The organism is Devosia sp. BK, assembly GCF_032907385.1.
Classification (GTDB): Bacteria; Pseudomonadota; Alphaproteobacteria; order Rhizobiales; family Devosiaceae; genus Devosia.
On record NZ_JAIMBX010000003.1, the window covers coordinates 625,169 to 682,839 of the forward strand.

Here is a 57,671-nt window from a genome sequence, read left to right on the forward strand (position 1 = left end):
GCCATCGAAGGCCCCTGGGCGACAGGTGAGCGGCTGCTTGTCTGCGTCGGGCCCGATGGCATGTCCGACACGGTGGTGCGTGAAGCCAGCCGGCTCGCCTCGGGTCTCAATGCCCGGTGGATCGTGCTATCGGTCTTCCGCCCGCATAGCCTGCCACCGAGTGGCGCCGCCAATGACACGCTTGAAGCAACGCTGCGCCTGGCGGAGCGTCTCGGCGCAGAAACCCGCCGCGAAAGTGCGCGCGATTTTGTTGACGCCATCCTCAGGATTGCCCGGCGCGAAAATATCACTCAGATCGTCATCGGCCGTAGCAGCAAGGCGCCCTTCTGGCGTCGCTCCCTTCCTGATGCGCTCCTCGCACGCGGCGGAGAAATCAGCGTTCATGTTGTGGCGACGCGAAAGGACAAAGGCCGGATCAGTCTCTCTCGGCGCAAGACGCCACCCGAATGGGCGTTGACCCTCGGCGTGCCGATCCTCGCGGTGGGTGCGACGACGCTTCTGGGGCTTGGCGTGTCCGCGCTGGTGGCCCTTCAAAACCTTTCGATGCTGTACCTTGCGGCGGTGCTGATCTCGGCGGTCGTCGCGGGTCGCCTCTCGGCGCTGATCGCGTCGCTCCTTTCGTTTTTCGCCTACAATGTTTTCTTCATCGATCCGACGGGCCGCCTCACCGTCGCGCGACCCGAAGAATTGCTCTCACTTGCCATTTTCGTCGCCGTGGCGCTGGCGGCGGGCCAACTCGCGGCGAGCCTGCGGCTCAGCGTCGACCGCACCGCCCAACAGGCCCGACAGGCGCAAGCGCTTCTCGATTTCGCGCGGAAAATGACCGGAGCCTTTGGCCGTGATCAGGTGCTCGACACCATGGCGAGCCATTTCCACACGGCGCTCGGTCGTGGCGTCATCGTCCTTGCGCCAGATGAAACTGGCGAACTCGATGTCATTTCCGCTTGGCCACCCGACCAAACGTTTGATGCCACCGCGATGATCGCGGCGCGCTGGGCGCTCGACAAGCGCGAGCCTGCCGGCTTTCTCACGGGCACCCTGCCGCAAGTGCCCTATCTCCTGCGGCCCGTCATGGCCGGGCAACGGGTGCTCGCCGTCGCCGGCTTTGCCATGCGGCACGAGGATGGCGCTCCACGCGAGAGCGAACAACGCACGCTCGATGCGCTCCTTGAACAATCCGCGATCGCGCTCGATCGTGCCCGGCTTTCCCGCGAGAGTGCCCGCGCGACCGTCGCCCGCGAAAGCGAAAAGGTGCAAGCGGCGCTCCTCTCTTCGCTCTCGCATGATCTCAAGACCCCGCTCGCCAGCATCACCGGAGCCGTTACAAGCCTTCGCGAACTCGGCGATAGAATGCCTGTCGAAACACGTTCCGATCTGTTGCTCTCAATTGAAGAGGAAGCCGGGCGCTTGACGCGCTTTGTCGCCAATCTCTTCGAGATGACCCGCATCGAAGCGGGAATGATCAAGGCGCGTCGCGATCCCATCGACCTTCGCGATGTCATCGCCTCCGCAGTGTCCCGCGCCCGGCGCATTCATCCCGGCGTCGATTTCGACGTCAGTCTCGCCGATGATCTGCCCGCCGCCGCCGCCGATGCTCCGCTTTTGGAACAGGTTCTCTTCAATCTTCTAGATAATGCGCGCAAATATGGTGGCGATGGGACGATTTCGGTCTATGCCCGTGGCGAGGGCCGCGAAGTTGTGCTCGCCGTGACCGACGAAGGCAAAGGCATCCCGGAGGCGGATCTGGAACGCATCTTTGAAAAATTTTATCGCCGCACCAAGGGCGATGGGCGCGCCGCGGGCACGGGCCTTGGCCTTGCCATTGCGCGCGGGCTCATCATGGCCATGGGCGGAACGATCAAGGCTGAAAGCCCTGCCATACGTCGCCGCGGCACGCGTTTTGTCATCCGCCTGCCGCGCAGCGAGCGAGCAGCCTCGTGAAGCCGCGTATCCTCGTTGTCGATGATGAACCCCAGATCCAGCGCTTCTTGCGCGCAGCACTCGAAGCGACCGATTTCGAAGTCGAAAGCGCAGAAACCGTCGCCGCTGCAAAGCGCCTAGCCGCAACCCGCTCGCCTGCCTTGATCGTCCTCGACCTAGGCCTTCCCGATGGGGATGGCAAGGAAGTCATTCAGACGGTGCGCGCCTTTTCGACCGTGCCGATCATCGTGTTGTCGGCCCGCGATCAGGAGGCCGAGAAGATCGCTGCGCTCGACGCGGGAGCGGACGACTATATCGAAAAGCCGTTCGGCATCGGCGAATTTCTCGCACGCCTCCGGGTCGCTCTCCGGCATCGCGAACCCGCAACGATACCGCATAAGCCGCAAGCCTTCGGCGATATCGTCCTCGATCGCGACAAGCGGCTCGTGCACCGGGCAGGGGACACCATCCACCTGACGCCCAAGGAATACGATCTCTTCGTGCTGTTGGCCGATAACGCCGGGCGCGTCGTGACCCATGCCATGGCGTTGCAACGGCTCTGGGGACCCGCTCACAAGGACGATGCGCAATATCTGCGGGTGCTCGTCGGCCAGTTGCGGGCAAAACTTGGCGCCGGAACGGGCCTCATCGAAAACGAAACCGGCGTCGGTTATCGTCTGCGCGAGGCCTCGGAGGCCTAGGCGAAGACGTGACCTTTTCCTGCGACCTGCAGGAAAACCACGTCACCCGGCTGATGCTCCACCGTCGCGGGCACATCGACGATTATCGAAGGGACATCCGCATCCGGCTTGATCTCAAGCCGCCACTGCGCGCCACGATAGGCGCGGTGCGTAATGACACCCTTCGCGCCGTCGGGACCCAAAACTATATGTTCTGGCCGCACGAGAATCTCGGCACGCCCCTGATCCGGATGGTTGACCGCGATCATGCCCAGAGGCGTGTGGGCGACACCGTTCTCAAGCGCCCCTGTGACCACGATGGCCTCGCCTAAGAACCGCGCAGTCTCGACATCGGCCGGCTGCGCGTAAAGCCGCTGCGGCGGGCCCGCATCGGCCACCGATCCGGCGCGCATGACGACGAGATGGTCGGCAAAAGCCAGTGCCTCGGCCTGATCATGGGTCACAAGTATAGTGGTGATCCCTGCCTCAGCGAGCAAATCGCCCACCATGTCGCGCATGGCCTCGCGGAGACCGGTGTCGAGCGCCGAGAATGGCTCATCGAGCAGCATCAAGTCCGGTTTCTGGGCGAGCGCGCGCGCAAGCGCCACGCGCTGCTGCTGGCCACCCGAAAGTTCGTGGGGGCGGCGCGCTATCATTTCCGGTGGCAGGCCGACGCGTTCAAGCAGTTCCCCGATCCGCGCGCTCCGGCCAGCATCGCTCTTGGGCACGGCAAAGCCGATATTTTCCCCAATGCTCATATGGGGAAACAGCGCACCTTCCTGCGCCACATAAGCAATGTTGCGCCGATGGGGCGGCACGCTTTGCCCCGCCTTGCAGAGTGACCGGTGCGAGAGTGTGAGGCTGCCGGCGTCGAGGTTCTCGAAGCCGGCAATCAGCCGCAATAGCGTTGTTTTGCCAGAGCCCGATGGGCCGACCACTACCGTCCGGCCGCCCCGCGGCGCCGTCAGGCTGACATCGCGCACGCCCGGCTGGCCGCCGTAAAGCTTCGTCACGCCGTCAAGCACGAGCATCAGCCGCGCTCCGGGCGGTCGGCTTGCAGTTGCAACAGGATGACGAGGGGACAGGAGAAGAGGATCATCAGCACCGCATAGGGTGCGGCGGAAGCAAAGTCGAGTTCGCTTGTATAGGACCAGAAGCGCATGGCCAGCGTCCGCGTGCCATTGGGCGCCAGCATCAGCGTCGCTGTCAGTTCCGTCGTGATCCCCAGCGCTACCAACGCCGCACTCGTCGCCGCGCCGGGTGCTGCAAGCCGGATCGTCGTATGCCAGACCGCAGCTAGCGGTTTGCGCCCAAGGCTTGCTGCTGCCCGTTCAAGCTCGACCGGCGCCTGCGCAATGCTGATCCGTAGGCCAACAAGCGCGCGGGGCATGAACATCAGCACATAGGCAAAAAGCAGTGTCGCGACGGTCTGATAGAGGGGCAGTGCGACCTGAACGGTGATCGTCACCAGCGCCAGCGCGATGATCACGCCGGGCAGGGCGCCGACATAGGTGTGGCTCCCTTCGAGCCAGCGCTGCACTTTGCTCGGAGCTCGCACGGTAAGCCAAGCCATGGGAATAGCAGCCAGCGTCGTGAGCAACGCACCGCCGAGAGCCAGAACCGCCGTCTGGCTCAATGCGGGCAAAATGAACTCGAACTGCCAGATTTCCGCGCCGCCAGCCCAGAGCCAACGTCCGAGCGTCAGGATCGGCACGCCCAGCGATAAAGCCGCAAGACCGACCGGCACAAGAAGGACGATCCAGCGCCATTTGCCCAGCGCCTGGACCATGCGCCCGCGTGCAGCGCCGCCGCCAACTCGCGCATAGCGCTCCTCGCCACGTAAGCCAGTTTCCAGCCCAAGCAGCAAAAGGCACAGCAAGACCAAGACGCCGCCCAGCAAATTCGCCGATGGCCCGCTATAGGCAGATTGGAACTGATCGACGATCACGGTGGCGAAAGTGTCGAAGCGCGTCAGAACGAAGAGCCCGTATTCCGCGAGCAGATGCAGCCCGATCAGCAGCGCACCGCCCATGGTGGCGAGCCGCAATTGCGGCAGCACCACCTGGAGAAAAACCAGATGCGGTGGCTTTCCCATGGATTGCGCCATTTCTTCGAGCGCCGGATCGAGCCGTCGCAATTGCGCAGCGATGGGCAGATAAACAAAGGGCAGATAGGCAAGGATCGAAACCAGCACCGCCGCGCCAAGCCCATGAAAGCGCGGCATGAAGGCGCTCCAGGCATAGGAATGGACGAAAGCCGGCAGCGCCAGCGGCGCGACCACCAGCCAGGACCACAGCCGGGCAAAGGGCAGGTCCGTGCGCTCGATCAACCACGCCAGCCCCAGCCCCAGCGCTACCGATAGCGGCAAGACCAGCCCAAGCAGCGCAAAAGTGTTGAAGAGCAGCGCGCCAACCTTGGGGCGAAGCACAAGGTCGGCAATCGCCTGCCAGCCGCTCGTTGCCGCAATATAGACGACGAACACGAGCGGCAGCAGGCAGAGTGCGCCGGTTAGCACAGCAAAACCGGTGACGACGGGATGCGCGGGGCGCCACCGCAAGCGGCGTCGCGGGCCATCCGCCATAGCGATTTCCGTCACCGCGCTCATGAGCTGACTAGAGAAGCCCGGCTTCCGTCATCAAACGCGCCGCGCCGACTGTGTCGAGCTGGCTCGGATCGATCTTGGGCGCATCAAGACTATCGAGGGCCGGGAGCGCAGGATTGGACGCGTGATCGACACCGACGGCATATTCGAACGAGGTGCCATCGCGCAGCACATCCTGGCCCTTGGCGCTGGTGATGAAGCGGAGGAAGGCTTCGGCCTCGTCCTTGTGCTTGCTGGTCTTGAGGATGCCACCACCCGAGATCGAGACGAAGGCGCCCGGGTCCTCATTGCCGAAATAGTGGAGGGCGGTGCTGTTGCTGTTCTCGCCCGTGCCCGCCTGATCGCCATACCAATAATAGTGGTAGATCAACGCGCCATCGACTTCACCATTGTTGGCGGCGGCGAGCGCAGCGCGATTGCCGCGCACGATCACGGCATTTTCCTGCATGCCCTTGAGCCAGGCCAGCGTCGCGTCCTCGCCTTCGAGCGCGAGATAGGCCGCGACGATCGCCTGGAAATCGGCGCCACTGGGCGAGGCGGCCCAGCGGCCCTGCCATTTGGCATCAGCCAGTTCCGCCATGGTCTTGGGCAGATCGGCTTCGGTCAGCTTGTCCTTGTTATAAGCAAATACGGTCGAGCGGGCGGCGATGCCCATCCAATTACCATTGGTGGGGCGGAACTGCTCCGGCACCTGCGCCAGCAGATCCTGCGGCAGCGTTTCGAAGAGACCAGCTTTATCAACCAGCACCATGGCTGGCGAATTCTCCGTCAAAAACACGTCAGCCGGCGAATTTTCGCCTTCTTGCACGATCTGGTTGCCAACTTCGAGGTCCGACCCCTGGCGCAGCACCACGGGAATGCCGGTTTCGTCCGTAAAGGCCGAGGCCCATTCCTGCGCCAGCGTTTCGTGCTGGGCATTGTAGACGATGAGCGGGTCCTGCTGGGCAAAAGCGGCGGTAGAGAGCGCGAGGGAGATGAACGTCCCGACGAAAAGCGGCAGTTTGCGGATCATTCCGACTGTTCCATCGAAAAAGGCCGCCCGCGGCGGCTAAAGATGATGCCCAGTGTCTAATTTGTAGCGCGGCGCTTGTCCATGCCAGTTGATTTCAAAAGGTGATGAGCCTAATCACCTTTGCAGCTTTCATTGGAGAATGGCGCGATGTTTTCGATTGGCAGGCGCTCGCTGCGCGGTTTGGCCTTGGTTCTGGCTCTGTCGGTTTCCCCGGTTGCGGTCATGGCCGAAGCGCCGAGCGAGGAAGCGGTTCTGCAAAACTATGCCGATCTCGCGCTTGCCGGCTATGAGGATGCGCTAAGCACCGCCAAGGCGCTCGAGGCTGCCGTCGATGCCCTGATCGCCAAGCCCAGCGAAGAGACCCTGGCCGCTGCCCGCTCCGCCTGGAAAGCCGCCCGCATTCCCTATCAGCAGACCGAAGCCTTCCGTTTCGGCAATCCGATCGTCGATGAATGGGAAGGCAAGGTGAACGCCTGGCCGCTCGACGAAGGCCTGATCGACTATGTCGATGCCAGCTACGGCACCGAAAGCGACAGCAACGCGCTCTATGTCGCCAATGTCATCGCCAACCCAAAGATCACGATCGACGGCACCGAGGTCGATGCCACCAATATCACGCCCGAACTCCTGCAGAACGAATTGCAGGAAGCCGCCGGCGTCGAGTCCAATGTCGCGACCGGCTATCACGCCATCGAGTTTCTCCTTTGGGGGCAGGATCTCAAGGGCACTGGCCCTGGCGCCGGCAATCGCCCCTATACCGATTATTCGACCGCCGAACATGCCGATCGCCGCGGAGCCTATCTCAAGGCCGCAACGGCACTTCTCGTCAGCGATCTCGAAGAAATGGTCGGTAACTGGACAGCCGATGGCGCAGCCCGCAAGGCTCTGCCGGAGCGTGGCCTCTCCGCCATTCTCACCGGCATGGGCTCGCTCAGCTTCGGCGAATTGGCCGGCGAACGCATGAAGCTCGGCCTCTTGCTGCACGATCCGGAAGAAGAGCACGATTGCTTCTCGGACAATACCCACGTGTCCCATCTTGAAGACGCCGTCGGCATCCAGAACGTCTATCTCGGCCGCTATGTGCGCGTTGATGGCTCCGTCGTCGAAGGTCCCTCCATTTCGGCCGTCATCGCCGACAAGGACGCCGCTCTCGACACTGAGATCAAGGATCTGCTGGCCGATACCGTCGCCAAGATGAACGTCATGGCCAAGCGTGCCGAGACCGTCGAAGCCTATGACCAGCAGATCGCCGAGGGGAATACCGAAGGCAATGCCGTCGTTCAGGCCGCCATCGATGGGCTCATCGCCCAGACCCGCGGCATCGAACGCGCCGTGGCGCTTCTCGATCTTGCGGATGTGACCATCGAAGACAGCGACTCGCTCTCAAATCCAGATGCCGTGTTCGAGTAAATCTCGCATAAGTCTTCAACCACCGGCTGTCATCCCGGCGAAGGCCGGGATCCATCCTGAGATCTCAAGATAGGCCCCGGCTTGAAGCCGGGGTGGCAACCGGTGTGAAGGTTTCAGTTCGGTCTTTTCCATGCACATCCGCCTGACATTCGCGCTCGTTGCCCTCCTTGGCACTGGTCTCGTCTTTGCCAATGACCTGACGCAGCGCACGGATATTTCCGGTGACGACCTCGCCCGTGTGGCGGCCGTTACGGCACCTGCGACCGATTTCTCCAAGCCCGAAAAGTTCGAAACCAATCCTGCCGGCAAGGCAACGACCCGCTTTTCCGTCAACGCAGACTCGTTCAGCCATTTTCAGGCCAATCTCACGTTCGAGCAGGAAGAACAGTTCAAGCTCGGCAATGCGCTCTTTCGCAAGATCTGGGTGAGTTCGCCGAGCTCCACGCAGGCCTCGGATGGCCTTGGCCCTCTCTTCAACGCTCGCGGCTGCCAGAGCTGCCACATCAAGGATGGTCGCGGCCATCCGCCATTCCCCGGCCAGGCCGAAAACGTCTCAATGTTTCTGCGCCTTTCGGTGCCGCCGAAAGAGCCAGATACGCGCCTTGCCATGGATGGTGTCATCGCCGGTGAATTCGGCGACCCTGTCTACGGAACTCAGCTTCAGGACTTTGCCGTTCCGGGCCTCAAGGCCGAAGGCCGCATGGTCATCGACTACAAGGACCTGCCGGTTACCCTTGGCGATGGCACCGTCGTCACGCTTCGCCAGCCAACCTATTCCGCTGCCGATCTTGCCTATGGGCCGCTCGCCGCTGACGTCCGCCTCTCGCCGCGCATCGCCAATCCCATGATCGGCCTTGGCCTCGTCGAGCAGATTCCGGCCGAAGACATCCTCGCCCATGCCGATCCCGAAGATCGCGACGGCGATGGCATTTCCGGCCGACCGAACTGGACCGTTGCGCCTGAAACAAAAACCGTTGCCCTCGGCCGTTTCGGCTGGAAAGCCGGGATGGCGACCATCCGCAGTCAATCCGCCGCCGCCTTTGCGGGCGACGTCGGGATATCGACCCCACTCGTTAATCTGCCCCATGGCGACTGCACCGAATTCCAAACCGAGTGCCTTGCGATGCCGACCGGAGAACAGCCGCGTCTCGGCGTCAGCGAAGCGCCCGATCCGGTGCTTGATCTCGTCACTTTCTACGCCCAGACGCTCGGTGTGCCTGAGCGGCGCGATGTGGACGATCCCAAGGTCCTCGCCGGCAAGAAAGGGTTTTATGGCGCCGGGTGCGCGAGCTGCCACATCCCCAAATTCGTCACCAGCAAGGCCGCCGAGAATCCGGCGCATCGCTTCCAGTTGATCTGGCCATATTCCGATTTTCTCCTCCACGACATGGGCGAAGGCCTTGCCGATCATCGCCCCGAGGGTCAGGCCGATGGCTATGAATGGCGCACGCCGCCGCTCTGGGGCATTGGCTTGACGCAGACGGTTTCGGGGCACACCTTCTTTCTCCACGATGGCCGCGCGAGAAACCTTACCGAGGCCATTCTTTGGCACGGCGGCGAAGCCCAGGCTTCGCGCGATGCCTTCGCGGCAATGAGTGCGGACGAGCGCGCCGATCTCGTGACCTTCCTGGAGTCGATGTGATGCGGATTTTTTTCGGCGCGGTCCTCGCCCTTGCGCTTTCGGCTCCGGTCGCCGCGCAGACGACGACCCCTTCCGAAGTGCTGCGCTCGAGCGTCAGCAATTTCATCCGTCCCCAGATAAAGTCTTTTGCCCGCGAGGCCGAGACGCTCACGTCGGCAGTGATGACGCTCTGCACCACTCCGTCTGCCGAAACGCTTGCCGAGGCAAAGACCGCCTTTAGCGGCGCTGCCACGGCCTATGGTCGCGTCGAGTTTTTGCGCCTTGGCCCGCTGATGGAGGACAATCGCGCCGATCGGCTGCTATTCTGGCCCGATCGGCGCAGTATCGGTCTAAAGCAGGTGCAGGCCGTGCTCGCCGCATCCGAAACGCCGTCGCTCGAAGAGCTGACAGGCAAAAGTGTTGCCGTTCAGGGTTTCGGCGCTCTCGAATTCGTCCTTTTCGGCACCGGACAGGAAGCCCTGGCCTTAGCCGCCGGCCAAGCGCGTTGTGGTTATGGCAAGGCTATCGCGCAAAACATTGCCCAGATTGCCGCTGCCCTTGCCGACGGCTGGAGTGACCCGAACGGCATCGCCAAGCGCCTTACCCAGCCAGATCCGGCAAATACCGACTATCGCGATACGACGGAGGCGCTTGAGGCGCTGATCGGCGTCGTCGCGCACGGGATCGAAAATGTCCGCGATACCCGTATCAATCCCTTCTTGCCCAAGGACGATGCCAAGCCCAATCCGCGTCTCGCCCTGTTCTGGCGTTCAGAGCAGACGATCCCCATGCTCCGCGCCAATGTCAGCGGCTTGCGCCAACTCGTCGAACTTTCGGGCATGGTTTCGGATGGTGCGCTCGCTGCCAAAGTCACCGACGCCTTTGATCGTGCCAATGCCGCCCTTGATCGGGTGACCGATCCGATCGACGCAGCGCTCGCCGACCCCGCACAAATCGCGGCGCTCGGCGATCTCGTCGTCGCAACGCAGGACCTGCAAAGGTTGATCGGCGAGGAACTCTCGTCCACCCTCGGCCTCAGCGTCGGCTTTTCCTCGCTCGACGGAGACTGATCATGTGGCAGCGCCGCGCCTTTCTCAAAGCGGCCGGCGCCGGCTTTGCCGCAAGCCTCCTGCCGCGCCAGGCTCTCGCGCTCGAGCGCAATAATCTGGTCTTTGCCAGCGCCATCCAGACTGCCTCTGGCGCTTATGGCGCGGTGCTGATGGGGGAGCGCGGCGACATCATTTCTACTCTGGATCTTCCGGATCGCGGCCACGACATCACCATCAGTCGCGAGGCGGGCAGGGGCGTCATCTTCGCCCGCCAACCCGGAACGTTCGCGGTGGTCTTTGATCCCGATGGTCAAGCCGCACCTCAAACGCTGACCAGCATCGACGGCCGCCACTTCTTCGGCCATGGCGTCTTCTCGCCCGATGGCAAACTGCTCTACGCGACCGAAAGCGATTATGAGGCCGCCCAAGGCGTTGTCGGCATCTATGACGCGACCAATGGCTATCGCCGCATTGGCGAATTCCCCACCTATGGCACCGGCCCCCACGAAATGCTGCTGATGCCCGATGGCGTCACATTCGTCGTCGCCAATGGCGGCATTGAAACCCACCCCGATTTCGGCCGCGCCGAACTCAATATCGAGACCATGGACCCATCCGTCGTCTTCATCGACCGGCGCGACGGCCGGCTAGTCGGCCAGTTGCGCCTCGATGCCGGTCTCCACCAACTCTCCATCCGCCACATGGCCATCGATGCTCGTAGCCGCGTCTGGTTCGGCTGCCAATATAAGGGCAGTCCTTCGTATGCGCCCCAGCTCGTTGGCTACGCCACTATGGATGGCGACATTCGCCTCATCGAACTGCCCGCCGACACCATCCTCTCCCTGCGCAATTATGTGGGCTCCGTTGCCGTCTCCGCCGATGGCAGCAAGATCGGTGTTTCATCACCCGAAGGCGACCTGCTCGTCGCGATCGATGCCGAGGGCAGGCAGCCCGCGGTCGTTGAAACGCTCCGCAGCGGCTGCGGCCTCGCGGCCGATGGCGCGGGCTTCATCGCCACCAGCGGCATGGGCGACATGATCGGTATTGCCGGGGCCGAGCGTCCAACCCAAAGTTTCGATTTTCACTTCGACAATCACATGCTGCGGGTTTGAGCCGCCTTTTTCATCAGCCAACCCTTGTTCCTGGGCATCTGCCAGCCCATTGTTGAGCCAAGGAGTTTGCCGATGACCAATCCCTTTTTAGAAGCCTGGACCACGCCCTTTGAGGCGCCGCCCTTTTCCGCGATCAAGACCGAGCATTTCGCCCCGGCCTATGATGCAGCCATCGCCGAACATGCCGCCGAAATCGCTGCGATCGCCGACAATGCCGAGGCGCCGAGCTTCGAAAACACGGTTGTCGCGCTCGAACTGAGCGGCAAAAATCTCGATCGGCTCGATCTCGTCTTTTCCCAACTGACTTCGGCCAAGGCCGACGATGCTCTGCAGGCCGTCGAGCGCGATGTTGCGCCGCTCCTCGCCCGGCACTGGAACGCGATTTTCCTCAATCCAAAGCTCTTCGCCCGCGTCGATGCACTTTATACGCAGCGCGATGCTCTGGGACTCTCGCCCGAAGCCCTTCGCGTCCTTGAGCGCTATCATCTCGATTTCGTCCGCGCGGGCGCGCAGCTTTCGGCCGACGAACGCCAGCGCTTTGCCGATATCGTCGAGCGCCTTGCCGTCCTTGGCACCACCTTCGGTCAAAAAGTGCTGGCCGATGAGCAGGATACGGTCTTCGCGCTCAGCGAAGCCGAGGCAGAGGGGCTGCCCGAATCCGCCCTTGCCGCCGCTGCCGAAACCGCGCGCGACCGGAAACTCAACGCCCCCTATGCGGTGACGACATCGCGGTCGAGCGTCGAGCCCGTGCTGCATTTCGCGCGCGATCGATCGGTGCGCGAAAAAGTCTGGCGCGCCTTCGTCAAGCGCGGCGCCAATGGCAATGCCAATGATACCCACGCCGTCATCGCCGAAATCCTCGGCCTCCGCACCGAGCTCGCTAAACTTCTCGGCTATTCGACCTATGCCGAATTCAAGCTCGCCGACAGCATGGCAAAAACGCCGAAGGCCGCGCGTGATCTCCTGGAGCGCGTTTGGGCGCCGGGACGCGAACGGGCGCTGGCGGACAAGGACGCGCTACAGCACTTGATTGACAGCGAAGGCGGAGATTTCAAGCTCGCCGCTTGGGACTGGCGCTACTACGCCGAAAAGCTGCGCCTTGCCCGCTACGATTTCGACGAAACCGCCATCAAACCCTATCTCGAACTCGATAAAGTCATCGAAGCCGCATTCTATACGGCCGAGCGCCTCTTCGGCGTCAGCTTCGTGCTGCGTCCCGATATCGAAGGCTATCATGACGATGTCCGCGTCTGGGAAGTCCAGCGGGCAGGGCGCAGCATTGGCCTCTTCTATGGCGATTTCTTTGCCCGCCCCGGCAAGCGCAGCGGCGCGTGGATGACGTCGTTCCGCAAGCAGTCCAAGCTCGATGGCGACGTGCTGCCGCTCATCGTCAACACCTGCAATTTCATGAAGCCGCCCGCCGGCCAACCAGCTCTGCTTTCGCTGGATGAAGCCCGCACCGTGTTCCACGAATTCGGCCACGGGCTCCATGGCCTTCTTTCCGATGTCACCTTCCCACGCATTTCCGGCACCAGCGTCGCGCGCGATTTCGTCGAACTGCCTTCGCAAATTTACGAGCACTGGCTGGAATCCAAACCCGTCCTTGAACGGCTCGTCCACTATCGTACGGGTGAGACTATCCCACCGGACTTGCTCGAAAAGCTGAAGGCGGCGGGCAAGGCCAATTCAGGCTTTGAAACCGTCGAATTCGTTTCCTCGGCGCTGCTCGACATGGATCTCCACTCCAAGCCGCTCGGCGACAATCCCGACATTGTAGCGCTCGAAGCCGAGACTCTCGCCGATATCGGTATGCCGGCCGAAATCGCCCTCCGCCACGCCAGCACCCACTTCCTTCACCTGTTCTCCGGTGATGGCTATGCGGCCGGCTATTACAGCTATCTCTGGTCCGAAGTGCTCGATGCCGACGGATTCGACGCATTCGAGGAGGTCAGCGATCCCTTCGATACGGCGACGGCCGAACGGCTCTACCGCTATGTCTATTCGGCCGGCGGTTCGCGCGATTATGCCGAGGCCTATCGCCTCTTCCGCGGCCGCGATCCCGATGTCGGGGGCCTTCTCAAGCACCGTGGCTTCGAAACCGAAGGCGGCGCCACCGGGTAAGGCCACCGCGCCGCTCAAATCCGGCGATCATGATTGGGCTCCGAGACTTAGGCAATTGTGACAGTGCGGCAAAGTCCAGCACAATCATTGGCCGAGGTCCGCCAGCGCCCTCTTGCAATCTTGTTACCGTTGAGGTCCTTATCTCGGCGGTGCAGCTTGTGGGAGGGCAGCATGATCTCTGGCCGTCATCTGGTTCGTTTCGTGTTCGGTGCTCTGGCGCTGGCTTTGGCAACATCCTTGCCGGCCTCGGCCGAAAGCAAGGTCACGCTGATCGAGAACACCGATCTCCCGGGCTTCGATTATCAGATCATTAGAGATACCGATCTGCCCACCTGTCAGGCGGCATGCACCGACGACAATATCTGCCGTGCCTTCACCTTCAATGCGCAGAGCAAGTGGTGCTTCCTCAAGGGCGGCCTTGGTGACGAAGCCGAATTTACTGGCGCCACCTCCGGCCGCGTGAGCCATTCACCATCGCCCGCCGTGACCGAAGCGGTACGCCAAGCCGAATTGCCGTTCCCCGCTCAGGACATTATCGACTCTGCCAAGTCTTTCGCGACTAGCCTTCCCGACACCGACGCTCCTGCGCCGAAGGCTGTCTATGGCGATCTCGTCACGTCGGGCGATGAAGCCGCAACCGAAGAAAACTATCCCGCCGCCATGGTCGCCTATCGTCAGGCGCTCGCCATCAATCCCAATGACGGCGCTGTCTGGCAGGCGCTGGCCGAAGCCGCGCTCCGCCGTGCCGATGCTGTCGCCGGGCAGAGCGAGGGCGACGATAGCTACGATCTTTCTTATGTCGGCTCCAACGCGGCGATGAACGCGTTCCTGCGCGCCACGGAAGTCGAAACCCGCGCTTCCGCCCTTCGTGCACTCGCCAATAGCCTTGAATATCGCGAGATGTGGCGCGAAGCGATCGCGACCTACCGCTTGGCCGTCAAGCTCGTGCCTGATGCCGATATCGAAGCGCATCTCGACGATGTTGTTGCCCAGCATGGTTTCCGCATCACCGATCACGTGGTCGACGCTGAAGCCGCCTCGCCGCGCATCTGCATGGTCTTTTCCGATCCCCTCGGCAGCACCGACTTGTCTGCCTTCGTTTCGGTGGCCAATGCGCCGCAGGTGTCGGTCGAAACCGAGACCAGCCAGATCTGCGTCGAAGGCGTGCAGCATGGCAGCCGCTATGACATCAAGGTCCGCGCCGGCCTCAAATCCGCCGATGGCGAAGAACTGGCCAAAGACGTCGATCTCAACGTCTATGTGCCCGATCGCGCGCCCTTTGTCGGCTTTGCCAACAATGCCTATGTCATGCCCGCCGGGCTTGGCGGCGGCCTGCCGATCACCTCGGTCAATGCCGAAACCGCCGAAGTCATGATCTACCGGATCGGCGACCGCTCGATCGCTACTGCCGTGCGCGATGGCATTTTCCAGGGCAATCTTGCCCAATACAATGCCGAGGAAATCGCCGACCGAACCGGCGAGGAAGTCTGGAAGGGCGAGGTCGATCTCGCCCAGGGCGAACCCAACGCGCTCGTCACCACTGCTATTCCAGTGGCGGACACGCTCGGCCAGATGGAAGCTGGCGCCTATGTCATCACCGCCCGCATCAAGGGCGATACCGATGAGGAATACTGGACCGAGCTGGCCACGCAGTGGTTCATCGTCACCGATCTCGGCCTCACCACCATTGCCGGCGATGATGGCGTCCACGCCTTCGTGCGCAGCCTCGATATTGCTGAGCCGGTGGCCGATGCCACTGTCCGGCTCGTTGCGGTCAACAATGAAATCCTTGGCGAAGCCAAAACCGATGCCGATGGCCGCGCCGTCTTTGCGCCGGGCCTCGCCCGTGGCACTGGTGGCCGCGCGCCGCAATTGCTGGTGGCGGAAACCGCCGATGGCGACTATGCCTTCCTCGATCTCTCGAAGCCCGCCTTCGACTTGACCGATCGCGGCGTCGAAGGGCGTCCGTCGCCCGGCCCGCTCGATGCGTTCATGACCACGGAGCGCGGCGTCTATCGCCCCGGCGAGACGGTCTATCTCACGGCACTCCTGCGCGATGCCAAGGCCGAGGCGGTTACAAAACTGCCGTTGACGCTGCAGATCGAGCGGCCCGATGGCGTCTTGGCCGACACGCAGGTGCTCAATGACGAAGGCGCCGGCGGCTATTTCACCGCTCTGCCCATGCCCGATGAGGCCATGCGCGGCTCGTGGACGCTGCGCCTTTATTCCGATCCGAACGCCGATGCGCTCTCGACAACCACCTTCCTTGTCGAAGACTTTGAACCCGAGCGTCTGGCCTTTGAAATCAAGCCGGAAGGCGATGGGCCGTTCAAGGCCGGCGAAGTCAATGCGATCGATATCGCGGCCAAGTATCTCTATGGTGCGACAGCGCCTGGGCTTTCCATCGAAGCCGATGCGATCCTAAGCCCGCGCACGACCCTGCCGGATTTCCCCGGCTTCACCTTCGGCCGGCTCGACGACACCATCGAAACTACCCGCGAGCCGCTCGGCATCGTCGGCGTCACCGATGATGCAGGCAATGCCGTTGCCGAGGTAACCTTGCCCGAAGCGCAGGTGACGACGCGGCCGCTCGAAGCCCAGATTCTTCTTCGCCTTGTCGATACCAGCGGCCGCACGGTCGAGCGCAGCATCACCCGCGCTGTCGAAGCCGATGGCGTGCGCATTGGCATCAAGCCTGTCTTCGATGATGCCTCTGGTTTGCAGGAAGGCAGCCAGGCGCAGTTTGAGCTGATCGCCGTTTCTTCCGAAGGCGAGAAGGTCGCGGCCAGCGATCTCAACTGGACGCTGTCCAAGGTCGAGACCAATTACCAATGGTATCGCGATGGCAGCACCTGGAAGTGGGAAGGGATCACCACCGCCCGCGATATCGCCAATGGCACCGCCGAAACCACCGATGGCGGCTCCGCGACTGTCGGCGCCAATGTCGATTGGGGGCTCTATCGCCTTGAAGTCGAGGGCGATGGCACCTCGTCGAGCTACGAATTCTATGCCGGCTATTATTACGCCGATGCCGGCTCGGACACGCCCGACACGCTGCAGGTGGCCCTCGATAAGGACGCCTATAAGGTCGGCGACACGGCAAATCTGAAACTCGATCCGCAATTTGCCGGCAAGGCGCTTGTCATGGTGATCGACAATCGCGTCATCGCCATGGAAGCCGTTGATGTGCCAGAAGGCGGCACGACTGTCGGCCTGCCGGTCACCGAGGAATGGGGCCCCGGCGCCTATGTGACCGCGATCCTCTATCGCCCGTCCGACGCTGCCGAAAAGCGCATGCCCTCGCGCGCGCTTGGCCTCGCTTTCGCCGATGTGGAGCCCGGCGACCGCAAGCTCGATGTCAGCCTTGAAACGCCGACCGAAACCCTGCCGCGCGAAGCCTTCACCACCAAGGTCAAAATCGCCAATGTACAACCGGGCGAAACGGCCTATGTCGCCGTGGCGGCCGTCGATCTCGGCATTCTCAACCTCACCAATTTCAAAGTGCCGGCGCCCGATGACTACTATTTCGGCCAGCGCCAACTCGGCATGGATATCCGCGATCTCTACGGTTCGCTGATCGATCCGACGCAGGGTCTGGCCGGCGCGATGCGCTCGGGCGGCGATGGTGGCGGTTCGCGCTTGGGCACGCCGCCGCCGACTTCGGTTCTCGTGGCGCTCCATTCGGGCATTGTCACCGTAGGCGAAGACGGTACGGCCGAAGTCAGCTTCGACATGCCCGATTTCACCGGCACGGTGCGGGTCATGGCCATGGCCTGGACGGCGAGCGCCGTGGGTCATGCCTCAGCCGATGTGCTGGTGCGCGATCCGGTCGTCGTCACCCTCAGCCCGCCGCGGTTCCTCCGCGTCGGCGATGAGGCGCGGCTTCTCGTCGAGGTCAACAATGTCAGCGGCGAAGCCGGCACCTATAAGCTCGCGCTTTCAAGCGGGGAGGGGATTTCGGTCTCGTCCGAAGAGCAGGATGTCACCCTCGACAAGGAAGCACGCACCTCGCTCGATTTGAGCCTCAATGGCATGCAAATCGGCGATTGGCCGGTGGCGCTCACCATCACCGCGCCCGATGGCACGGTCCAGACCAAGGACCTGCTCCTTGGCGTCCGGCCGACCTCTGCGCCGGTGACCACCAGCCGTCTCCTGCCGCTCAAGGCTGGCGAAACCGCTGAAATCGGCCGCGATATCTTCGAGGGCTTCCTCGCCGATACCGGCTCGGTCACCCTTGCCATCGGCCCCATCGCGCGTCTCGACGTACCGGGGCTCCTCCTCTCGCTCGATCGCTACCCCTATGGCTGCGCCGAGCAGACATCGAGCCGTGCCTTGCCGCTCCTTTACCTCAACGATGTCGCCCGCATGATCGGCGTCGCCGAGGACGACAAGCTCAACAAGACCGTCACCGATGCCATTGCCAGCGTTCTCGCCAAGCAGACATCGGCCGGCGGCTTCGGACTTTGGGGGCCATTCGATGGCGGTGATTTCTGGCTCGATGGTTTCGTGACCGACTTCCTCCTCCGCGCCAAGGCGGCCGGCTATGCCGTGCCCGAACAGGCGCTCGGGATGGCGCTCGATAATCTCTCGAACCAGCTCTCCTATGCCTCTGATTTCGACAATGGCGGCGAAGCCATTGCCTATGCGCTCTACGATCTGGCGCGCGCCGGACGCGTGGCGATGGGCGATCTTCGCTACTATTTCGAAGCCCGCCTCTCCGCCTTCGGTTCGCCGCTGGCCAAGGCACAGCTCGGTGCAGCACTCGCCCTTTATGGCGATACCAGCCGGGCGAGCGAGGCTTTTGCCGCCGCGCTTGACAGCCTCAGCGCCCGCGAAAACGCCAATCGCTATCGCGACGACTATGGCAGCCGCATGCGCGACATGGCCGGCGTCCTGGCGCTGGCGGCTGAGTTCAAGTCCTCGGGCGTTGACCTGACCTCGCTCTCCAACCAGCTCGCCAAGATGCGGGACCGCACCACATATACGTCCACCCAAGAAGATAGCTGGACGCTGCTCGCCGCCGCAGCACTTGGCGCTTCGACCACCGATGGCTCGGTGAGCCTCAATGGCGAGGCGCTGACGGGCCAGGTCTATCGCCGCTTCGAAGAGACTGGCTTCACGCCGATCGAGATCGGCAATAATGGCGAAGCCGATACCGAGGCCAAGGTGACTGTCACGGGATATCCCGCGACCCCGCCCGAGGCGAGCGAGAACGGTTTCACCATCACCCGCGACTACTACCTGCCCGATGGCACCGAGGTCGATCCGACCGACGGATCGCTCAGCCAGAACGACAGGCTCGTCGTCGTGCTGCGCGTGCGGCCGGATAACCTCGGCTCTGGCCAGTATATCGTCGCCGATCCGCTCCCGGCCGGGTTCGAAATCGAGAACCCGAGCCTGTCGGCCGGCGATGGTGCGTCGGACTTCAATTGGCTGAGCCTTGATGCGCCGAGCCATGTGGAATCGCGGACCGACCAATATGTCGCCGCCTTCCGCTACTCGTCCGATCCCGGCACCTTCACCACTGCCTATCTCGTGCGGGCGGTGACCCCGGGCAGCTTCGTGCTGCCGGGCGCGACGGTGGAAGATATGTATCGGCCCGAGTTCCGCGCCAATACCGCCGCCGGCGCCATCGAGATCACCGCCAGCGGTCCATGATCGAGGCGGACGGAGATAACAAAGCCAAACGGCCGCGCCCCTGGGTGGCGCGGCTGACCCTGCTTGGCTTTTCGCTCTTTGTGCTGGTACTCGCCTCTGTGATCCAGCTCACCTCCTGGGTCACGACGATCTCGGCCAATCTGCCGCCTGTGCCCGATGTCGCCCTCATGCCGGTCTCGGTTGCCGTCACCGACCGCAATGGGCTCCTCCTTCGGCCCTTCACCACCGCCGACGGCCGCTGGCGCCTGCCCGCGACCAAGGCCGATGTCGACAAGCGCTTCATCGACATGCTGCTCGCCTATGAGGACCGCAATTTCGCGCGCCACGAAGGCGTGGAATGGTCCTCCATGGCGCGCGCGGCCGGGCAGTTCGTCTTGGCCGGCGGAAAAATCGTCTCTGGTGGTTCGACGCTGACCATGCAGGTCGCGCGGCTCGTTGAAGGTCAGCCGACCCGCAATGCCTATGGCAAGCTGCGCCAGATGGTCCACGCTCAGCAGCTCGAAGCGAACTTGAGTAAGGACGAAATCCTCGATCTCTACCTGACCCTTGCGCCCTATGGTGGCAATATCGAGGGCATCCGCGCCGCGAGCCTCGCTTACTTCGGCAAGGAGCCGACGCGGCTGACGACAGCCGAGGCAGCGTTGCTCGTCGCCTTGCCGCAATCCCCCGAAGCGCGGCGTCCCGATCGCGACCTGGTTGCCGCACTCGCGAGCCGTAACAAGGTGCTCGATCGGCTCGTGACCACCGGTACGATCGCCGCAGAAGAGGCCGAGGCTGCCAAGCGCGAACCCATCCCCGAAGCCCGCCGCGCATTCCCCATGCTCGCGGCGCATATGGCCGAGCAGGCCACAAAAGCCCAACCCGAAGCCCGCACCGTGGCGCTGACGCTCGATCGGCAATTGCAGGATGCGCTGGAGCGTCTTGCAGCAGCGCGGGCAAGGCTGATCGATCCGCGCGTCTCAGTCGCCATTGTCGCCGCCGATATCGAGACCGGCGAGGTCCTCGCTTCCGTCGGTTCGGCAGGCCTGTTCGATCAGCAAAGCGCGGGCTTCGTTGATATGACGCAGGCCATCCGCTCGCCCGGCTCGACCCTTAAACCCATGATCTATGGCCTCGCCTTCGAGCTCGGCCTTGCCCATCCCCAAAGCCTGATCGAAGATCGCCCCACCGCATTCGGCGGCTATGTGCCGGTCAATTTCGACGGTTTTAGCCGCGGCACCGTGACCATCCACGACGCGCTGACGGAATCGCTCAATATCCCCGCCGTCGTCGTGCTCGATGCCGTCGGCCCGGCGCGACTCGTTTCGCGTCTCCGCCGCGCCCATGCCGATCCGCGCCTGCCGGTCGATACGGCCCCGAGTCTTGCCGTGGGCCTTGGCGGCGTCGGCATTACGCTGCGCGATCTCGTCTCCGTCTACGCCGCCATCGGCCATGGCGGCGTGCCGGTCTCGCTCTACGATGGCATCGGCCCGCGCCCGGAGCGACAGGTGGCCGCGCCCGTGCTCGATCCGGTCTCGGCCTGGTACGTGGCCGATATTCTGGCCGACGTGCCGCCGCCCCTCAACGGTTCCCCCGGCCGCATCGCCTACAAGACCGGCACGTCCTATGGCTATCGCGATGCCTGGGCCATCGGCTTTGATGGCAAGACCGTCATTGGAGTCTGGGTCGGCCGCCCCGATGGCGCGCCCGTGCCGGGGCTTTCTGGGATATTGGGCGCCGCACCCGTGCTGTTCGAAGCCTTCGATCGCCTCGGCAGCCGCAAGGCGCCATTGCCCAAGGCCCCGCCGGGCGTGCTCTCGGCCTCCAATGCGGAGCTGCCAACCCCGCTTCGCCGCTTCCGGCACCCCAACGAAAACCTCGTCGCCCGCGTCGCTTCGCCAGAAATCGCCTTTCCCGGCGATGGGGTAGACGTCGATCTCGGCCTAGCCTCGGGATCGCAAGCGCCGCTCACCGTAAAAGTCCGCAACGGCGTCCCGCCTTTCACTTTCTTTGCCAATGGTGCGCCGTTTGGGCGGTCGCAATTCGGAAGGCAAGATAGCTGGACGCCGGATGGTCCGGGCTATGTGACGCTCTCCGTCGTCGACGCCGAGGGCAGGGGGGATAGCGTCACGGTGTTTTTGGATTGATTTTTGGGCCCGCCATTGCGGCACGCTTGCCTGTTCACATCTACCGGCTGTCATCCCCGCGAAGGCGGGGATCCATCTTGAGATCTCAGGATGGCCCCGGCTCAAGGCCGGGGTGACATCAAGAGTGGGCTGTCGTCTGCTCAGGTATGCGTTTGATCATATGCTAAGGAGAAAACCCCCTCAGGCATTCGCCCAGCCGCCGTCCACCACGAACTGCTGCGCCGAGATCATCTTGCTGTCGTCCGCCGCGAGGAACAGCGCCATGCGCGCGACATCCTCCGGCATGACGCGTCCAGCAAGCGGCTGGTTGGCTTCGATTTCGGCCTCCCCCTTCGCATCGAGCCAATGGGTAATCTGGCGCTCCGTCATCACCCAGCCGGGCACGAGCGTATTGACGCGAATGCCGCTCTTGCCCAGTTCGCGCGCCATTGAGCGTGTCAGCCCATGGGTCGCAGCCTTGGCCGTTTCATAGACCGGGATCTTTGGGGTCATGATCATCCAGCTGATCGAGCCGGTGTTGATGATCGACCCGCGACCAGCCTTGATCATGCCGGGCGCCACGGCCTGGATGGCGAAGAAAGCGTGCTTGAGATTGACCGCCATGCGCTCGTCCCAATAGGCGGGGGTCACCTCGCTCCAGTCGTGGCGCTGGTCATGCGCGGCATTGTTGATCAGCGCCAGCGTATCCCCATGGGCGGCGGCAAAGCCGGCGATGGCGGCCTGATAGGCTTCGGTGTCGGTGACGTCGCAGAGGGTGAAGAGAACAGTCTGGCCGGCCGCGGTTAGTTCCTCGGCCAAGGCCTTGCCCGCCTCATCGGCGATATCGACAAAGCCCACCTTCGCCCCCTGCGCCGCAAAAAGGCGGACAAGCGACTCGCCGATCCCCGAGGCGCCGCCGGAAATGACGACCGGCATGCCGGCAAGGCTGGGATAGCGGGCGGTTTCAGTCATGGCGGCTCCGGAAGGCTCGATAGTTTTTTGCTATCTAGCCCTCCCAGCCTATCCAAGAAAACCGCAAAATCAGCGAAGCTGGTTCGCGGCGATAAACGCGTCGAGCTTTCCCTGCTGCGCCGGTGTGAGCGGCCAGGCGGAAGGCGGCCGCGTCGGGCCGCAATCGCGGCCGAGCGCCTTGAGTGCGGCCTTGACGCCGGTGACATTGGTGCCGTTCATTTCTTCGGCTCGGATATCTTCGAACGCGCGCATGCCAGCAACGAGCTCATTGGCCTCCGCATAATTTCCGGCCTCGAGCGCGGCGTGAATGGCGAGCGACCGTTCGGGCCAGACATTGATGAGGCCAGAGGTAAATCCGCGCGCCCCGACAGCATAAAAACTAGGTGCCCAGACTTCGGCGAGCCCACCGACCCAGACGATCACGGGGTCGCAAGCGGCCTTGGCTTCGGCAAGCTTGAGCGGATTGGGCGTCGCCCATTTGACGCCCTTGACCCCCGGCACAGCGCAGAGATCGGCAATGGCCTTGGTGCCGATCGCGTCGTTGCGCAGATAGAGCATCATCGGCAAGCCGCCCGAGGCATCGGCAACGGCCTTGATATAGTCGACGACGCCACGCGGGGAGACAAAGGGATCGGGCGGCTGGTGGATCATCAGCGCGGTGGCGCCCGCTTCGGCGGAGGTCTTGGCCAGCGCCGTGGCATCGCGAATGCCGCGGCCAATGCCGGCGAGCACAGGCGCCCGGCCATCAACCAGCGCGACGACCTCGCGCACCATGATCGAGGCCTCGTCGGTCGTCAGCGCGTAAAACTCCCCGGTATTGCCATTGACCACCGGCATATGAAGCCCCGCGGAAAGTGCGCGATCAACAATCGGCACCAGTTTTTGCGGCGCCACGTCGCCCTTGTCGTCATAGGGGGTGACAAGAATGCCGGAAATGCCGGTCAGGGCCTGGTCGAGAGTGAGTGGCATTCGCTTTTCCTTGTGCTCCAGTGGCGCCCTACGCTCGATGTCACCCCGGCCTTGAGCCGGGGCTTATCCTGAGATCTCGAGATGGATCCCCGCCTGCGCGGGGATGACAATCGGTGGACGTGAGGGCATCGTGTTCACCACGAGGACCCCGCATTCCCTCAATAAATATCCGGCTCCCCAGCCGCAGGCCCAAACCCGCGCTCGAGGAAATCGAAGTCGCAGCCCTTGTCGGCCTGCGTGACGTGTTTGGAATACATCCAGCCCCAGCCGCGTTGAAAGCGGGGCTCCGGCGGCGTCCAGGCGGCGCGGCGGCGCGCGATTTCGTCTTCGGCAACCAGCATGTCGAGCCGGCGATTTTCGAGATCGAGTTTGACGATGTCCCCGGTCTGCAGCAGCGCCAGGGGACCGCCGACGTAAGACTCCGGCGCCACATGCAACACGCAGGCGCCGTAAGAGGTGCCGCTCATGCGTGCGTCGGAAATGCGCAGCATGTCGCGAAAGCCCTGCTTGATCAGGGCTTTGGGGATGGGCAGCATGCCCCATTCGGGCATGCCGGGGCCACCGAGCGGACCGGCATTGCGCAGCACCAGGACGTGGTCGGGCGTGACATCGAGATCTTCGTCGTCGATCGCCGCCTTCATCTCGGCGTAGGAATCAAAGACTAGCGCGGGGCCTTGATGTTGATAATATTTCGGGTCACAGGCCGCGGGTTTGATCACCGCGCCATCCGGGCAAAGATTGCCGCGCAGCACGGCAAGCGAGCCCTCGTGATAGACCGGGTTCGATAGCGGCCGGATAACGTCATCATTATAGACCTTGGCGCCATCAAGGTTCTCGCCCAGCGACTTGCCATTGGCGGTGATGCAAGAGAGGTGGAGGCGATCGGCAATCTGCGCCATCAGCCCCCTGATCCCACCGGCAATATAAAAGTCTTCCATCAGATAGCCGGTGCCCGACGGGCGGACATTGGCGAGAAGCGGTGTCGTCCGCCCCAGCGTGTCGAGATCGTCGAGATCGAGGTCGACCCCGGCGCGGCGCGCCATGGCAATGATGTGGACCACGGCATTGGTCGAGCAGCCGGTGGCCATGGCGACAATGGCGCCATTGCGTATCGAGGCTTCGGTGACGATACGGTTTGGCGCGAGGTCCTCCCAGACCATGTCGACGATGCGCCGTCCGCAATCGGCCGCCATGCGCTGGTGTGCCGAATCGACGGCAGGAATCGAGGATGCGCCGGGCAGGGTGAGGCCCATGGCATCGACAATGGCAGTCATGGTCGACGCCGTGCCCATGGTCATGCAGACGCCCGCCGAGCGGGCGATACCGCCTTGGAGACCCTGCCATTCCTCGTCCGAAACATTGCCGGCGCGGCGTTCGTCCCAATATTTCCAGGCGTCGGAGCCTGAGCCCAGTGTCTTGCCGGCATAATTGCCGCGCATCATCGGCCCAGCGGGCAGGTAGATCATCGGCACATTGGCGGTGATCCCGCCCATGACGAGGCCGGGCGTGGTCTTGTCGCAACCGCCCATCAGCACCACACCGTCGAGCGGGTGCGAGCGGATGGTTTCCTCGGTCTCCATGGCAAGGAGATTGCGATAGAGCATCGATGTCGGCTTGGTAAAACTCTCGTCGACCGAGAGCGTCGGCAGCTCGACCGGAAACCCGCCTGCCGCGAGCACGCCGCGTTTCACCGCTTCGACACGCTCGGGAAAGTGGCTGTGGCAGGCGTTGAGTTCGGACCAAGTGTTGAGGATGCCGATCACGGGCTTGCCCATGAAATCGGCCTCGGAATAGCCGAGCTGCATCAGGCGCGAGCGGTGCCCAAAGCTCCGGAGGTCGTCAGGCGCAAACCAGCGCGCGGACCGCAATTGCTCTGATGTCTTGCGCATGATCTCCTCCTCATGCCGTCGCTGCAGGGAAGCAAGGGGCCCGCTTCCCAACGGGCCCCCAGCCGTGTCGATCAAGCCTTGATCCGCTTTTTGGTCAGAGTTTGACTAGCGTCCGCACATCGACCGGCAAGCCGGTGGCAAAGGACTGGTTGGCCGCAATACCGGTCAGGATCGAGAGCGCACCATCGCGATGGTTGGCGCCATAGCCAGGGCGCGGCGTCGCGTTGCCGAAGATCTCTTCGAGCATGATCTTGTCGCCGCCGCCATGGCCGCCTTCGCCGGCCGGTACGTGAACCACTCGAGATTCGCCATGGAGCGGGAAGTGGTAGAGGTCGACGCCCTTGGCCGCGCCCTCTGCCGTCGAGGTCGAGCCGGCATTGATATAGGATGTCTCGCGAACCATCAGCTCGAGCCGTCCACCGGTGCCGTTGATGGCGACGTTGAAGCCTTCCCAGGGCGCATAGGCATAGAGCGAATAGGTCATCACCGCCTTGTTGCGATAACGGACCATGACATTCATTGTGTCTTCGATGGAAATGCCGTCGCCAAAGACGTTCTGGTCGCGCTGGTAGCCGTCTTCCTTCTCCGCGTCCCAATAGAGCGCCTTCTGCGTCGGGGTCGCGGTCAGATCGATGGCAAACTTGTCGTCCTTGGCCGCTTCGACGCCGGTCGTGCGGGTATAGGGCGTGAAAACGCCGCGTTCTTCGGCATTGGCGCGGCCGTAAAACTTGAGATCGCCCATGGCAAAGACTGTGTCGGGCTGGCTACCGAGCCAGAAATTGACGAGGTCGAAGTGGTGGGTCGACTTGTGGACCATCAGGCCACCGGAATTGCGCTTGTCGCGGTGCCAGCGGCGGAAATAATCGGCGCCGTGGCGCGTATCGAGCAGCCATTCGAAGTGGATCGAGGTCGGCGTGCCGATGGCGCCTTCGGCGATCAGCTCGCGCAGGGCCGAGTTGTGCGGGGCATAGCGGTAGTTGAAGGTCACGCGGACATTGCGTCCGGTGCGCTCGACGGCGTCCAGAATCTCCTGGCACTTTTCCTTGTCGACTGTCATCGGCTTTTCGGTGATGACGTCGCAGCCGAGCTCCATGGCGCGGATGATGTATTTGTGGTGGGTGCGGTCGACCGAAGTGACAATCACATATTGCGGCTTGGTTTCGGCGATCATGCGCTCGAAATCTTCGGCCTTATAGGTCGGCACGGCTTCGCCGCCGAGTTCTTCGACGAAGACGCGGTTGGTATAGTCCATGCGCGTCTGGTTGGTGTCGCAGAGTGCGACCATGCGGGAATTGTCCTTGTGGGGTCCCAGAATGGCCTCGTAGAACATCCTGGCCCGTCCGCCCGTGCCCACGATTGCATAAGTCTTGGCCATTTCCGCTCCTTGCATGCCGGCTCATCCGCGGCGCGATCAACAGGGGTATTCGCCGCGCGGTTACATGTACCATACAAGATTGGCGGCGTGCACTTGTTCTTTTGGCGCAACCTAAAAAAGGCGAAACGCGCGGCCCCAAGGGAGCCGCGCGTTTCGATTCTTTCCAACAATTCAGATGCTTGGCGCTCAGTTGGTCCGCGCCAACTGCCGGTTGAAGTAGAGCGCGAGGAGCGTACAGACCGCACCCGACAGCAGATAGGCACCCGAGGAAATCAGCCCGAACGAGGCCGAAAGCGCCAGCGCCACAACCGGCGCAAAGCCGGCGCCGAAGAGCCAGGCCATGTCCGAAGTCAGCGCCGAACCGGTATAGCGATAGAGCCGGCTGAAGTTCGAGGCGACCACGCCCGAGGATTGGCCAAACGAAACGCCGAGAAGGGCAAAGCCCACGACCATGTAGATGATTTCGCCGATCTGTCCGGCGCCCAGCAGCAGCGGGGCAAACACGGAATAGACACCGATGAAAGCGGCCGAGACGCCGAGCAGCCAGCGGCGCCCGAAGCGGTCGGCGAGGAAACCCGAAAGGATCACCGCGACAAGGCCGACACAGGCCGAGCCGACTTCAATCAGCAGAAAATCGACCGGCGGATCTTCGGTATAGAGGAACACATAGGAGAGCGGAAACACCGTGACCATGTGAAAGAGCGCAAAACTGGCAAGCGGAGCAAAGGCGCCGATGACGACATTGCGCCAGTCATTGGCGAGCGTTTCGCGAATGGTCGAGGGGATCAGTTCGCCGCTCTTGAAGAGATTGGTATATTCCGGCGTAACAACGATGCGGAGGCGCGAGAACAGCGCCACGACGTTGATGGCGAAAGCCACGAAGAACGGATAGCGCCAGCCCCATTCGAGGAAATCCTGGGCCGACAGCGCCGAGGAGAGATAGGCGAACAGCGCACTCGCGACGATCAGCCCGATCGGAGCGCCCAGTTGAGGCATCATCGCATACCAGCCGCGCTTGTGCTGCGGCGCATTGAGCGCGAGGAGCGAGGCGAGCCCGTCCCAAGCACCGGCAAGCGCGAGGCCTTGGCCGATGCGGAAGATGATGAGGATGGCAATGGCAAGCCAACCCACCTGATCATAGCTTGGGAGGAACGCCACGGCCACCGTCGAAACGCCGAGCAACATAAGCGCGATGGTCAGCCGCACACCGCGGCCATAGTTTCGGTCGACTGCCGAAAACAGCACCGTACCGAACGGGCGCGCGACGAATGCGAGCGCAAAAACCGCGAAAGAAAGCAGTGTTCCGATCACCGGATCGGCAAAGGAAAAGATGACCGAGGGAAAAACCAGCACCGAGGCAATGGCATAGACGAAGAAGTCGAAGAACTCGGACGTGCGACCAATAATCACACCGATGGCGATTTCGCCAGCGTCAACTGGTCGATGACTGTCGTTGACGTTGCGCGCGTCTTGCTCAGCCGATGTTTCACCGACATGCGTAGAAGAAGCGGCCATATCGCTAAGCTCCTGACTTTAATCGATTTTCCTTTGAGGGCTATTCCGGCTCGCTCAATAGGACGCCCAGGATATGGGCAATTTCGTTTTCTCATGCATTATAGCGCGGCGACTTACGAGTGGACAAAATGTCCGATGGCGCTGTTCGCTCCATGAGAGTAGGCCGCAAGGAAAGCGCAGTCTTCCTCCCAAGGGCCGCCATGTCACGTTTTGCCAAATTCCTGTCTGTCTCTTTGCTGGCACCATTCCTTGCCGGTTGCAATGCCGTGGTGATGGCGCCGGCCGGCGATATCGCCGTGCAACAGCGCGATCTGATCATCATCGCTACGGTGCTGATGCTCCTGATCATCATCCCGGTCATGGTGCTGGTGGTGCTCTTCGCCCGAAAATACCGGGCGTCCAACACTGAAGCCGAATATGAGCCAGATTGGCACCATTCGACCCGGCTCGAACTCGTCATCTGGTCGGCGCCCCTCGCCATCATCATCTGTCTTGGCGCGGTCACTTGGGTGTCGACGCATTTGCTCGATCCCTATCGCGAACTTGGCCGCCTCGGCCCCGATCGTCCGGTCCCCGCCAATACCGAGCCGCTTGAAGTGGAAGTGGTCGCGCTCGATTGGAAGTGGATGTTCATCTATCCCCAGTACGACATCGCGACCGTCAACGAACTCGTCGTGCCTGTCGATCGTCCGATCAGCTTCCGGCTGACCGCGTCGACGGTGATGAACTCGTTCTACATCCCTGCCATGGCCGGCATGATCTACGCCATGCCCGGCATGCAGACCCGCCTTCATGGCGTCATCAACAATCCCGGCGAATACAAGGGCATTGCCGCTCACTATAGCGGCCATGGTTTCTCGGGCATGCACTTCGTCACCAAGGGTGTCAGCGACGCTGAATTCGATACCTGGGTCGGCGACGTCAAGGGTTCGCCCGATATGCTCAACCGCCAGCGCTATCTCGAAGTCGAAAAGCCCAGCGAACACGTGCCGGTCATGCATTTTGCCGGCGTTGAAAGCGGGCTTTATACCGCCATCGTCAATATGTGCGTCGAACTCGATAAGATGTGCATGAGCGAGATGATGTCGATTGACGAGCAGGGCGGCCTTGGCCATGCCGGCATCGATAATCTCGCACCCGCGCTTTATGGCGGCGGCGAACGCAATCGCTCGCCCTTTGGCCCGCAAAAGACCTATGTCGCGGCGATCTGCTCGACCGACGAAGCCATCGCCATGACCGCAAAGCTCCCGGCCATCCACGCGCCGAACAGCGCGCCGCTGCTTGGCCGCGGCATTGCCCGGCCGGAAGCTGTTGCCCAAAGCAATGCACCCGCTCTTGACTGGCTCGCCGGCAAGCTCGCCTTCAATCAAAACACATCGACTGACGCGCTATGACAAACGAGTTCTGGTCCTTCATCTTCGGGCGCCTGACCTGGGACGTGCTGCCGCTGCACGAACCGATCGTCGTCGTCACCTTCATCGTGGTCGCCATCGCAGGCCTCGCCGTCGTCGGCGCCATCACCTATTTCAAGCTCTGGGGCTACCTCTGGAAAGAGTGGTTCACGAGCGTCGATCACAAGAAGGTCGGCATCATGTATATGGTGCTGGGCCTCGTCATGCTGCTGCGCGGCTTTGCCGATGCCTTGATGATGCGCCTCCAGCAGGCCATCGCCTTCAATGGTTCTGAAGGCTATCTCAACGCCCACCACTATGATCAGCTGTTTTCCGTCCACGGCGTGATCATGATCTTCTTCGTCGCCATGCCGCTGATCACCGGCTTCATGAACTATATCGTTCCGTTGCAGATCGGCGCGCGCGACGTCAGCTTCCCCTTCCTCAACAATTTCTCGTTCTGGATGACGGCGAGCGGCGCTGTGCTGGTCATGGCGAGCTTGTTCATCGGCGAATTCGCCCAGACCGGTTGGCTGGCCTTCCCGCCTTTGTCAGGCATCGAACATTCACCGGCCTCGGGCGTCGACTATTACATCTGGGCGCTGCAGATCGCGGGCGTGGGCACGACCCTTTCGGGGGTCAATCTCATCGCGACCATCATCAAGATGCGCGCGCCAGGCATGACCTTGATGAAGATGCCAGTCTTCACCTGGACTTCGCTCTGTACCAACGTCCTGATCGTGGCGTCCTTCCCGATCCTGACCGCCGTGCTGACGTTGCTCGCCCTCGATCGCTATGTGGGGACGAACTTCTTCACCTCCGATTTCGGCGGCAATCCGATGATGTATGTCAACCTCATCTGGATCTGGGGCCATCCGGAAGTTTACATCCTTATCCTGCCTGCCTTCGGCATCTTCTCCGAAGTCGCCTCGACCTTTTCGGGCAAGCGCCTCTTTGGTTACACGTCCATGGTCTATGCCACGGTCGTTATTACAGTGCTGTCCTATCTCGTCTGGCTGCACCACTTCTTCACCATGGGGTCCGGTGCGAGCGTCAATTCGTTCTTTGGCATCACGACGATGATCATCTCGATCCCCACGGGGGCGAAGATCTTCAACTGGCTCTTCACGATGTATAAGGGCCGGATCCGGTTCGAACTGCCGATGATGTGGCTCATCGCCTTCATGCTCACCTTTACCATTGGTGGCATGACCGGCGTGCTGCTCGCCGTGCCGCCGGCTGACTTCGTGCTGCACAATTCGCTGTTCCTCGTGGCGCACTTCCACAACGTCATCATCGGCGGCGTGCTGTTCGGCATCTTTGCCGGCATCAACTACTGGTGGCCCAAGGCCTTCGGCTACAAGCTCAACCAGTTCTGGGGCAAGATCTCGTTCTGGCTCTGGAATGTCGGCTTCTGGCTCGCTTTCGGTCCGCTTTATGTGCTGGGCCTGATGGGTGTCACCCGGCGTCTCCGCACATTCGATGATCCATCGCTCCAGATCTGGTTCATCATTGCCGGTATCGGTGCTCTCGTCATCGCCGGCGGCATCGGCGCCATGATCATCCAGTTCACCGTCTCGATCATGTCCAAGAACAAGGAATGGGACACGACCGGCGATCCGTGGAACGGCCGCACCCTCGAATGGGCAACGTCTTCGCCGCCGCCACAATACAACTTCGCCTTTACCCCGATCATCCACGATGGCGATGCCTGGGCGGATATGAAAGCGCGCAATGCACAGCGTCCGGTCACGGGCTATATGGACATCCATATGCCGCGCAATACCGGCACGGGCATCATCCTTGCCGGCCTCAGCGTCGTCCTTGGCTTTGCGCTCATCTGGTATATGTGGTGGCTCGTCATCCTGAGCTTTGTCGCCATCATCGGCGCGGCCATCATGCATACCTTCAATTATGACCGCGATTATTACATCCCGATCGAGGCTGTGGCCGAGGTCGAAGACGAGCGCACGCGCCTCTTGAGCGGAGCACGCTAAGATGAGTTCACCCGCCAACACGACGACTGCCGACGCGCCAGAATTCTACGAGATCGTGGCGCACGATCACCCCGCTCACGCCTCGACGCAGATCGGATTCTGGATCTACCTGATGAGCGATTGCCTCATCTTCGCGTCGCTCTTTGCCATCTATGGCGTGCTCGGTGGTAGTTTTGCCGCCGGTCCGTCGCCCGAGCATCTGTTCAATCTGCCTCTCGTTGCCGTCAGCACGACGGCCCTGCTTCTGAGTTCCATCACCTATGGCTTTGCCATGCTGGATATGGACGAGGGCAAGCAGAAGAGCACGCTGATCTGGCTCTCGATCACGGGGCTTTTGGGCGCGGTGTTCCTGGGTCTGACGCTCTATGAATTCTACCACATGATCCAGGAAGGCGCGGTGCCGCAGCGCTCCGCTTTCCTCTCCGCCTTCTTCGTCCTGGTCGGCACGCACGCCCTCCACGTCACCTTCGGCATCTTGTGGCTGATCACGCTTGTCGCTCAGATCAGCATGAAGGGCCTGATCCCGGCCAACAAGATCCGCGTTCAGTGCCTCTCGATGTTCTGGCACTTCCTCGACGTCATCTGGATTGGCGTCTTCACGGTTGTCTATCTTATGGGGATGCTGCGATGAGCGCTCAAAGCCCGGACACATTGACGGCCTCCGAAATGGCCCATGCCCACCCCAATCCCCATGCTCATGGGGACGGGCACGATCACGGCACACGCCGCACCTATCTCATCGGCTTCGCGCTGTCGGTCATCCTCACGGCTATTCCGTTCTGGCTGGTGATGGGCGATGTCATCGCCGATCGCACGATCGCAACGCTCCTCATCATGGCGTTTGGTGTTGCCCAAATCTTCGTTCACATGGTCTATTTCCTCCATATGAACACCAAGTCCGAGGGCGGCTGGACCATGATGGCGGCGATCTTCACCATCATCGTCATCGTCATCGCGCTCTCCGGCTCGCTCTGGGTGATGTTCCACCTCAACACCAACATGATGCCGGGTCACACCATGAACCCCGCGGACATGATCTAGCGCCGATGACCGACCATCCGGCCCAGGGGGGAAAGCGCTTCTCCCCGGGCCTCATCGCTTTTGCGACATTCGCCGGCGTCTGCGCGGTATTGTTTTTCGGCCTTGGCATCTGGCAGGTCGAACGCCTCGCCTGGAAAAACGGGCTGATCGCCGCCGTCGAAACCCGCGCCCATTCCGAACCTGTCGCACTCAACACGACCGACTGGTCGACCATCGATCCCGAGGCCAGCGAATATCAGCGCGTGCTGGTCAATGGCAGCCTGCTCCCTGGCGACATCCTCACCCAGGCGGTGACCGCCGAAGGCCCCGGCTTCTGGGTCATGACGCCGCTGCGTCTGCCTGACGGCCGTGCGGTGCTGATCAATCGCGGCTTTGCGCCCAAGGATATGGATGTCGCGCTCGATGCGGAGACGCCGGTGACCATCAAAGGTCTCCTCCGAGTCTCCGAGCCAGAGGGCGGCTTTCTCCGCAGCAACGATCCCGCGGCCAATCGCTGGTTCTCCCGCGATGTCGCCGCCATCGGCGAAACGCTAGGGCTCGAAAACCTCGCGCCCTTCTTCATCGATGCCGATAGGGTAGGGGACGTCTATCCGCGCGGCGGGATGACCGTGATCAGTTTTTCCAACAATCACCTGATCTATGCGGTGACTTGGTTCGGCCTCACCGGCCTCTGCCTTTTCGCGCTCGGCTATCTCTTTAGGGACCGTTGGCGGCGATCACCGGCAGGCTGATTTCGAACAGCGCGCCACCCTGCGGTGCCGTCGCCACCGTGATCTTGCCGCCATGCCGCTTGACGATGTCGCGCACCAGGCTCAAGCCCAGCCCCGCGCCATTGGGCGATTGCGACAGCCGGTGAAACGGCCAGAAGATCTCTTCGCGCTGTGTCGGGTCGATCCCCGGCCCATTGTCCGAAACGACCACCCGCCCATCGGTATTGACCTCGACCCGCACCGACACCGCCGCGCCGCCATGCGACATGGCATTGTGGACGAGATTGGCGATGGCCCGCGACAGCGCCGAGGCATCGCCTTTGACCATCACCGGCTTTTCGGGCCCCACGAACTCGATCTCGCTCCCCGCATCGATCGCGAGCGGCGCCAGATCCGCCGTCACCTGCGTCGCGATATCGACGATATCGACCGGCTCGAACCCATCGGGCGACAGCGCCATGCGGTGAAGGTCGAGCAATTCATTGGCCATGCCGCCGAGCCGGGCCGAGTCCCGCTGCAATTGCCGCTTGTGCGGCCCATCGGGCAGGCTCTCGAGCCGCGTCTGCAAAATCGCGATCGGCGTGCGCAATTCATGCGCCGCATCCGCGAGAAACCGCCGCTGCCGCGCGATACCGCTATCGAGCCGATCGAGCGCCTCGTTAAAGGCCCGCACCAGCGGAATGAGTTCGGTCGGAACGTCCTCATAGGAGAGCCGCACATCGCTCTGCCCAATATCGATCAGCGCCGCATCCTGCGCGATCTTCTCCGTACCCCGCAGCGAGCGCTGGATCAGCGACGGGATTGTCAGCACCGTCGCGGTCGACAGAAGGAATATGAGCCCCAGAAACGCCGGATTACCGAACGCCTTGCCAAGCACGCCAAAACTCAGTGTCGGTCCGCCACCCGTCATCACCCAGAGCCGCCCGATATCGGTATTGCGCGAGCGGACGATGGCATAGGGCGAGCGCGGATCGCCGAGGTCGTTGATATTGGCCGATGCAACATGCACCAGCGTTTCCGGATGCTGCATGGCCGGCGGTGGCACATTACCCCGCGTCAGCATCTTGCCGTCGACATCGACGACCAGAAACCAGAATTCGGGATAGTTCGCGATGGTCTTTTCAAGGTCGCCATTGGGCGCCAGCACGAAGCCCCCATCGGCCCCGCGCTCGATCGAGCGCGCGATATCGCCCACGACATCCTCATCGAGATTTTGCTGCACGCCCATGGCGAGCAAGATCGGCACGGCCGCCAGCATGACGAAGCCGACCAGAACAGCGATCTGAATGCCGATCAGGCCCTTGGTCAGAACGCGTCTGAGGGAGAGCGGAGCATGCTTCATGCCGTGGCTTTCAAGAGATAGCCGATGCCGCGGATCGAGTGGATTTCGACCCGCCCCGGCGCGATCTTGCGCCGCAGCCGCGAAATATGCGCGTCGAGCGTGTTGGAGGCGATCTCGTCGTCAAAGCCATAGACGGCCTCTTCGAGGATCGAGCGCGCCACGGTCCGCCCCGCGCGCTTCACCAATACTTCGAGCGCCAGCACTTCGCGCCGCGTCAGCGTCAGCGGCTCGCCCGCCGCCACGGCCGAGCCATCGCCGAGATTGAACGTCAATTGCCCGACGGTCACGGCCATGTCCGCAATCATCGCCGGCCGCCGCATCAAGGCGCGAATGCGCGCCACCAGTTCGTCGACGACAAAGGGCTTTGCCAGATAATCGTCGGCCCCGGTCTCGAGCCCTTCTATTCTCTGCTCTGGCGCCCCAAGCGCCGACAGCACGATGATTGGCAGGCCGGTCTGGATTTTGCGGATGCGCGGAATGATGGTGAGGCTATCCCCATCTGGCAATTTCCGATCGAGCACGGCAATGGAATGCACGCCGCTTTCGACGGCTTCGAGTGCCATTTCCAGCGTTGTCACATGATCTACAAGAATGTCGTGGCGTTCGAGTGCACTGATCAAAGCCTTGGCCAGATCAACCTCGTCCTCCACCAGAAGAATACGCATGGCTACCTCGTCTTGGCGCTGGTTATGCCGCGCAATGATTGCCTTTGCATTGCGCAGATTTGGCCTTTCCGTAATGTTGCGGCAATATGGCTGGTGGAAAAGAATGGCGATACGAGCATTTAAGACGCGTCGGGTCCGTTCGGGTCCGGCGTCATAGTGGTGATTTCATGCACTCCGTGCTGCCCCGGCGGCGATGATCCACTTCCAAAGGGCTCCGTATAAGTTTGCGCCAGGCCAGTGCCCCAGGCCGATAGACCATTGATCGACCAAATATCAGGACACCTCGATGACCACAGCCCATGAGAAGCCCGAATGGGCACAGAGCAAGCGGGAAAAGAAGAATGCCCGCCTGGTCGCTGAGGGCAAGAAGCCCAGGCGCCGCTGGGGCCCTTGGGTCGTCCTTGGCCTGATCATTATCGGTGGTGTCGCCTTTTTCCTGACCCGCCCGCCCGCACCGGCGCCTGAAACCGATACAGCGGAAGCCGCGCCTGTCGTGCGCCAATTGCTGACCTCCGAAGTCACCGCGATTGCCCCACAAACCCTAAGCCAGACCGTCAAGGTCACGGGCACGCTCGTTCCCGCCCAGCAGTCCGTCGTTGCCTCCCAGGCTGCCGGCCGCGTCCTCAGCGTTGCCGTGCGTCCCGGCGATAGTGTCGCCGAGGGCGATGTGCTGGTCGAAATCGACCAGGCCAATCTCTCCCTCGCGCTCGCTCAGCAGCGCGCCACGGCCGATGCCACCCGCGCCCAGCTCGTCTCCTCCCAGCAGCAGCTCGAACGCACCCAGGAACTTGCCCGCCAGGGCCTCGCCAGCCCCTCGGCGCTGGAACAAGCCCGGTCCGCCACTTCTGCGCTCGAAGCCAACCTGACCGCACTCGAAAGCGCCGTGCAGACGGCCGAACTGGCGCTCAGCAACGCCACCGTCACCGCGCCGATCACCGGTATCGTCTCCGAACGTTCGGTCGAGCCGGGTCAGACGATCAGCGCCGGCACGCCGGTCATCACTGTCGTCAATCTCTCGCAGATGGAATTCCAGGCCGCCGCCTCGGTCAATTCGAGCGCGCTCGTCTCGCCCGGCCAGAACGTGGTTGTCACTGCCACCGGCCTCGATAACGAAACCTTCGATGGGCAGGTAACCCGTGTCAATCCGGTCGCCCAGACCGGCACCCGCACCGTGCCGATCTATGTGCTGCTCGACAATGAGGATGGTCGCCTGCGCGGCGGCATGTTCGCCACCGGCCAGATCACCGTCGCCGAAAAGGCCGACGCCATTGCCGTCCCTCTTGCGGCCCTGCGTGAAGATGCCGAGGGCAGTTATGTCCTCAAACTCGACAATGGCACGCTCGCCCGTCAGGCCGTCACTCGCGGCACAACCTGGGACCGTGGCGCCACCGTCGAAGTTGAAGGTCTGACCGCCGGCGACACCATTGTCACCGCCCCGTTGACTGAACTTTCGGCCGGCGAAGCCTATGAACAGATCGAGGGCTAGACGATGTTTCTGACCCGTATCAGCGTCAATCACCCCGTCTTTGCCACCATGATCATGGTGGCCATCGTGGTCTTCGGTTTTTACTCTTATCAGCGCCTCCCCATCGAGCAGATGCCCGATGTCGATTTCCCGGTCGTTGCCGTCGTCGTCAGCTATCCCGGCGCTTCGCCTGAGGCGGTTGAGGCTGATATCATCGAGCCTATCGAAGACGCGGTGAACACCATTGCGGGCCTCGACACCATCCAGTCCACGGCCCAGTCCGGCCAGGCCATGGTGCTGATGATCTTCAATCTCGAAGAAAATTCGCAGCAAAAAGCCCAGGACGTTCGCGACAAGCTCGATCCGGTCAAAGCCAATCTGCCCGATGGGGCAGGGGAGCCGCAGGTGCTGCGCTTCGACCCTTCCGCCTTGCCGATCCTGTCGCTCGCCGTCAGCTCGACCACGCTCTCCGATCGCGATCTCACTGCGCTCACCGAAGACATCATCGTCAAGCGCATCTCCAATATTTCCGGCGTCGGCAGCGCCAGTGTCGTCGGCGGCGTGCCGCGTCAGCTCAATATCAATATCGATCCCGATCGCCTGACTGCGTTCAACATCACCCCGAGCGCCGTCACCCAGGCGCTGCAGAATGCCAACAAGGATTTGGCCGCCGGCTCGATCACGCAGGGCAGCATCGTCCAGTCGATCCAGGTCTTGGGCCGGCTCGAAGATCAGCAGGATTTTTACGACATCGTCGTCGGCAATCAGGGCGGTCAGCCGGTCACCCTGCGCGATGTCGCGACCATCGAGGACGGCACGGGCGAAGCCTCGAGCCTTGCCATTCTCAATGGCGAACGCGCGCTCGCCGTCGATATTCTCAAGACCCAGGGCGCCAACACCGTCGGCGTCGCCGAGGAAATCCGCCACACCATCGATACCTTGCTCGCAACCGAACTGACGGGTGGCGATGTCAAGATCGAGGTCGTCGTCGACAATGCCAAGCCGGTGGAAGATTCCTTCCATGCGGTCCAGAACATGCTGATCGAAGGCGCACTCCTTGCCGTCGTCATCGTGTTCCTTTTCCTCAATTCCTGGCGCTCGACTGTCATCACGGGCCTGACCCTGCCGATCTCGATCATCGGCACCATGGTGGCGCTCAACGTCATGGGGTTTACGCTCAACATGATGACGCTGCTCGCCCTCTCGTTGGCCGTCGGTATCCTCATCGACGACGCCATCGTGGTGCGCGAAAACATCACGCGCCATCTCCATATGGGCAAGAGCCATAGGCAGGCAGCCTTCGATGGCACCAACGAAATCGGCCTCGCCGTCATGGCGACGACGCTCTCCATCGTCGCTGTGTTCCTGCCCGTCGCCTTCATGGACGGCATCATGGGCCGCTTCTTCCTGCAGTTCGGCGTCACCGTCTCCGTCGCCGTCCTGATTTCACTTTTTATCGCCTTCACGCTCGATCCCATGATGTCGAGCGTCTGGTATGATCCGGCGTCCAATCCCAATGCCAAGCGCGGCCCGATCGGCAAGGCGGTGCAGCAGTTCGATCGGTTCTTCGAGTGGATCACCGAGGGCTATCGCCACCTGATTCGCTGGGGCCTCAAATGGCGCAAGAGCGTGCTTTTGATCGCCCTTTTGTCGTTCCTCGGCAGTTTCGCGCTGTTCCCGCAGGTGGGCGTCGAGTTCATCCCGGCAACCGACAATGGCAATTTCACCATCAGCGTCGAAACGCCTGCTGGCTCGAGCAAGGAATACACCGCCGAAAAGATGCGGCAGGCAGAGACCATCATCCGCGCCTTCCCAGTCGTCGAAACCACCTATTCGACCGTCGCAGGGGGTCTGCAAGCCTCGGGCCAGAACACTGGCTCGATGACGGTGACGCTGGTCGATAAGGAAGATCGCGACGTCACGCCTGTCGAGTTCATGCCTGAAGTTCGACGTGCTCTTGATGCGGTGCCCGGTGCTACCTTCCAGGTGGCGGCAGCGTCGGGTCTTGGCGGCTCTTCCGCACCCGTCTCCATCACGCTTTACGGCGACAGCTTCATCGTTCTCAAGCGCCTCGGCGACCAACTCATGCGCGAGCTTGGCAAGATCGATGGCCTTATCGACATCAAGTCGAGCCTTGACGATGCGCAGGCCGTGGTGGGCATCAATATCAATCGCGACCTCGCCGATAGCCTCGGCGTCTCGATCGCTCAGATCGCCTCGACCATGGCGCCTCTGATCAGCGGCGACGATGTTTCGGATTGGACCGCGCCCAATGGCCAGGTCTATTCGGTCGTCGTGCGTCTCCCCGAAGCCTTGCGCAGCGATATCGACGCCATTGGTAATCTGCCGATTGCGACGGGGTCGAGCGGCATGATCACCCTCGGTCAGGTTGCCGATGTCGTCGAAAGCACGGGTCCGGCCACCATCAACCGGCAGGACCTGCAGCGTGGCGTCACCATCGAGGCCAATGTCGAAGGCGTCGAACTCGGTACCATCACGCCGCAACTGCAACAGGCGATCAACACGCTCGATTTCCCCACGGGTTATCGCTCGTCCTTCGGCGGCGACGTCGAGCAGATCCAGGATGCCGGCGCGGCTGCGGGTTCTGCCCTCCTCCTGGCGGTGATCTTCATCTATCTCGTGCTCGCCAGCCAGTTCGGCAGCTTTCTCCAACCGATCGCCATCATGGGCTCATTGCCCCTGGCGCTGATCGGCGTCATGGTCGGCCTTCTCGTTGGCGGCTCGACGCTCAACATGTTCTCGGCCATCGGCTTCATCATGTTGATGGGTCTCGTCGTGAAAAACGCCATCCTGCTCGTCGACAATGCCAACCAGCATGTGCGCGATGGCTGGAACCTCTATGAGGCTCTGGTCGAAGCCGGCGTCACCCGCTTCCGCCCGATCATCATGACTACCCTCGCCATGATCTTCGGCATGCTGCCCCTGGCCCTTAGCCTCCACGAAGGCTCCGGCCAAAACGCGCCGATGGCCCACGCCGTGATCGGCGGGCTCATCAGCTCGACTGCGCTGACCCTCCTCGTCGTCCCGGTGCTTCTCACCTACATCGACAGCTTCAGCGCCTTCACCCGCCGCTTCATCCCTAAAGCGCCGGATGATCACGAGCACGGACACGTCGAGGCGAAGCCCGCGGAGTAATTTTGCTCCTCCACGCTGCCCAAGATAGCCCGGCGAAAGCCGGGCTATTCTTTTTACGCTCGATCTCCTACCGCACGCGGTGCAGCTCCGCCCTCCTTCAGGGGGAGGTTGGGAGGGGGCCTCATCCGCGTCCAGGCACCTTGAAAGCAGCCCGCTCCGCCGCCGCCTTCTCCCGGCTCACGCACCCCAAAGCATGGTCATTGACTAGTCCCATGGCCTGCATGAAGGCAAAGACCGTCGTCGGCCCCACGAAGGCCCAGCCGCGCTTCTTCAGTGCCTTCGAGAGCGCGATGGCCTCCGGGCTCGTCGTCTGGCTCTGCGGGGGCGGGGCTTCGCCTTCGGGTACCTCATAGCGCCAGACGAAAGCCGCGATCGACCCCGCCTCTTTGATCAGCTCCTGCGCGCGCTTGGCATTGTTGATCGCGGCCGCAATCTTTCCCCGGTGCCGCACGATGCCCTTATCCTGCAGCAGCCGCTCGACATCGGCCTCTGTGAATTTTGCCACCGCATCGATCTCGAAATGGGCAAAGCCGGTCCGAAACGCATCGCGCTTGTTGAGGATTGTCCGCCAGCTCAGCCCGGACTGAAATCCTTCTAGGCAGATCTTTTCGAAAAGCCGGCGATCGTCGCTGACTGGAAAACCCCATTCATGGTCGTGGTAGGGCACAAATTCCGGCGCCCCCGCACACCAGGCACAGCGCTCGCGCCCATCCGGGCCGGGCAAGGTTCCGCTCATTCCATTTTCCCCAAACCGTAACCGATTCCGCCAAAAGGCCAGCTCGATGCTAACGTGATGCTACCGAAAGAGCATCGGAAAACCCCGTTGCACAACGCGCCCCCATCGACTAGTTTGCGCCCACTGATCGGGGCCAGTCCCCGAATCCGGCCTGCACCCGTAGCTCAGCTGGATAGAGCGCTGCCCTCCGAAGGCAGAGGTCGTGAGTTCGAATCTCGCCGGGTGCGCCATTCTCGGGCAAAAGTGGGCACCATTGCCCGCGTGGAATCGCCAAGACGACTTCATCTCCATGCCGACGCGCGAGGTGTTGGTGCGCGATCGCTCAAACGTGCAATCGGCCGGTCTGCGTCGCTGGGATTACTTGCCTCCATCGGAGATCGATCTCGGTATCTTGACCCTTGTCGAAGAAAACTTCGGTGCCACTGAGGACGAGGTCGTGCAGGCGCTATCAAGGCAGCTAGGCTACAGGTCGACGAGCGCTCAGCTGAGGGACGCGATCGGCAAGCGAATAGCGATCCTTAAGTCCTCGGGTCGCCTGAAACTTGAGGACCATATCCTTGCTCTGGCAACAGACTAACCGCTCCCATGAGGTTCCAATGAGCTGTCACAAGCGTATCATCAGAACCTTCCGATCGCTCGCGGCAGTCTTCTTGGCCATATGGGTTGCAGCCGTTGGTCCAAGCTCGGCGCAAGAGGGCAGCGAGTGCAATATCAAGGGCAACATCAGTACAAGAGGCGAGCGCATCTATCACTTGCCTGGCCAAAAATACTACGACGAGACGCGCATCAGTGCTTCTCATGGAGAGCGATGGTTCTGCTCAGAACAAGAGGCCCGAGCGGCGGGGTGGAGGAGGTCGCGGGTGTGATCCGTGGAGGTTTAGCCGCACTGCCTTACCTATGACCTCGTCGATGCACTCGACTTCAGTGAACTGCTACATTCGATCGCAGTTTGCTTTAGCTGTAAGCGCTGTTCCGATCACACGTCGGTGGCGAAGTTCCAAGGCAGAAGATCGTTGACGCGGCTCTGCTTGTGGTTGGCGGCGATGGCGTTGAGCGTTTCGGCGAGCCAGGCGTAGGGATGGATGCCGTTGAGCTTGCAGGTTTCGATCAGCGAGGCGATGATGGCCCAGTTTTCGGCTCCAACATCATGACCGGCAAAGAGCGCGTTCTTCCGGTTCAGCGCAATGGGGCGGATGGTGGCACCGGCCGATTACTGGACGCTCGACACCGGACTTGGGGTTGCGGCGCGCTATGAAATGCCGCTCGACGACGGGGCCAGTGTTTCCGTAGTCGGCAAGGCGCTGTGGCAGCATTCCTTCGGCGACACTGCCGCCACGCAAGAGGTTTCGCTGGCCGGTGGCGGGGGATCGTCGGTCGTTTCGGGGGCCGATCCAGCCCGGGATGGGGTTCGCCTCGTCGCGGGCGTCGAATATCGACCAAGCGCCGATGTGACCCTTTCTCTCGATTACGCTGCAACACTGGGCGGGGAGGAAATGAGCCATGTTAGCGCTGCGGGTGAAATTCTAGCCTTAGACTTCAACGCAGTGCATTGTGCCAGGCGCTGAGCTTGACGGTCTCTCCGCCGAGACTGGCCATGGCCTCAAACTCTCTTAATGCCTGTTTCCGGTATTCACCCGGAGGCACGCCGTAAGCGAGGCGAAATGCCTTGCTACAGTGGCTTTCGCTGGCGAAGCCGAACAAGAAAGCGAGTTCTGCGATGGTTCGCTTTTCATGGTGCCGCCTGAGGGCGCGGCTTAGCAGTTCGAGGCGACGCGCCAGGATATAGCGCGATACGCCGCCCGAGGATTGGAACACCTGATAGAGAACGGATCGCGACACCCCGAGCTCGCGTGCGATTTGACCGGCATCGAGCGCGGTATTGGCTAGGTGGCAATCGATGTAGAGTTCGACACGTTCGCGGCGCAGGTGCTCGAAATGGCGTTCGCGCTGTGAAGGCGTATTCTGGCCGGTGGCCATGGCAAATGCGCCGGCAGCGAGTTCGGCCACCGCCTTGCCAGCACTGATCGCGACCGCCGAAGAGCCCTGCCCTCCCAGGCGTTTGAGCAAAAGCATGAATTCGCCAAGGAGCTGGGCACTGTCCTTTGGCAGGATCGCGCCATGCAGCGCGGGCACCAAGGGCAACGTTTCTTCCATCTGATCGCGCGGCATATTGATGGTGATGAGTTGCGCGGCGCTGGCGGCATTGCGCTGTGGCCGGGCCATATCGAGAAGGACGATCTCACCAGGGCGCACCTCGCGTTCGGCGCCCGGGGCACCGCCGATCCATTTGCCTGAGACCAGTAATTGGAGGACAACATGGTCGAACCCGTCCCGGCGGGTATGACCAGCATCCCGCTTGTGACTGACCCCGCTTATCTGGCGATCGACGACGATCATGCGCGAGAGTTGGTGGGCATGCGCTTCGGCGTGAAAGGCTTCTCCAGTGGCAGCAATTTCCGATGCCACTGGATAGAGGTCGCAATATCGGGGGAAGGATCCGTCCTCGCCGATCGTGCGCGACGAAAACCGGAAGTGCTCAACAGCTTTAGCCAAGGCAGCAGGCCTGTCCCATTCCTGCCGATCTCTTGCCCAGGAAGTTCAACCTCTTATGACTATACTAGTGAGCATGCAATCGAACAGTGTAAATTTGAACGCCGGTGGCTGCCTGAGGCTAGAATGCCCTGCCCGATCGAAAAGGCAGGAGGCCCTTATCTTCAGGATTTAGTCGTAAGTCGCCTCTTTGCCGTCGAAGTAAATGGTGTTGGCGTCACAGATATCGATCGAGGTCACGTCACCTTCGATGTTCGAACCGTCTTCGGCTTCCCAGGTGACATAGAAGTCGATGGCACAGGGGCCATCATAGTTGAAGGCCATGGCGGCGCTTTCTCCGCCTGCGAGCTTGAAGTCCATCCAGTTTGAGCTCCAGTCGCCATTTTCGCCGGTATAAAACCCGGTGATGATGTAGTTCGAGCTATTCTGGATATCGAAGTTCATGCCAGCGGCGCTGGCGGACTGAGCCGCGATGAGCAGGGCTAGAGTTGCGGAAATGGCGCGAAATGAGTGTTTGATATGCACGAGATGTCCCCAGGCCTTTCGGTTCCGGCAGCGATGCCGATCCGGGCCGTCGTTTCGAGTTGGTTAGTTTTTATTGTTGCGAAGGCCGGCAAACTCAGCGCGACCGGCAAAGACCGGTGGTGGTGGTCTCTTTGTCTCCATCGTCGTAGCTGATGCCGGCCTTTTCGCCTGCCAGCGACGTGATGGTTCCGGGATAGAATGTCCCGGCGTTCTTGTAATTGCACTCGACCCGCGAGCCGATCATCCAGTCATAGGGCCGCACGTCGCGCAGAGCGACGGTCTCGCGCTCGCCATCGTCATAACGGATCGTCACCTTGCCGCCATTGATGGACTCGGCGATGCCGGCAAACCAGTATCCTGACTTCTGATAGTTTCCGAGCACCCAGTCGCCAACCGTCTGGGCGCTGGCACTACCAGATCCCAATGCCAAAACGGCGGTTGCGAGCAAAATCGATGCAACTCTGAGCATGATAAATCTCCTTTTTTGGGCGCCAAATGCTGCGCCGAAGCTGGGTATTTATCTTGCGAGCGAGGTGGACGCATTGCTCAGGCGTCCACAAGAGTTGCACGAGCGTCCTGATTTGGAGGGTGGGTTCAATCGATCACCGCAACACCTTTAATCTGAGAGGATTAGGAGGTGTCGCATGGTGACGTCGCGGGTGTGGTTTACTGCCCAACAGAAGGCTGAGCTGTGGGAGCGATGGAATCAAGGTCAGAGCATTCCATCAATCTCGCGATCGCTTGAGCGTAGGACCAAAGGTGGCGTTCAGCGGATTGTAGTTCTCCATGGTGGCATTGCTCCATCAGCACGACGGAGAGCTGCATGGACGCTCGAGTTGGAGGAACGCGAAGAAATCTCTCGCGGGAACGGCGCCTCGAACTGCGCATGGCTCAAGGTCATCAGGCCGTCCGTCACCGCAGGCCAACTGAAGGTGTGCTCTTCGAGGCGCTTGTAGGTCATAACCAATCCGGTGCCATCCCAGTAGAGGAGCTTCAACCGGTCGGTCTTCCTGGCCCGGAACACGAAGACCGTGCCGGTGAACGAGTCCTCGTGCAACGCGTTCTTCACCAGCGCCACCAGGCTGTCGTGGCCTTTGCGAAAGTCGATCGGCTTGGTCGCCACCATGATCCGCACCCGGTTCGAGGGGAAGATCATGTGATCGCCGTCAGCGCGCGTACGACCGAGGCAATCCGGACCGCCGAGGCGCCAGGCTCCAGCCGGATGGTGACCGATCCCGTCATAATCTCCGGCCCAGCCGATGCCGCCGGCTCCGCCGCTGTCACATCCTCCACAACCGGAGCGACCATCAGCGTCGCGAACTCTACCGAATCCTCTGGCGCCGGCAACACCAACTTTCCATTCCTGGCCATCGTCTGCCATGAGGAGACATGGTTGGACTTCAGACCATGCCGCTGCGCAACTTCGCTCACCCTCGCTCCTGGCCGAAGCGTCTCGGCGACAATCCGCGCCTTCTCATCATCAGGCCATTGTCGATTGCGGCGCCGCCTACCGCCATTTGTGAGAAGCTCCAATGGAGCGTCCATGGAGAAACTCCCGCACTGACATCAATCAGTGCGCAATCTCATGGCTCACAAACGGGAGGAAGGTGGGGATAGGACACCGCTTACATTTAGCTGCTTGTGTGTCTTGGAAGATAGGGCCTCTGATCCGCTTGCCACTCGGAGTTGGAGCGTCCGCTTTCGGGAAGGCGCTGCAGCTGGGCGAACGGCCGGAATGGGGCGCGTCCCTGCCTAACCGCTGCCGAGCTAGTCCAAACCTTCGTGCGACCTTGATCAAGATACCAAGTGTGGTGCCACCGCGGGGAGTGCGTTAGTTGAAGGAAAAGCCCCGGAAGAATCCGGGGCTTTAATGCGGTTATAAGGGCTAAGAAAGGAGCCGGCTCTCCGCTCCCGGGTGGTCGTCGCGCTTTATAAGGCCGCGAATGGTCTGGAAAAAAGCGACGCTCCAGATCAGCAGCGTAACGACACCGAAGACTGCGGCAACGGGGCGGCCAAAGAAGCCGAGCAGATTGCCATCGGCAATCATCATCGAGGTGGTGAAGTTGGTTTCCACCAGAGGCCCGAGAACGATGCCGAGGATGATCGGGGCAATGGCGATCATCCGTGCCTCGAGGATATAGGCCACGACTCCAGCACCCAGCATCAGCCAGACGCCGAACATGGAATTGTTGATCGAGTAGGATCCGACGATACAGAAGAGCAGGATGGCGGCGTTCAGCAGGGCGCGCGGCACTTCAAAAATCCAGCGGGCCGATTTCGCGGCCACCCAGCCAAGCGGCAGCATGAGCACGTTGGCGATCGCGAAGACGATCATCACCGCGTAGAAATTCTGCGGATGCAGCGTCATCAGCGTCGGGCCGGGATCGAGGCCCTTCATTACCAACACGCCGACAGCAATTGCCGTCACGGCGTCGCCGGGAATGCCGAACACCATAGCCGGAATCCACGAGGCACTGAGCGCCGCATTGTTGGTGGCACCGGCCTCGACGAGGCCCTCGGGGTGCCCCTTGCCGAACTTCTCCGGTTCCTTCGACGTGCGCTTGGCCAGCGAATAGGTGATCCAAGCTGCAAGGTCGCCGCCAACGCCGGGCAGGGCGCCCAGCAGCGAGCCGATGATCGAGCCGCGCACCTGGTTCTTGCGATACTTCCATAGTGCCGCCAGTGTGCCTTCGAATGGGTTCTTGAGGTTCATCTGCGGCACATCGGCCATGGCGCGGCGACCCGCACGCATCACTTCCGACACGGCAAACATCCCGATCATGATCGGGATGAAGCTGATGCCGCCCATCAGTTCGAGATTGCCGAAAGTAAAGCGCGGCGTCGCCGTCAGCGGGTCCATACCCACCTGGGCAATGAAGAGGCCGAGCAGCAGCGCCAGCGCGCCCTTGACGAGGCCACCCGAGGAGATGAGGGCGGCGCAGGACAGGCCGAGCACGGCGAGCCAGAAATACTCAAAGCTGGAGAAGCCCAGGGCGGCCTTGGCCAGCATAGGGGCCGTGAACAGCAGGAACAGGAAGCCGAAGAGGCCGCCGAGAACCGAGCCGACGACACCGATGCCAATGGCAAGGCCCGCCTTGCCATTCTGGGCGAGGCGATAGGAGTCTTCCACATAGGCCGCCGAAGCGGGCGTGCCGGGAATGCGCAGCAGTGTGCCGGGCAGGTCGCCGGCCGTAATGGCCATCGCGGTGCAGGAGATGATCGCGGCAATGGCGGGGATCGGCGCCATATAGAAGGTGATGGGGACGAGCAGCGCCGTTGCCATGGTGGCGGTGAGGCCCGGAATGGCGCCGACAAACAGGCCGAAAACGGCCGCCAGGAAAATGGTCAGCAGCGTTTCGAAGTTGAAAACGAGGCCGACAGCGAGAGCAAAAGCTTCCATGGTGTCTTATCCCAGGATGCCGCGCGGCAGCGGAACGCGCATGACCGCGTTGAAGGTGAAATAGATGGCAGTCGCTGCAATCGGGCTGAAGATCACGGCCGAGAGCCACTTGCCGCCGCTAAGCAGCACGATGCCGACGGCAAAGAGCGTGCCGGCAACCAGGAAACCGAGATAGGGCATGGCAAGGATCGTGGCGGCTAGTGCAACAACGATCGCCACGGCAAACCAAGTAACCAGCGGCTGCGCTTCATCCTCGGGCGTGTCGCGGACAATCCAGCCTTGAATTGTGAGTGCCACACCCATGATGGCCATGCCCGCACCGACGATGGACGGGAAAAGGCCCGGGCCGACATTCATGCCGGGAAGGGCTTGCATGGCGAGCGCCTGCTGCAGGATTGCCGCGCCGCCTAGCGCGAAAATCACGCCTAGCGCGCTGTCCAATGGAAATGACTGCCTCATGCGCTCCTCCTGAAAGCACCGGACCGATAGACGCAACAGTTCGGGGCAATGCTGTTGCAGGACAAAAAACAGAGCGCTGGTCCTTTGGGCGCTCTGGAAAAGAAGACGGCCGGAGGTGCATTCCGGCCGTTTGGAACAAGCTCAGGGCTTACTTGGCAAGGCCAACGGCCTGCAGGGCCGAACCGATCGACTCGTCGGCATCCTTGAGGAAGGCTTCAAAGCCGGCGGCGTCACGATAGTCGATGCCGAAATTGCGCTGCGCCATGAAGTCCTTGAACTCCTGAGACTCGACCACCTTGGCCATGGCTTCCGAAAGGCGGGCCTTCACGTCTTCCGGCAGACCCTTGGGAGCGGCAATTCCGCGCCACGCATAGGCGGCCCGCTTGTTCCCGAGCGCCTCTTCGGCGGTCGGCACATCGGGGGCAGCCGCAACGCGCTCGTTGGCGGCAACGATCAGCGGCTTGACTTCACCTGCATCGACCATCGGACGGGCATCCGGCATGGTCGTGGTCACGACACTGATAGCTCCCGAAGCGAGGAGCTGGAGGCTGGCCGAAGCGCCTTCCGAGGGAACCCAAGGAGCGGCCGCCGGGTCGATCTCATTGGTCACGAGCACGCCGGCCCAGCCCAGATGCGCCATGCCGCCAAGATTGGCGCCGGAAGCCTTCACCGAACCGGGATTGGCGCGGATTTCAGAGAGGCACGCGTTCCAGATCAAGAAATGACTGAAGACTTTATGCAAAACGTACCGAGCCACCTCATCGCGACCGAAATAACCCAACAGCAATTCGAAAGGTACTGGCGCAAAGCCGTAGATCGTATCAGGCACGAGCTTGGTGTCGTCGTTACTGACTAACGCCCTGAAGTTTAGAGGTTGGACTCGACGATGGCCCCGTTGATATCCTTAGCAAGCATCACGAAAATGCTGCACTCAACGGGACAAGATGACGGACATCGAAGCTATCAAAAAGATCCTATGGGAAGACTGGGACCCAATCGGCGTTCGTGAGATGGGAGGGCCTCCCGACGAATATGACGCGTATGCGCCAGTAGTATTAGAGATGCTTGAGGCTGGAGCCACCGAAACCGAAATCGCCCAATATCTCTTCTGGCTAACTGTGGAACAAATAGGCCTCGAGACACGTGAGACGAGCATTGCCCGCGCCCTCATAAAGCTCAGGGCCAACTGACACTCGATGTTAGGTTGGACTCGGATGAGTTCAGCGCCGCTTAGCGACCCTTCAGCCGCTTAACTTCCTCTGGCGCACCGTCGTAGAGATACAAGGTGTTGTGCCCCGGTAGTGAGTTCGCCCAGGTGACAGCATCGCAAAGGGAACCGCTGTCTTTTTCAGCATACATTACATCACCCGCAGAGGGCGTGATTTGGTCAGCGTCAGCGACAGAGTTGTCGCCAGCGGTTGCCTCAACAACGGCGTAGATGTTCGCCCAACGGTAGGGGCGCTTTCGATGGTCAACGATATTCGTAATCATGAACCCCTCTCCACGCCTCACAGCTTTGATATTCTACGCTGACGACATCCGGAAGGTGGCACGATAGGTTGTTAGAGGGGATGGGTTCCAGATGTGGTTAAGGCGGGGTGTCTCGACCCTGTGCATAAAGTGTACTGACAACCGTGATACTGGCCGTAACACACCTGACCGATGAGGTCGCCATCCATGCAAAAGCCTTGATTTGCAGCGCTTTCCAGCGCATCTTCGTTGTCGCGCCGCCCGCAACAGGCTCAACGGACTCTCAGGACTAACTCGCTAAACGGACTTTTCGGACTATCTGCTCATTCGGAAAAAGAGGGCAGCGCTTTCCTTAACTTTGAGAAAGCATGAAAATGACCTTAGCAGCATTAATCACCCGCCAATTCAGGACTGTTACCGTGGGCAAGAGTTAGCCGGACGAGCGATCGTTCCGCTCTATACCTGCCTACCCCTTGTGGCGCCTTACGCAGCACACTCGCCATCGTGTTGGTTCAGCATCAATGGTGATGAAGACATTCATCCCAATGATCTGTTCACATTGAACGGCCTCCACATCGAGCTCGCTAGAGAGCACTAAGCGAAAGTCACTCCCGGCTCTTGCTGGGAGCGACGCTCACCGATGGTTAGTGGGTGTGGGCAACGTGGGTTCAGTACGCAGTGTGGCAGTCTGCCCCCAGGCACTCGCGCAAGTCGCCCGTCCAGCGGTCAAGGACGTAAGTCTCACCTTGACTGGTTTCCCACCTGTCATATCGCAACAGCCAGGCAGTCAGGACCACGGCAACTACGCAGACGACCGCTACCTTCCACCAACTCACGTCATCCCCCCCAGCACGAGCCTACCCGTACCTAGTGGGTGGCCGTTGGTCAACGAGGCCGCATGCAATGGCACAAGGTCAGAGGGCGAGGCTGGTGAGAACGCCGAGGTGCAGATATCATCGCTAAATGCGCAGAACCGCCAGTATAGTCCTCCAACTCCTCGCTGCCTGGCTGATCATTGCCTTGCTAGTACCGCAAGCCAACCCGCTCTTCTGGCTGCTCGCATGGAGCCTGCACGACGCTCGCTTATGATGATGATAGGGTGGTCTCAATGCCGCCAACTAGGATTCAACCATGCGCGAGCCAGATCTTTTTGCCGACGTATCGTTCTATTCGCCGCAATCGGGCGGGAGGATCAAACCAATACCATCTGGCCTAGGCTTTCCGTGCAAGGCTTCGGAGACTGCTCCAAACGCATGGGATGCACGTCTGTATTTTGAAGGAGCGCCAATCCAGGCCGGGGAAACCAGAAGGGTTGGCCTTCTCTTTCTGACCACCGAAGGCGAACAAGCGATCCGGAACGCTCAACGCTTTTTCATTTGGGAAACGAGAATTATTGGCGAGGCGACCGTCTGTACGCCAGAAGCAGACCTCTCACCTTAATCACTTGGTTTGAAGTGAGGGTGGGCGTTTTATCCGCAGGTCTGCGGCACTCGCCCCGTCTTCAGCATCCGCTCCAGCCGAGCAATCTCGGCATCGAACTCTTTGAGCTTTCGCTCCCTGGCAGCGCGGACCCGGAGGATCTGTTCAGCAACTAAGGTTTGCTGATGGCTGTCCAAGGGATGGGATGCAACGCGCCCCATCACGCCGTAACGTGCTTGACGGCCCACATGACGGCTTCTTCAATCTTGGTCTGGGCAAGGCTGAGCTCGCGACTAGCCTGCTTGTCGACGCCGGGGTTGCCACCGGCAATGTGCAGCAGCTCGATGAATTCCGCACCCTTGTCCTTAAGGGCGACCATCATGGCCTTCTCCTGATCGGACAGGACGCGGTACTGGTGGCGCACGGCATTATTGGCAGTGCGATCGTCGGATGTGCTATTCACGGCAGTCATCTCAGTCTCCGGAGTTAAAGGCCATAAACGGCCCCATTTATACCGCGACGGCTCGTTTACCGCCAGATGATAAAATGCCCATTGGTTACCAGGAGCAGCCAATGGGCAGGCCACCCCTTTACATGATCCGCATCCATACCAGCGTCAGCGCCGAAGCCTTGAACCGCATGGATAAAATCGTTGGCGAGAAGGGCCGCGCCGCGTTCATTCGCAAGGCGATCGACCAGATGCTCGATACCGTCGAGGCAGCCGAAGAGATGAAGGCGAAGAAGTCAAAGCTGGCCGAATAAACGGCCCACTAAACCCACCCCCATCTGTTGGTGAGGCGGGGGTTACAGGGTCAGCAGCGCTGCTGCCAAGGCACCAGCGATATCCTGATGCGCTTCGACGCCAACGTGGGACGGTGCGCTGATGTTGTAGCCGAGCTCGCCCTGTTTTGCGTAGCTCTCGAACCGATAGGACAGATCGAGAATGTTCAACAGATTGCTGTCGGCTAGCTCATAGGCAGCATTGTGAAATGCCAGTTGGATCGTTGCATCTGCCGTGGACCATTGCGGCACCATCAGAAGAACCTCTGAGCCAGCCGCAATCGCCGTGTTGATAATGCCCTGCATGGCCGTTTTCCACGCCGCAACATCGGCACTCAGCGTGCCAAGAGACGAGGTGTCCATCGCGTTTAGGCCGAGCAGTATCAAAACAAGGTCGAAGGCCTGCATCGTCAGCGCCGGCATCGGACGGGTGGCCGGTGTGGTAACATACCAGGCCGCCGCATCGGACGCGCCCCAGCCGAGATTGCAGATATCCACTGCTGGCAAGGTGCTGTCCCAGCACTCCATGCTATGGATATAGACCGTGCTGGCATCCGCCACGGTTTTGCGCACGGAGACAGTGTGATTGCCCTTCGTTGGCGAGAAGTTGAACTTCGCCAGGGCTGTGCCGCCGGTTGTCGAGATGGTCTGGACCACGGCTCCATCGACCAGCACTTCAAAGCTGCCTGGGTTACCTCCGCCGGTCGAATATACTAGTTCTAGCCGATCGAACTGATTGACTGGGGTAAACGTCAGGGCGTTGACCGTGCTCTGGTTAAGGAAGATTGGCCCGCCCAGCGCTTGCGGCCCATTGAGCCAACCTGCTCCAAGCCCGATGCGTGGATCGATGGCATTGGTTTCTTGGTAGTAGTTTGCCGTGCCAAAGAAATTGTCCCAGCGGGATGGTAGGCCCGCTGCAGTCAATCGAGCCGACAAAACGGACGGGAAAGACTTCGCACGAGCACCGGTTCGATAGTCGGTTCCTGTGCCCGTGCCGGTCCCAGCCACCGTAGAACTGCCGATGACGCCAAATCGGGCGCGCGCCGTAGCCGCGCGGACACGTGCCAGTGCACGACGTGTTTTGTGAAGGCGTCGAGGATCAAAGCGACCTTCCGCGCGGATGAGTGCACCTTGTTGGCTATCCCGGATGGTTCCGGTCGCGCCACCCAGCGCGGGAACCAAATCTTCGGCAGATACAAAAGGTCCGGCCATTATGCAGCCCTCGAAATGAACGGCCGCTCATCAACGCGGCTCCGGAGCACTCGGTTGTCTACACGAGACCGCAAGACGCCGACACCCACGCCCCTACTTAGGGTGGCAGGTTCCGAACTCTTGATGCCAAAAGCTGCAAATCTGCTTCCCACCCAGTTTTTGATGTGGCGGCGACCTAAGCGGACCGGCAGCTTTCGAGAAATTTAAAATGCGGTCCGAACGGCGGGAATGGGGCGCATAGCTGTCGGCATTGTCCTTTAACTCCTGGCAGCCTGGCTGATCATTGCCCTGTTGACACCGCAAGCCAACCCGGTTGTGTGGCTGCTGGCATGGAGCATGAACCAAGCTCGCTTTTAATAGTGGGCAGCAGCTACCGACGCCTATACGGTCTCGGCGCAAAGGGAATTTACTCCAAAGCGGACATCGAATTCACCAGCTGGTGCCGTGAGCGCTGCAAATAACCAGGCAGCATTTCTCGCGTCTTCGCAGTCAAAGAAATCCGGACAGATTTCGCCCGCCCTAAGGAACAGCGACGCGGTCATAAATCCGAGCACACTGGCGACCACAATAGAAGCGAGCAGAGATATGAGCGCAATTCCGACAAGGGCACTTCTCACTTCTGCCGCTTCCCCAGTGAAATTTGCGTAGCATTTATCCTGCACGAAGCCGCCAAGCCGAAATTGGTCCCGACAGCGGCGCAAGCTTGCGCCAAGCCGCCAAAGCAGCCACTTTCCCGTATGATTGCTCATGAGGGCGGTAGTTGAACAGGTTTTATATTGTCGTTGTCGGCTCAGTCATTCTGGGAGGCTGGTTGGGCTTCGCCCTGGCCGTAGAAATGTATAGGCCGGATGAGAAAAAAATTAGACAGATTGTTTCCGCAGAATATCTGAGAGAATGGTCAAGCTACACTAATTCACCGCCGATCAAACCCGACGACTGCTCGGTGGAGAAGGCTAGCTCTGATGAGCGGCGCCGGGGCGTATTTTTCATTGGTATCTGCAAGTCGGATTTCGACAACGTACCGGTAACATTCACGTTCGAACTCAGCGAGACTGCGCGCCTCGAGCGCTCAGAAAGATGGCCTTGATTGCTCGCTGCAACGCTGCGGACCGGGCTCGCTGAAAGAATCGATGGTCTGCCGTTCGCCAACTGACCAGCGGATGCCGTACCTCGGACCAATCCCAAAGCCGCTAGGCCTCCTCACATTCCCTTGCAGATGTAGCCGAGCCTCACCGCGAATGGCAGCTTCCGGGCATTGGCGATGAAACTTGGAACGACCGGAATGGGGCGCGTTTCCGACTTGCAGCTCCGGACCCCATCTAAGTCATAGCCTTAGTGGAACTACCCAAAAGCTGACGTGATGAAGCCTTAAGACGCTGGGGTTTGACTGAATAAACCCGATGTCGGGATCAGAATGGGCGCATTGACTAGCAAATGCAAAAGCATGCAGGCGATCAGGTTTCGCCTGCGCAGGTAAAGGGCATAGATCATTACCGTGCCGCTGCCATGATACAGCAGCCAACCCGGACCGAAAAAAGTCAGATGTGGGACAAGGAAGACCACGAAGCTCAGGGCCGGCCCAACCCACGTCGTCGATGTGATGTCGTTGATGCGCTCTATTGGGTAGCCGCGGAACAGAATTTCTTCCGTAATCGCCGTGGTAACTATCATTGCGAGCAGGACAGGAATTGGTAGCGCGATCACCGAGGCTGTCCCCGCGTCTTGCACTGGTGGCAGAAGCGTCATCGCAAGCCAGGACCATGCCATTGCTAGGCCCCAGTAAAACAGGGCGCTTTCGACATCTTTGCCGTTAGGGCGCTTGATCAGGATGGACGCAACAGACTTGCGCTCCACTAGCAGTACGAATGCCAAAAGTGCGCCCACAGCCAGCCAGTTCCACAAGATGATGGTGGATGGCCCCTCGAACCCGATGTCGACACCAAGAAGCCGATTGAGCGGGTTCACGTAATAGGGAAAGTAGCAAATCGCCAGACCGAACAAGACAACGGCTAGTGTGGACACAAATCGCTCATTCCCTCTGCTGTTCACATGGTGGATTATCGGCTTTGTGGTCGGGCTCTCGCCTAACGCACACGCAGGATGGCTGCTTTCCGCAATTAGACGCTAAAAAGCAGACCTGCCGCAACCCATCCCGCCTATGCCGTTTGCATGGTCGGCTGCCAACGGCAGCTTTTGGGTAATCGGCAGTGTGGCCTGAACGACCGGAATGGGGCGCGTTTCGGCACGTCAGCTAAAGAGTCGCGGTTCGGGCGTCCGCGTGGGCAGGCTTGCTTGTGATACATACCATCTGTACTCTGATCGAGCACACATCAGGGTTCGGGTATATGCCCGGTCCGTTGCACGCTCACAGCGGCCGAGTGCAGGGGCGCCTATGAAGGTCGCGGCAACTTTCTGGATCGTAATTGATCTTGGAAGTCTCATGCCAAAGCTCAGCAAGCTGCGTGATTACGCCTACAACCGCCAAGACGGAAAATGCTGGTATTGTGATTGCGCCATGCGCCCGGCGTCTGACCCAAGTCCACGTCGATGCACTGCAGAACACCTGCACGCGCGGTGCGACGGCGGAAAAGATGTTCCTCAAAACATCGTGGCAGCTTGTTGGCTCTGTAATAACCGGCGGCATCGGAGAAAGGCTCCAAAGACACCGGAAGACTACCGGAACTTCGTGCGTGAACGAGTTGCGCAGGGACGCTGGATCGTTTTCGACGCCTAACTAGGGCCATGACGTCCGCACATTTGATGTTTGCTTCTGGACGTCGGTACTCATGCCCGAACGACCGGATGGGGCGCATTGGCGAAACGCTGCCTTGGTCCTTGCAACCTGCAATACTCACCCGCCAATATCGATTCTCAATGCCGCTAAGACCAAATCACAGGAAACGATCGGTGAGTGGGCCCTTTGACGATCCTCGACTTCCTCACTTTTCGATTATGATGGACGACGGTCGGCTAGCGTGGCCGGTGGCCGAAGCTAACGGCGTAACTATTGAGGTCTTCTACTCTAGACTCAGCATCCGATGGCCGGCCGAGAAAGCCGCAACTTATCCTGCTCCACCTCGCCAGAGGAGATCGCCGCCACAACGTCCGTCGCTCAAGCTTTCAACGTACCTCGCCGACGGTCGATTGGCTTGGCCGGTCGCGGCATCAAGAGGCGTGAGCGAGACCCTATTCTATTTCCGGCTCAAGCAAGGGATGACGCCTGACCAAGTGGTGTTCACACCGGTGCTGCCACGGGGGTGGTCGAGCCGCCGAATGTTTTAGCAAGAACGTATCGCGGTCTTGGGAGGCCTGTTACGGCTGCTTTCAGGCAATCCGAGTCACAGTCCAAGTGACTGAAGTGGGGCGCAGAGCTGAACGACAGGTGCCGACCCCACTGTGGTCATTGAAGGCCCGAGGATCGCTTCCCAATAGCAGACATGGGCTGGCTGACTTGTTCCTTGGGCACCGATATGGCCCAAGGAACATGCTCTTCCTGATCAGGGAACGAGGACGATCTTGCCTTGCACTCCACCTGATGCAAGCAAATATAGGGCTTCGTTCGCCTGTTCGAGAACCAGCTTGTGAGCGATCACAGGACTAGTTCTGCCTGCGGCAACGTCGGCGAAAACCTTGTCTGCAGCGACGTTGAGATCGGTATCGGTGACGGTGTCCAAGCTGAGGGTGCTGATTGAGCGTGAACGCCTGAAGTCGCCAAACAAAGAACTCGCGAAGTCCGAAGGCGGCATCCCCGCAGAAATGCCAGCCATGACATATCGGCCATTGGCTCTGAGCTGCTCAATATGGGCGCCCGTGTCCGGGCCTGCAACGAGGTCGATGACGACGTCGGCTGGCACGGGCGGCATACTCTTCGCACATTCAATCACGGTGGCACCAAGGGCAGATGCCATCTGGACTGCAATATGGCCAATCCCGCCTTGTGCGCCACGCACGACGACGGTTTCGCCAGCGACCACCTGCGTTCTTGTGACACAAAAATGCGCCACCAGGGCATTAACCCCCGCTGCAACACCGGCTTCGAACGATAAATCGTCCGGCAGAGCAACGATCGTGGCAGCGCGAGTAACAACCTGCTCGGAGTAGCCACCAGCTTGTACGCGTGCGAACACACGTTGGCCGACCAGGTTGGGATCAACGTCGGGACCAGTTGAGGTGATAATGCCAGAGACCTCTATTCCGGGGATGAAGTCGGTTGGCATAACCTGCCGCATAATCAGGTCAACGCGACCGACGCCAATGGCACGCGCCTCGACCACAACCTCCCCTGCGCCCGCGACAGGCGGCGTAACCTCGACCATTTCAAGTTCGGCCTGCGGCCCTTTTGACACGATAGCTCTCATGCTGGCTTTTCCTTTGAACTCTGCATGAGTGGAGAGCTATATATTGTATACTAAGTGTACAAGAACGAGCCAGTGGGTCACATAGTAGCCATGACGATACCTCCACCTTTTGACGATCCTCCTCCTCAGTTGTCAGAAGGCGCGAGAAGCCTGATGGCGCATCTCTCTGAAAAATGGACCCTGCTGATCCTCGTACAGCTGTGCCACGGCCCGCTACGCTTCAATGCGCTGCGCCGATGTGTTGGCGACGTTACACCCAAGGCGCTGGCGCAGACCTTGCGGCGGCTTGAACGAAGCGGTCTCATCTTGCGTCAGATCGTTCCTGGATCGCCGCCCGGCGTGGAGTACAGTGGAACCGAACTTGGCTTTGCCTTGGCTCCTGCCATCAGGGCACTGGTGCAGTGGGCGTCGACAAATTTTGAAGAGATCGAGCAAGCGCAAGCGCGATACGACGCTAGCAACAGGGACGAGGAGTAGTGAGTAGTTCGGGAATGATGGAGCTCCGAGGTCTGCTTTCATGCTCACGCGGATGATAGCCGCCCTTCCGCAAACCACCCCGAAGGTGCCGGTCCGCAGCCGACCCCAAGACCGCCGTCCAAGCCTTCTTCTCGATTTCCTAATAGCTGCCACTCGTCACAGGCCACTCGGATGTCGATATCGAGTGGCTATCCTTGGCGTTGCGAACAACAAACCTCCGGCCTAGTGTCGGAGGCTAAACTTCGCACTTTAGATGCCGATTTATGTTGCGGTATCCCACCTGATCACACAATCCGATGTGCTTCCGCCCGCGTAAGTGCACAAAGAACACCGGGCCTTCACCGTGGACTGCAACGTGTAACCTTCGATGGCGGCTGCGGGGTAAAATCGCCCTCACCTTAAATTCATGCCTCAACAGATTTTTCTCAGAATTATCTGGGGGCAGGGGACGGAACAAGACCGATTCATCAAAGTTATCCAGCCGTCCCTCGGGTCCCACTGTCGATCC

General features: G+C 61.1%; 48 protein-coding genes, 1 tRNA gene and 1 pseudogene (1 of these 50 cut by a window edge). 25 read left to right on the forward strand and 25 right to left on the reverse strand.

Annotated elements, in window-relative coordinates; genetic code table 11:
- On the forward strand, window positions 1-1,941 hold the 3' portion of the coding sequence (locus DevBK_RS18510) for a sensor histidine kinase KdpD (protein ID WP_317186511.1). 720 nt of this gene lie to the left of the window's left edge; 1,941 of the gene's 2,661 nt are visible here — the last part of the coding sequence; its start codon lies off the left edge, out of view; it ends in the stop codon at window positions 1,939-1,941.
- Entirely contained in the window at window positions 1,938-2,621 is a 684-nt protein-coding gene (locus DevBK_RS18515) for a response regulator (RefSeq protein WP_061911885.1), read from the forward strand. Before DevBK_RS18510 ends, DevBK_RS18515 begins: the two co-directional genes overlap by 4 nt.
- On the opposite strand, the gene DevBK_RS18520 is transcribed toward DevBK_RS18515, so the two are convergent.
- The 3 genes from DevBK_RS18520 to DevBK_RS18530 are packed head-to-tail and all read right to left on the reverse strand — an operon-like array spanning window position 2,618 to window position 6,214.
- Window positions 2,618-3,631: an ABC transporter ATP-binding protein gene (locus DevBK_RS18520; RefSeq protein ID WP_061911886.1), complete on the reverse strand. Its 1,014-nt coding sequence runs from the start codon at window positions 3,629-3,631 to the stop codon at window positions 2,618-2,620. The two genes, DevBK_RS18515 and DevBK_RS18520, sit on opposite strands and share 4 nt — an antisense overlap.
- The gene (locus tag DevBK_RS18525) at window positions 3,631-5,205 is read right to left on the reverse strand and encodes an iron ABC transporter permease (RefSeq protein WP_317186512.1); all 1,575 of its coding nucleotides are present in this window, start codon (window positions 5,203-5,205) and stop codon (window positions 3,631-3,633) included. Before DevBK_RS18525 ends, DevBK_RS18520 begins: the two co-directional genes overlap by 1 nt.
- A gap of 7 nt (window positions 5,206-5,212) precedes the next feature.
- Window positions 5,213-6,214 carry an iron ABC transporter substrate-binding protein gene (locus DevBK_RS18530; protein WP_317186513.1) on the reverse strand — a complete coding sequence of 334 codons (1,002 nt, stop codon included), beginning with the start codon at window positions 6,212-6,214 and terminating at the stop codon, window positions 5,213-5,215.
- 156 nt (window positions 6,215-6,370) lie between these two features.
- On the opposite strand from DevBK_RS18530, the gene DevBK_RS18535 reads away from it, so the two are divergent.
- The 7 genes from DevBK_RS18535 (at window position 6,371) to pbpC (ending at window position 21,311) form a co-directional block, all read left to right on the forward strand.
- Window positions 6,371-7,624 carry an imelysin family protein gene (locus DevBK_RS18535; protein ID WP_317186562.1) on the forward strand — a complete coding sequence of 418 codons (1,254 nt, stop codon included), beginning with the start codon at window positions 6,371-6,373 and terminating at the stop codon, window positions 7,622-7,624.
- A 130-nt stretch (window positions 7,625-7,754) separates the two neighbouring features.
- Window positions 7,755-9,266 carry a di-heme oxidoredictase family protein gene (locus DevBK_RS18540; RefSeq protein ID WP_317186514.1) on the forward strand — a complete coding sequence of 504 codons (1,512 nt, stop codon included), beginning with the start codon at window positions 7,755-7,757 and terminating at the stop codon, window positions 9,264-9,266.
- On the forward strand, window positions 9,266-10,315 hold the full coding sequence (locus tag DevBK_RS18545) for an imelysin family protein (protein ID WP_317186515.1): 1,050 nt from the start codon (window positions 9,266-9,268) through the stop codon (window positions 10,313-10,315). The genes DevBK_RS18540 and DevBK_RS18545 overlap by 1 nt, the downstream gene beginning before the upstream one ends.
- Window positions 10,316-10,317: 2 nt before the next feature.
- A complete protein-coding gene (locus DevBK_RS18550) occupies window positions 10,318-11,406 on the forward strand; it encodes a DUF1513 domain-containing protein (RefSeq protein WP_317186516.1) in 1,089 nt (362 codons plus the stop codon).
- A gap of 72 nt (window positions 11,407-11,478) precedes the next feature.
- On the forward strand, window positions 11,479-13,527 hold the full coding sequence (locus tag DevBK_RS18555) for a M3 family metallopeptidase (protein ID WP_062629667.1): 2,049 nt from the start codon (window positions 11,479-11,481) through the stop codon (window positions 13,525-13,527).
- Between the two features lie 171 nt (window positions 13,528-13,698).
- Complete coding sequence (locus DevBK_RS18560; RefSeq protein WP_317186517.1) at window positions 13,699-19,185, forward strand: alpha-2-macroglobulin family protein; 5,487 nt, start codon at window positions 13,699-13,701, stop codon at window positions 19,183-19,185.
- Window positions 19,182-21,311: a penicillin-binding protein 1C gene (gene pbpC / locus DevBK_RS18565; protein WP_317186518.1), complete on the forward strand. Its 2,130-nt coding sequence runs from the start codon at window positions 19,182-19,184 to the stop codon at window positions 21,309-21,311. Before DevBK_RS18560 ends, pbpC begins: the two co-directional genes overlap by 4 nt.
- Window positions 21,312-21,491: 180 nt before the next feature.
- Here pbpC and DevBK_RS18570 read toward each other — a convergent pair whose 3' ends face one another.
- The 5 genes from DevBK_RS18570 to DevBK_RS18590 form a co-directional block, all read right to left on the reverse strand.
- Window positions 21,492-22,262, reverse strand: a complete 771-nt coding sequence (locus DevBK_RS18570; RefSeq protein WP_317186519.1) for an SDR family oxidoreductase — start codon at window positions 22,260-22,262, stop codon at window positions 21,492-21,494.
- 69 nt (window positions 22,263-22,331) lie between these two features.
- Window positions 22,332-23,231, reverse strand: coding sequence for a dihydrodipicolinate synthase family protein (locus DevBK_RS18575; RefSeq protein ID WP_061911895.1), 900 nt, complete (start codon window positions 23,229-23,231; stop codon window positions 22,332-22,334).
- A 158-nt stretch (window positions 23,232-23,389) separates the two neighbouring features.
- Entirely contained in the window at window positions 23,390-25,120 is a 1,731-nt protein-coding gene (gene araD / locus DevBK_RS18580) for an L-arabinonate dehydratase (protein WP_317186520.1), read from the reverse strand.
- A 94-nt stretch (window positions 25,121-25,214) separates the two neighbouring features.
- Entirely contained in the window at window positions 25,215-26,495 is a 1,281-nt protein-coding gene (locus DevBK_RS18585) for a Gfo/Idh/MocA family oxidoreductase (RefSeq protein ID WP_061911897.1), read from the reverse strand.
- Between the two features lie 186 nt (window positions 26,496-26,681).
- Window positions 26,682-28,010, reverse strand: coding sequence for an MFS transporter (locus DevBK_RS18590; RefSeq protein ID WP_317186521.1), 1,329 nt, complete (start codon window positions 28,008-28,010; stop codon window positions 26,682-26,684).
- Between the two features lie 200 nt (window positions 28,011-28,210).
- Between DevBK_RS18590 and cyoA the strand changes: the two genes are divergently transcribed.
- The 5 genes from cyoA to DevBK_RS18615 are packed head-to-tail and all read left to right on the forward strand — an operon-like array spanning window position 28,211 to window position 33,170.
- Window positions 28,211-29,404, forward strand: a complete 1,194-nt coding sequence (cyoA, locus tag DevBK_RS18595; protein ID WP_061911899.1) for a ubiquinol oxidase subunit II — start codon at window positions 28,211-28,213, stop codon at window positions 29,402-29,404.
- Entirely contained in the window at window positions 29,401-31,398 is a 1,998-nt protein-coding gene (gene cyoB, locus DevBK_RS18600; RefSeq protein ID WP_061911900.1) for a cytochrome o ubiquinol oxidase subunit I, read from the forward strand. Before cyoA ends, cyoB begins: the two co-directional genes overlap by 4 nt.
- A 1-nt stretch (window position 31,399) precedes the next feature.
- Entirely contained in the window at window positions 31,400-32,029 is a 630-nt protein-coding gene (cyoC, locus tag DevBK_RS18605) for a cytochrome o ubiquinol oxidase subunit III (RefSeq protein ID WP_061911901.1), read from the forward strand.
- Window positions 32,026-32,439, forward strand: a complete 414-nt coding sequence (gene cyoD, locus DevBK_RS18610) for a cytochrome o ubiquinol oxidase subunit IV (protein ID WP_200913600.1) — start codon at window positions 32,026-32,028, stop codon at window positions 32,437-32,439. The genes cyoC and cyoD overlap by 4 nt, the downstream gene beginning before the upstream one ends.
- A 5-nt stretch (window positions 32,440-32,444) precedes the next feature.
- Entirely contained in the window at window positions 32,445-33,170 is a 726-nt protein-coding gene (locus DevBK_RS18615; protein ID WP_062629661.1) for an SURF1 family protein, read from the forward strand.
- Here DevBK_RS18615 and DevBK_RS18620 read toward each other — a convergent pair.
- Together DevBK_RS18620 and DevBK_RS18625 are read right to left on the reverse strand one after the other, a co-directional pair.
- Window positions 33,136-34,491, reverse strand: a complete 1,356-nt coding sequence (locus DevBK_RS18620) for a sensor histidine kinase (RefSeq protein ID WP_062629660.1) — start codon at window positions 34,489-34,491, stop codon at window positions 33,136-33,138. The two genes, DevBK_RS18615 and DevBK_RS18620, sit on opposite strands and share 35 nt — an antisense overlap.
- Entirely contained in the window at window positions 34,488-35,156 is a 669-nt protein-coding gene (locus tag DevBK_RS18625) for a response regulator transcription factor (RefSeq protein WP_061911904.1), read from the reverse strand. The genes DevBK_RS18620 and DevBK_RS18625 overlap by 4 nt, the downstream gene beginning before the upstream one ends.
- A 286-nt stretch (window positions 35,157-35,442) precedes the next feature.
- Between DevBK_RS18625 and DevBK_RS18630 the strand changes: the two genes are divergently transcribed.
- The gene (locus DevBK_RS18630; protein WP_061911905.1) at window positions 35,443-36,642 is read left to right on the forward strand and encodes an efflux RND transporter periplasmic adaptor subunit; all 1,200 of its coding nucleotides are present in this window, start codon (window positions 35,443-35,445) and stop codon (window positions 36,640-36,642) included.
- 3 nt (window positions 36,643-36,645) lie between these two features.
- Window positions 36,646-39,777: an efflux RND transporter permease subunit gene (locus DevBK_RS18635; RefSeq protein WP_317186522.1), complete on the forward strand. Its 3,132-nt coding sequence runs from the start codon at window positions 36,646-36,648 to the stop codon at window positions 39,775-39,777.
- A gap of 121 nt (window positions 39,778-39,898) precedes the next feature.
- Here DevBK_RS18635 and DevBK_RS18640 read toward each other — a convergent pair whose 3' ends face one another.
- Window positions 39,899-40,513 (reverse strand): DNA-3-methyladenine glycosylase I, encoded by a 615-nt coding sequence (locus tag DevBK_RS18640; protein WP_317186523.1) that lies wholly within the window; start codon window positions 40,511-40,513, stop codon window positions 39,899-39,901.
- 153 nt (window positions 40,514-40,666) lie between these two features.
- Here DevBK_RS18640 and DevBK_RS18645 point away from each other — a divergent pair.
- A tRNA-Arg gene (locus tag DevBK_RS18645) sits at window positions 40,667-40,743 on the forward strand.
- Window positions 40,716-41,090, forward strand: a complete 375-nt coding sequence (locus tag DevBK_RS18650) for a hypothetical protein (protein ID WP_317186524.1) — start codon at window positions 40,716-40,718, stop codon at window positions 41,088-41,090. The genes DevBK_RS18645 and DevBK_RS18650 overlap by 28 nt, the downstream gene beginning before the upstream one ends.
- Window positions 41,091-41,489: 399 nt before the next feature.
- Here the strand turns inward: DevBK_RS18650 and DevBK_RS18660 are convergent.
- Window positions 41,490-41,711: pseudogene (locus DevBK_RS18660) on the reverse strand (transposase domain-containing protein); the annotation flags it as partial.
- Here DevBK_RS18660 and DevBK_RS18665 point away from each other — a divergent pair.
- Complete coding sequence (locus DevBK_RS18665; protein WP_317186563.1) at window positions 41,707-42,078, forward strand: autotransporter outer membrane beta-barrel domain-containing protein; 372 nt, start codon at window positions 41,707-41,709, stop codon at window positions 42,076-42,078. The pseudogene DevBK_RS18660 and the gene DevBK_RS18665 overlap by 5 nt on opposite strands.
- On the opposite strand, the gene DevBK_RS18670 is transcribed toward DevBK_RS18665, so the two are convergent.
- The 8 genes from DevBK_RS18670 to DevBK_RS18705 all read right to left on the reverse strand — a co-directional run bounded on the left by DevBK_RS18670 (window position 42,050) and on the right by DevBK_RS18705 (window position 48,276).
- Window positions 42,050-43,066: a helix-turn-helix domain-containing protein gene (locus tag DevBK_RS18670; RefSeq protein ID WP_317186526.1), complete on the reverse strand. Its 1,017-nt coding sequence runs from the start codon at window positions 43,064-43,066 to the stop codon at window positions 42,050-42,052. The two genes, DevBK_RS18665 and DevBK_RS18670, sit on opposite strands and share 29 nt — an antisense overlap.
- Before the next feature lie 168 nt (window positions 43,067-43,234).
- Window positions 43,235-43,588, reverse strand: coding sequence for a hypothetical protein (locus tag DevBK_RS18675; protein WP_317186527.1), 354 nt, complete (start codon window positions 43,586-43,588; stop codon window positions 43,235-43,237).
- A 94-nt stretch (window positions 43,589-43,682) separates the two neighbouring features.
- Window positions 43,683-44,057: a tudor domain-containing protein gene (locus DevBK_RS18680; RefSeq protein ID WP_317186528.1), complete on the reverse strand. Its 375-nt coding sequence runs from the start codon at window positions 44,055-44,057 to the stop codon at window positions 43,683-43,685.
- Window positions 44,058-44,354: 297 nt separating this feature from the next.
- The gene (gene tnpB, locus DevBK_RS18685; RefSeq protein WP_317186529.1) at window positions 44,355-44,744 is read right to left on the reverse strand and encodes an IS66 family insertion sequence element accessory protein TnpB; all 390 of its coding nucleotides are present in this window, start codon (window positions 44,742-44,744) and stop codon (window positions 44,355-44,357) included.
- Window positions 44,741-45,133 carry an IS66-like element accessory protein TnpA gene (gene tnpA / locus DevBK_RS18690; protein WP_317186530.1) on the reverse strand — a complete coding sequence of 131 codons (393 nt, stop codon included), beginning with the start codon at window positions 45,131-45,133 and terminating at the stop codon, window positions 44,741-44,743. Before tnpA ends, tnpB begins: the two co-directional genes overlap by 4 nt.
- A 340-nt stretch (window positions 45,134-45,473) precedes the next feature.
- Window positions 45,474-46,988 (reverse strand): tripartite tricarboxylate transporter permease, encoded by a 1,515-nt coding sequence (locus DevBK_RS18695; RefSeq protein ID WP_317186531.1) that lies wholly within the window; start codon window positions 46,986-46,988, stop codon window positions 45,474-45,476.
- Window positions 46,989-46,994: 6 nt separating this feature from the next.
- Entirely contained in the window at window positions 46,995-47,447 is a 453-nt protein-coding gene (locus DevBK_RS18700; RefSeq protein WP_317186532.1) for a tripartite tricarboxylate transporter TctB family protein, read from the reverse strand.
- 148 nt (window positions 47,448-47,595) lie between these two features.
- The gene (locus DevBK_RS18705; RefSeq protein ID WP_317186533.1) at window positions 47,596-48,276 is read right to left on the reverse strand and encodes a tripartite tricarboxylate transporter substrate-binding protein; all 681 of its coding nucleotides are present in this window, start codon (window positions 48,274-48,276) and stop codon (window positions 47,596-47,598) included.
- A gap of 115 nt (window positions 48,277-48,391) precedes the next feature.
- Here DevBK_RS18705 and DevBK_RS18710 point away from each other — a divergent pair, with 115 nt between their 5' ends.
- The gene (locus tag DevBK_RS18710; RefSeq protein WP_317186534.1) at window positions 48,392-48,637 is read left to right on the forward strand and encodes a hypothetical protein; all 246 of its coding nucleotides are present in this window, start codon (window positions 48,392-48,394) and stop codon (window positions 48,635-48,637) included.
- Between the two features lie 40 nt (window positions 48,638-48,677).
- On the opposite strand, the gene DevBK_RS18715 is transcribed toward DevBK_RS18710, so the two are convergent.
- A complete protein-coding gene (locus DevBK_RS18715; protein ID WP_317186535.1) occupies window positions 48,678-48,938 on the reverse strand; it encodes a hypothetical protein in 261 nt (86 codons plus the stop codon).
- 1,110 nt (window positions 48,939-50,048) lie between these two features.
- Between DevBK_RS18715 and DevBK_RS18720 the strand changes: the two genes are divergently transcribed.
- Entirely contained in the window at window positions 50,049-50,357 is a 309-nt protein-coding gene (locus DevBK_RS18720; protein ID WP_317186536.1) for a hypothetical protein, read from the forward strand.
- Window positions 50,358-50,556: 199 nt separating this feature from the next.
- Here the strand turns inward: DevBK_RS18720 and DevBK_RS18725 are convergent, their stop codons facing one another.
- On the reverse strand, window positions 50,557-50,808 hold the full coding sequence (locus DevBK_RS18725) for a hypothetical protein (protein WP_317186537.1): 252 nt from the start codon (window positions 50,806-50,808) through the stop codon (window positions 50,557-50,559).
- Window positions 50,809-50,909: 101 nt separating this feature from the next.
- Between DevBK_RS18725 and DevBK_RS18730 the strand changes: the two genes are divergently transcribed.
- Window positions 50,910-51,098: a hypothetical protein gene (locus tag DevBK_RS18730; RefSeq protein WP_317186538.1), complete on the forward strand. Its 189-nt coding sequence runs from the start codon at window positions 50,910-50,912 to the stop codon at window positions 51,096-51,098.
- Window positions 51,099-51,140: 42 nt separating this feature from the next.
- On the opposite strand, the gene DevBK_RS18735 is transcribed toward DevBK_RS18730, so the two are convergent.
- Window positions 51,141-52,328 (reverse strand): hypothetical protein, encoded by a 1,188-nt coding sequence (locus tag DevBK_RS18735; RefSeq protein WP_317186539.1) that lies wholly within the window; start codon window positions 52,326-52,328, stop codon window positions 51,141-51,143.
- A 760-nt stretch (window positions 52,329-53,088) separates the two neighbouring features.
- On the opposite strand from DevBK_RS18735, the gene DevBK_RS18740 reads away from it, so the two are divergent.
- Window positions 53,089-53,415: a hypothetical protein gene (locus tag DevBK_RS18740; RefSeq protein WP_317186540.1), complete on the forward strand. Its 327-nt coding sequence runs from the start codon at window positions 53,089-53,091 to the stop codon at window positions 53,413-53,415.
- Window positions 53,416-53,696: 281 nt separating this feature from the next.
- On the opposite strand, the gene DevBK_RS18745 is transcribed toward DevBK_RS18740, so the two are convergent.
- Complete coding sequence (locus DevBK_RS18745) at window positions 53,697-54,350, reverse strand: CPBP family intramembrane glutamic endopeptidase (RefSeq protein ID WP_317186541.1); 654 nt, start codon at window positions 54,348-54,350, stop codon at window positions 53,697-53,699.
- Window positions 54,351-54,768: 418 nt separating this feature from the next.
- On the opposite strand from DevBK_RS18745, the gene DevBK_RS21025 reads away from it, so the two are divergent.
- On the forward strand, window positions 54,769-55,062 hold the full coding sequence (locus DevBK_RS21025; RefSeq protein WP_410494104.1) for an HNH endonuclease: 294 nt from the start codon (window positions 54,769-54,771) through the stop codon (window positions 55,060-55,062).
- A gap of 763 nt (window positions 55,063-55,825) precedes the next feature.
- On the opposite strand, the gene DevBK_RS18750 is transcribed toward DevBK_RS21025, so the two are convergent.
- Window positions 55,826-56,686: a zinc-binding alcohol dehydrogenase family protein gene (locus DevBK_RS18750; RefSeq protein ID WP_317186542.1), complete on the reverse strand. Its 861-nt coding sequence runs from the start codon at window positions 56,684-56,686 to the stop codon at window positions 55,826-55,828.
- Between the two features lie 153 nt (window positions 56,687-56,839).
- Between DevBK_RS18750 and DevBK_RS18755 the strand changes: the two genes are divergently transcribed.
- A complete protein-coding gene (locus tag DevBK_RS18755) occupies window positions 56,840-57,163 on the forward strand; it encodes a helix-turn-helix domain-containing protein (RefSeq protein WP_317186543.1) in 324 nt (107 codons plus the stop codon).
- Window positions 57,164-57,671 lie beyond the last annotated feature (508 nt).

Excerpts from the sequence above, each read along its gene's own strand:
- DevBK_RS18575 (WP_061911895.1), bottom strand. The coding sequence starts at position 23,231 with ATGCCACTCACTCTCGACCAGGCCCTGACCGGCATTTCCGGCATTCTT.
- DevBK_RS18720 (WP_317186536.1), top strand. The coding sequence starts at position 50,049 with ATGCGCGAGCCAGATCTTTTTGCCGACGTATCGTTCTATTCGCCGCAA.
- DevBK_RS18615 (WP_062629661.1), top strand. The coding sequence starts at position 32,445 with ATGACCGACCATCCGGCCCAGGGGGGAAAGCGCTTCTCCCCGGGCCTC.
- DevBK_RS18625 (WP_061911904.1), bottom strand. The coding sequence starts at position 35,156 with ATGCGTATTCTTCTGGTGGAGGACGAGGTTGATCTGGCCAAGGCTTTG.
- tnpA (WP_317186530.1), bottom strand. The coding sequence starts at position 45,133 with ATGGACGCTCCATTGGAGCTTCTCACAAATGGCGGTAGGCGGCGCCGC.
- DevBK_RS18680 (WP_317186528.1), bottom strand. The coding sequence starts at position 44,057 with ATGCTCAGAGTTGCATCGATTTTGCTCGCAACCGCCGTTTTGGCATTG.
- DevBK_RS18525 (WP_317186512.1), bottom strand. The coding sequence starts at position 5,205 with ATGAGCGCGGTGACGGAAATCGCTATGGCGGATGGCCCGCGACGCCGC.
- DevBK_RS18560 (WP_317186517.1), top strand. The coding sequence starts at position 13,699 with ATGATCTCTGGCCGTCATCTGGTTCGTTTCGTGTTCGGTGCTCTGGCG.
- DevBK_RS18755 (WP_317186543.1), top strand. The coding sequence starts at position 56,840 with ATGGCGCATCTCTCTGAAAAATGGACCCTGCTGATCCTCGTACAGCTG.
- araD (WP_317186520.1), bottom strand. The coding sequence starts at position 25,120 with ATGCGCAAGACATCAGAGCAATTGCGGTCCGCGCGCTGGTTTGCGCCT.
- DevBK_RS21025 (WP_410494104.1), top strand. The coding sequence starts at position 54,769 with ATGCCAAAGCTCAGCAAGCTGCGTGATTACGCCTACAACCGCCAAGAC.
- DevBK_RS18540 (WP_317186514.1), top strand. The coding sequence starts at position 7,755 with ATGCACATCCGCCTGACATTCGCGCTCGTTGCCCTCCTTGGCACTGGT.
- DevBK_RS18725 (WP_317186537.1), bottom strand. The coding sequence starts at position 50,808 with ATGACTGCCGTGAATAGCACATCCGACGATCGCACTGCCAATAATGCC.
- pbpC (WP_317186518.1), top strand. The coding sequence starts at position 19,182 with ATGATCGAGGCGGACGGAGATAACAAAGCCAAACGGCCGCGCCCCTGG.
- DevBK_RS18730 (WP_317186538.1), top strand. The coding sequence starts at position 50,910 with ATGGGCAGGCCACCCCTTTACATGATCCGCATCCATACCAGCGTCAGC.
- DevBK_RS18635 (WP_317186522.1), top strand. The coding sequence starts at position 36,646 with ATGTTTCTGACCCGTATCAGCGTCAATCACCCCGTCTTTGCCACCATG.
- DevBK_RS18640 (WP_317186523.1), bottom strand. The coding sequence starts at position 40,513 with ATGAGCGGAACCTTGCCCGGCCCGGATGGGCGCGAGCGCTGTGCCTGG.
- DevBK_RS18630 (WP_061911905.1), top strand. The coding sequence starts at position 35,443 with ATGACCACAGCCCATGAGAAGCCCGAATGGGCACAGAGCAAGCGGGAA.
- cyoB (WP_061911900.1), top strand. The coding sequence starts at position 29,401 with ATGACAAACGAGTTCTGGTCCTTCATCTTCGGGCGCCTGACCTGGGAC.
- DevBK_RS18665 (WP_317186563.1), top strand. The coding sequence starts at position 41,707 with ATGGTGGCACCGGCCGATTACTGGACGCTCGACACCGGACTTGGGGTT.
- DevBK_RS18735 (WP_317186539.1), bottom strand. The coding sequence starts at position 52,328 with ATGGCCGGACCTTTTGTATCTGCCGAAGATTTGGTTCCCGCGCTGGGT.
- DevBK_RS18750 (WP_317186542.1), bottom strand. The coding sequence starts at position 56,686 with ATGAGAGCTATCGTGTCAAAAGGGCCGCAGGCCGAACTTGAAATGGTC.
- DevBK_RS18715 (WP_317186535.1), bottom strand. The coding sequence starts at position 48,938 with ATGATTACGAATATCGTTGACCATCGAAAGCGCCCCTACCGTTGGGCG.
- DevBK_RS18695 (WP_317186531.1), bottom strand. The coding sequence starts at position 46,988 with ATGGAAGCTTTTGCTCTCGCTGTCGGCCTCGTTTTCAACTTCGAAACG.
- DevBK_RS18710 (WP_317186534.1), top strand. The coding sequence starts at position 48,392 with ATGACGGACATCGAAGCTATCAAAAAGATCCTATGGGAAGACTGGGAC.
- cyoD (WP_200913600.1), top strand. The coding sequence starts at position 32,026 with ATGAGCGCTCAAAGCCCGGACACATTGACGGCCTCCGAAATGGCCCAT.
- DevBK_RS18555 (WP_062629667.1), top strand. The coding sequence starts at position 11,479 with ATGACCAATCCCTTTTTAGAAGCCTGGACCACGCCCTTTGAGGCGCCG.
- DevBK_RS18620 (WP_062629660.1), bottom strand. The coding sequence starts at position 34,491 with ATGAAGCATGCTCCGCTCTCCCTCAGACGCGTTCTGACCAAGGGCCTG.
- cyoC (WP_061911901.1), top strand. The coding sequence starts at position 31,400 with ATGAGTTCACCCGCCAACACGACGACTGCCGACGCGCCAGAATTCTAC.
- tnpB (WP_317186529.1), bottom strand. The coding sequence starts at position 44,744 with ATGATCTTCCCCTCGAACCGGGTGCGGATCATGGTGGCGACCAAGCCG.
- DevBK_RS18530 (WP_317186513.1), bottom strand. The coding sequence starts at position 6,214 with ATGATCCGCAAACTGCCGCTTTTCGTCGGGACGTTCATCTCCCTCGCG.
- DevBK_RS18590 (WP_317186521.1), bottom strand. The coding sequence starts at position 28,010 with ATGGCCGCTTCTTCTACGCATGTCGGTGAAACATCGGCTGAGCAAGAC.
- DevBK_RS18550 (WP_317186516.1), top strand. The coding sequence starts at position 10,318 with ATGTGGCAGCGCCGCGCCTTTCTCAAAGCGGCCGGCGCCGGCTTTGCC.
- DevBK_RS18545 (WP_317186515.1), top strand. The coding sequence starts at position 9,266 with ATGCGGATTTTTTTCGGCGCGGTCCTCGCCCTTGCGCTTTCGGCTCCG.
- DevBK_RS18520 (WP_061911886.1), bottom strand. The coding sequence starts at position 3,631 with ATGCTCGTGCTTGACGGCGTGACGAAGCTTTACGGCGGCCAGCCGGGC.
- DevBK_RS18570 (WP_317186519.1), bottom strand. The coding sequence starts at position 22,262 with ATGACTGAAACCGCCCGCTATCCCAGCCTTGCCGGCATGCCGGTCGTC.
- DevBK_RS18585 (WP_061911897.1), bottom strand. The coding sequence starts at position 26,495 with ATGGCCAAGACTTATGCAATCGTGGGCACGGGCGGACGGGCCAGGATG.
- cyoA (WP_061911899.1), top strand. The coding sequence starts at position 28,211 with ATGTCACGTTTTGCCAAATTCCTGTCTGTCTCTTTGCTGGCACCATTC.
- DevBK_RS18700 (WP_317186532.1), bottom strand. The coding sequence starts at position 47,447 with ATGAGGCAGTCATTTCCATTGGACAGCGCGCTAGGCGTGATTTTCGCG.